Raw genomic sequence first — 41834 nt, forward strand, 5'->3', positions numbered from 1 at the left:
CCGTACCGCGCGTTCGACGGCGACCCGGGCGCGCATCACGAAGGCGGCGGCGCTGTCCGGTTCCTCGGCGAGCCATGCCTGCACCGCGTCCGACCCCGCGGCGACGGCGCCGAGCACCTGGGTGCGCTGGGTCCACAGGGTCCAGTCCGGGGTGCGCGCGAGCAGGTCGCGCATGGCGATCCAGCGGCCGGTGCGTAAGTCCTGTAACGCCGCGCGGAGTTCATTGTCGTGGCCGGCCGGATGGTAAACCGGCCGGAATTCACCGTTGGCCATGGACGCGCTCGGGGCGGGGTGCTGAATTCATCGATCCTCGGTGACGTGGGGGCGAAGAAGCTGTTGAATTGCGAACGGTTTTAACGCGTCCGGTGCTGCACGGCGGTGAGTGTAGAGCCCTTTGCGTCGCACCTCGAACGAATCATTGATTTCCTCAAGTCGACATCCCGGAAACGTCGTTGAAGTCGTCAGGCGGTATCCGAACGGTTCCGGACATACGGGCGGCGGATGCTTGACGCGGTCGCTGGTCTGCACCACTCTGGGGGCCGCGTCCGAAGATCACGATTCCGTTCAAGCCATGGGCTTGCGTACCGCTGGAGAACCGATGACAGGCCCGGTGCTCGCCGTCGACCAGGGCACATCGGGAACGAAGGCGCTGGTGATCTGCCCCGAACGGGGCGTGATCGGCACCGGTTCCGCCCCCGTGCGGCCCCGGTACGGTCCCGGCGGAGCCGTCGAGGCGGACCCGGCCGAATTACTCACCTCGGTGATCGAGGCCGGCCGCCGGGCAGTGGCCGAATCCGGCGGCATCGTCGACGCCGTCGGCCTCGCCAACCAGGGCGAGACCGTGCTCGCCTGGGACCCGGACACCGGGCGCCCCCTCACCGACGCGATCGTCTGGCAGGACCGCCGCGCCGCCACCGTCTGCACGGAACTCGCCCCGCGCGCCGAAGAGCTGAGACAGCTCACCGGACTTCCGCTCGACCCCTACTTCGCGGCCCCCAAAATGGCCTGGATCCGCCGCGAGCTGACCCGCGAAGGCGTCGTCACGACTACCGACGCCTGGCTCGTCCACCAGCTGACCGGCGCCTTCGTCACGGACGCCGCCACCGCCGGCCGCACCCAGCTCCTCGACCTGGACCGCGTCGACTGGTCACCGACCGCCCTGGACGCCTACGGCCTCGGCGACGAGCGGCTGCCCTCGGTGGTGGACGCCGCCGGAGACTTCGGCACCACCGGCGCATTCGGCGGCGACCTCCCGCTCACCGGCCTCCTCGTCGACCAGCAGGCGGCCCTGCTCGCCCAGAGCGCCCTCGACCCGACCGTCGCCAAGTGCACCTACGGCACCGGCGCCTTCCTCCTGGCCGGGACCGGACCGACCCCGCGCCGGGGCAGCGGCGGGCTCGTCACCTGCGTGGCCTGGCGGCTCGGCGGACACACCAGCTACTGCCTGGACGGCCAGGTCTACACGGCCGCCTCCGCGGTGCGCTGGCTCACCGACCTGGGCGTGATCTCCGGCGCCGCCGACCTCGACCCGGTCGGCTCCGGCGTCCCCGACTCCGGCGGCGTCACCTTCGTCCCCGCCCTGGCCGGCCTCGCCGCCCCCTGGTGGCGCGGCGACCTGCGCGGATCGGTCACCGGCCTGGGCCTGGACACCTCCGCCGGACATCTGGTGCGCGCCCTGTGCGAAGGGATCGCCGCCCAGGTCGTGGAACTGGCCGACGCGGTGGCCGCCGACCGGGGCACCCCGCTGGCCGTGCTGCGCGTGGACGGCGGCCTCACCCGGTCCGCCCTGCTGATGCAGACCCAGGCCGACCTGCTGCAACGCCCCGTGGAGGTGTCGGCCCTGCCCGACGTCACCGCGCTCGGCGTCGGCGCCGTGGCCCGCATGGGCGCCGACCCCGCGCTCCCGGCCGACCGGGCCGTCCCCGACTGGACACCGGCCGCCGTCTACGAACCCCGGATCGGCCCCGACCGGGCCGCCGAACGCCTCGACACCTTCCGGGCGGCCGTACGCACGCTGGTGGAACGCCCATGAGAGCGGCCGGGCCGGCACGGAGGAAGGCACGATGACGACGCGCCCGACACCCGAAGCCTCCACCCCACCCGTCGTCACCCGCGCCGGCCACCCCCTCCCCGACGCCCCGCCGTACGACGTCACCGTCATCGGCGCCGGAGTCGTCGGCACCGCCATCGCCCGCGCCCTGGCCCGCCACCCCCTGCGCACCGCACTCGTCGAAGCCACGGACGACATCGCCAACGGCACCTCCAAGGCCAACACCGCGATCCTGCACACCGGTTTCGACGCCGCCCCCGGCACCCTGGAGGCCCGGCTCGTCCGCGAGGGCAGCCGGCTGCTCTCCCGCTACGCCGCCGAGACCGGCATCCCCGTCGAACGCGTCGGCGCCCTCCTCGTCGCCTGGGACCGGGAACAACTCGACGCCCTGCCCGCCCTGCTGGCCAAGGCCGAACGCAACGGCTACCACGCGGCCCGGCTGCTCGACGCGGCGCAGACCGCCGCCCGCGAACCCCACCTCGGGCCCGGCGCGCTCGGCGCCCTGGAGATCCCCGACGAATCCGTCATCTGCCCCTGGACCACCCCGCTCGCCTACGCCACCCAGGCCGTCCGGGCCGGGGTCCACCTCCACCTGGACTGCCCGGTCCAGGGCCTCGCGTACACGGACGGACTGCACACCGTCACCACCGGCCGCGGCACCCTGCGCACCCGGCTGCTCATCAACGCCGCCGGGCTGCACGCCGACACCGTCGACCGGCTGCTGGGCATCGACACCTTCACCGTGCGCCCGCGCCGGGGCCAGCTCATCGTCTTCGACAAGCTCGCCCGCGACCTGGTCCGGCACATCCTGCTGCCCGTGCCCACCGCCGCGGGCAAGGGCGTCCTGGTGGCGCCGACCGTCTTCGGCAACGTCCTGCTCGGCCCCACCGCCGAGGACCTGGACGACAAGGAGGCCACCGAGTCCACCGCCGAAGGGCTCGCCCTCCTCCGCGAGAAGGGCAGCCGCGTGCTGCCCCGGCTGCTCGACGAGGAGGTCACCGCCGTCTACGCGGGACTGCGGGCCGCCACCGGCCAGGAGGACTACCGGATCACCTCCCACCCGGACCGGGGCCTGATCACCGTCGGCGGCATCCGCTCCACCGGCCTCACCGCCTCCATGGCCATCGCCGCATACGTCCTGACCCTCCTCCCCGGTGCCGGCATCGATCCCGGGGAACCGGCGGACCTCGCGCCCCTCACCCTGCCGAACCTCGGCGAAGCCGCCCCGCGCCCGTACCTCGACGCGGAACTCATCGCCCGCGACCCCGCCTACGGCACCGTCGTCTGCCACTGCGAACGCGTCACGGACGGCGAGATCCGCGACGCCTTCGCCGCCACGCTCCCGCCGCGCACGGCCGAGGGCCTCGCCCGCAGGACCAGGGCCGGCAACGGACGCTGCCAGGGCTTCCACTGCGCGGCCGCCCTGCGTGCACGTATCGAGGAGGCCCGCCCATGACCCGCCGCGAACGCCGGGTGGACGTCCTCGTCGTCGGTGCCGGACCGGCCGGGCTCGCCGCCGCGGCCGGCCTCGCCGCGGCCGGCGTACCGGACGTGGAGGTCCTGGACCGCGAACAGGCGGCGGGCGGCATTCCCCGCCACTGCGCCCACGGCGGATTCGGCACGCGCCGCACCGGCGACCTCAGCGGCCCCGTGTACGCGACGCGCTGCGCGGCCGAGGCGACGACGGCCGGAGCCACCCTCCGTACCGGTGTCACGGTCACCGGCTGGGCGGGGCCCCGCACCCTCGACGTCACCGGACCCGGCGGCCTCGAACGCATCACCGCCCGCGCCGTCGTCCTCGCCACCGGTGCCCGCGAACGCCCCCGCGCCGCCCGCCTCGTCCCCGGCACCCGGCCCTCCGGCGTCTACACCACCGGCGAACTCCAGCAGGCTGTCCACCTCCACCACCAGACCGTCGGCACCCGCGCCGTGGTCGTCGGCGACGAACCGGTCGCCCTCTCGGCGGCCGAAACCCTGCGCACCGCCGGGGTCCGGCTCGTCGCCCGCGTCACCGAGCACCCGCCCCACCTCCTCCGGGCCGGGCGCCCGGCCGGCGGGGTGCCCCTGCTCACCCGTACCACCGTCACCGGCCTGACCGGCCGCCCCCGCCTCACCGGTGTCCGGGTGCGGCACGAGAACGGCCGCACCACCACACTCGCCTGCGACACCGTGGTCTTCACGGCCGACTGGATTCCCGAACACGAACTCGCCCGACGCGGCGGCCTGCCCCTGGACCCCGGGACGAAGGGACCCGCCCACGACCCCGCGTACCGCACCGTCGAACCCGGCGTCTTCGCGGTGGGCAACCTGCTGCACGGCGGGGAGAGCGCGGCCACCGCCGCCCGCGAGGGCCGGGCCGTCACCGGCCCCGTGCTGAGCCATCTGGCCGCCGGCGCCTGGCCGGCCGGCGGAGTGCCGCTCGCCGTCGCGGAGCCGCTGGAGTGGATCGCCCCCAACCTCACCGGGCCCGGCGGCACACCGGCCGCCGGGCCCTTCCTGCTGCGGACCGGCCGGCGGCTGACCGCCCCGCTGATCGTCGTCAGCCAGGACGGGGAGCCGCTGCACCGCCGCCGCCTGGTCCGCACTGTGCGGCCGGGGCGCTCCTTCCCGCTGCCCGCTGACTGGCTGGAACACGCCGACCCGCGCGGCGGCCCCGTCCACATCCGGCTCGCCTGAAACCGCCCGCCGAGGGCGCCGGTCACCCCGGGCGCGGGCCGCTCAGGGAATCAGCAGCCAGTCCGAGCCGATCGCCGCGACCAGCCCGACCGCCAGCAGCCAACTCCCCAGCCGGGTGCGCCCGTTCCGGCTCAGCTCGATCACGACCCCGCACAGGATCAGCGCCAGCCCGTACACCCCGACCACCAGCACCGAGGACCGGCTCGCGATCCGCAGGCCCAGCACCACCGCCATCGCGGCCATCCCGACCGACGAGAGCACGATGCGCAGCCGTCTCGCCTGGCGCGGAGTCAGCCGGCGCTCCCCGGCCGCCACCCCCGCCCCGCCTTCCGCGACATCGTCCACGACGCCCTCCGCCGCGTCCTCGGCTATCGGGGTGTCCACGGCCCGGTCCTGGTCAGAAGTGCTCATGACGCCGGATCGTAATGGCTCCACCCGAACCGTCGCGCCGTTGTCAAACAACACCGTCGAAACCCGGCCGTGTTCCTACCGGCCACGCACCCCGCCCCCACCGGACCCGCCCCGGACCCCGCCCGGCCCGAGCCCCGGAGCCTCCGCCGCCGCGTCCACCGGACCCGCGCCCGGGCGCTCCACCCGCGCCGCCAGCTCCCGCGCCCAGTCCGTCAGCGCCCCGAGCCCCATCCCGTACGCCTCCCCGGCCCCGTACGCCTCCAGCGCCGCCGCGCCCCGCCGCAGCAACCGGGCACCGCCCCTCGCGTTGCCGCGGGCCGCATGGGTCAGGCCCACCGCCAGCTGGGCCAGCCCGCGCCACAACTCCCGCTCCCCGGCCGGGCCCGACTTCCAGGCGTCCTCGAACACCTCGTGCGCGTGGAACGGCATCCCCGCGTCGAGCAGCCGCTGCGCCTCCCGCACGGTCTCCCCGGGGGTGCGCTCCACACCCTCCGGCTGCCGCTCCACCCCCGGCGTCCCGTACGGCAGCGGGCGCCCCAGCCCGTCACGGGGGCGCGCGTTGTGCGCCCGGCCCTCGGAATCCCGGTCCCTGCGTGTCTCGTTCACACCCCGATTGTGCCCCGCACCTGCGGCGAACTGTCCGAACCACTGTCGGTCGCGACCCGCGCGCGACTAGGCTCGACCACCATGGTCATCACATTGGGGGAGGGTAGGCATGAAGCCGTCCCGGCCGCTTTATGAGCGCGAACCGGAACTCGCCACTGCCGCACAAGCCATCGACGCGCTCTGCGGCGCGCAGGCCACCGGCGGGCTGCTGATCTACAGCGGCGAGGCAGGTATCGGAAAGACCGCTCTCCTGGACGAGATCCGGGCCATGGCGGCGGACCGGTGCACCATCTGGTCGGCACGCGCCGGTGAGACGGTCACCTCGGTGCCGTTCCACGTCGTACGGCAACTGTTCCAGCCGACCCTGCACCAGCTCCCGCCCGACGACGTACGGGCCCTGTTCGGCCCCTGGTTCGACATCACCGCACCGGCCCTCGGGCTCGCCGAACCGTCCGGCCCGCAGACCGATCCGCAGGGTGTGCGCGACGGACTCGACTACGTCGTCAAACGGCTCGCGTCCCGGCTCAGCCACAACCCGCTGCTCCTCGTCATCGACGACGCCCACTGGGCGGACGGCGAATCGCTCGCCTGGCTCTCCGCGTTCACCGCCCGCCTCGGCGATCTGCGCGTGCTCGTCGTCCAGGCCCACCGGCCCGAGGAACTCGCCTCCCGCGAGGCCGCGCGCAACGCGGCCGGCGGCCACCCCGCCCAGATCCGCGTCGCCCTGCGCGCCCTGACCCCCGACGCCACCGCCGAACTGGTCCGCAGCTCCCTCGGGGAGCACGCCGACGACCCGTTCTGCCGCGAGGTGTGGGCCGTCACCGGCGGCAACCCGTACGAGGCCGTCGAGCTCGTCGCCAAGGTCCAGGACCGCGAACTGGTCCCGCTGGAGGAGTCCGCCGGGCTCCTGCGCGAACTCGGCGCATCGGCAAGGGGCAGCGGCCTCGTCGCCCGCCTCGAACGGCTCGGCACCAACGCCACCCGGTTCGCCTGGGCGGCCGCCGTCCTCGGCACCGAGATCTCCCAGGACCTCGCCGCCATGCTGGCCGGCATGAGCGCGGCCGAGGCCGCCGACTGCACCGCCCGGCTGCGCGAGGCCCGAATCGTCAGCGGCTTCGACCCGCTGGAGTTCGTGCACCCGGTGATCGCCTCCGCCGTCTACCGCTCCATCCCGCCCGCCACCCGCACCGCCATGCACGGCCGGGCCGCCTGGGCGATCACCCGGACCGGACGCGGCCCCGCGGCGGCCTCCCGGCACCTGCTCGAAGTCCACCCGGACGACGACCAGGAACTCGTCGAGCAGCTGAGGGCCGCCGCGAAGCAGCACCTCGCGGTCGGCGCGCCCGAGGCCGCCCGGCGCTGCCTGGAACGCGCCCTGGAGGAGCCGCCGCGCCACGACGTGCGCGCCACCCTGCTCTACGAGCTGGGCTGTGCGACGCTGCTCAGCTCCCCGGCCACCACCGTGCAGCATCTGCGCGCCGCCCTGGACATGCCGGGCCTCGCCGACGACCTGCGGGTCGACGCCACCTTCCGGCTCGCCGCGGCTCTGTCCCACAACAACCAGCTCAAGGAGGCGGCCCTGGCCCTGGCCGCCGAGGCCGAACGCACCGCGCCCGGCCCCGGTCTGATGCGGCTCCAGGCCGCCCACTTCCTCTGGGAGGGCATGCAGGCCACCGAGGAGGACGGTCCCGGCCGCTCGCGCCGGCTCGCCGCAAACGCCGACCACCTCACCGGCCGGGACAACGCCGAACGGGCGCTGCTCACCCTGCGCGCCTTCGACGCCATGCTGCGCGGCGAGAACGCCGAGATCATCGTGGACCTCTGCGAGCGCGCCCTCGTGGACGGCCACCCCGCACGCGGACTCGGATGGACCGACACCGAGTGGGGCTTCGAACTGCCCGCCCTGCTCGGCATCACCTACGCGTTCACCGACCGGCTCGACCGCGCCGAGGAACTGTTCGGCGAGGCGGTCCGGGCCTTCGAGATCTCCGGCTGGAGTGGCGCCCACCTCGCCTTCGCGCACACCCTCCTCGGACTGGTCCACCGCCGTCGCGGCCGTCTCGCCGAGGCGGAGGGCTTCCTGCGCGAAGGGCTGCGGCTGGCCGACCGCGTCGGCAACGGGCTCCCCGTCCACTGGGACGCCGCCTGTCTGCTCATCGACACCCTGCTGGCCCGCGGCCGGGTGTCCGAGGCGCGCAAGATCGCCGACCAGTACGACTTCGGCCTGCCCTATCCGAGCGCCATGGTGCTGCCCGACGCACCGTGTGTCCGCGGCCGCCTGCTGCTGGCCGAAGGCCGTATCAAGGAGGCCGTCACCGAGCTGGAGGCCGCCGGACGCTCCCTGGAACCGCGCGGCAGGTTCAACGGCATCTGGGGCCCGTGGGCCGGTGACCTGGCACGCGCCCTGGCCGACGAGGACCCCGGCCGGGCCGCCCAGCTCGCCAACACGGCCCGCGTCCACGCCGAGCGGTTCGGCACCGAGACCGCCATAGGCGAGGCCCTGCGCTGTGTGGCCATGTTCGCCCGCCCGGAGGAGGCCGTCCACCTCCTGGGCCAGGCGGTCCGCCACCTGGAGGCGTCGCCCTCCGGCTTCGAGTTCGCCCAGGCGCTGCTCGACCACGGCATCGCCACCCGCTCGCCCCGCGAACTGACCCGGGCCCACAAGCTGGCCACGGCCTGCGGCGCGGAAGGACTGGCGGCACGGGCCCAGCAGGCACGTGCGTCGATCCGGTCCACCGAGTGAGGTAATGTTTGTCCTGCAGCCAGCACCCGGCCCGACCGGGTGACACGGCAGCGGGACGTGGCGCAGCTTGGTAGCGCACTTGACTGGGGGTCAAGGGGTCGCAGGTTCAAATCCTGTCGTCCCGACTTTTGAAGTCGCGAATCAGGGCCGGTTTCGGAATCTTCCGAAACCGGCCCTTGATCGTTCCCGCGCTCGTTCCCCTTCCCGTTGCCGGCCCCGTCCGGGGCCGGCAACGGGAGCAGGCGTCCTACCGGGCCAGGGTCCGGGAGTGGATTTCCGTGACCACCTTGCGGGCGGAGGTGAACGCTCCGTGCTGCCAGGCGATGGTGTTGCTGAGCCAGTCACCGGCGAAGTACACGTTTCCGGCCGGGCGGTTCAGGGTCTGGTACGCGATACCCGTCTGCGACTCCCAGCCCGCCCAGCCGCCTTCGATGAACGGGGTGCGGTGCCAGGCCACACTGAAGGACGAGGCCAGTTCGGAGCGGTACTTCTCGCCGTGGATCTTCACCCCCTCGGCGACCGCCCTGCGCTCGCGGTCGGTGTGCGGCAGCCTGCCGTACACGGCGGCGGGTTCCAGGGCGTGGTAGTAGCCGATGAGGAGACCGCGGTCGCCGTGGTAGCCGTACGACGGGTACCAGATGGTGCCCAGGTCGTTGTCGGTCGGCGTGACGCCGCCGTAGATGCGCTCGTCCGTCTCCCACCACCGGGTCCGGTACTCCAGGCCGATCTTGCCGGCCTCCCATGGCTGCGGGGTGAGCAGCGCGTCCGTGACCCCGGAGCCGAGGTTGTGCCTGAGACGGGCCATCACCATCGGCGGGATGGCCGCGACCACGTAGTCGGCCCACTCCGTCACCGTACGGCCCTGTGCGTTCACCCAGGTGACCGAGGCGCCGTCCGTGTGGTTCCGGATGGCGGCCGCGCGGGCCCCGTACTCGATGCGGTCGCTGCCGATCGCCGCTGCCAGCGCCTTGGGGATGGCGTCCATGCCGCCCACCGGCTGGAACATCATCGCGGCCTGCTGGTAGTCGAACTCGAAGGAGAAACGCAGCCCCAGCCCGCTCGCGATGACGTCGGACAGGGAGGGCGGCGGGGCGAGCACCGTCCCGGCCTCCAGCGCGGCCCCGGGTTCGACCGTGTAGCCGCGGCGGCTGCTGCCGGTGTACGCCCAGTCGTCGGAGCGGCCCTTGAGGTCGCCGAAGTCCTTGAGGAGTTCCAGCAGCCGTTCCTTGTCGGTCGTGGTCAGGGTCTGGTCCAGCGCGCCCTGGTCGGTGGCCTTGGCGAGGAGCTCGGACACATAGCCGTACACGTCGGCCTTCGCGGTCCGCCACCGCACCGGCTGCCCGGCGAGCGCCGCGCTGTTCTCGTGGAAGATGTACGCGTTGGCGTTCTGATTCACGAACGCCTCCAGCGGAACGCCGAGTTCACGGCAGTACTCCAGCGTCACGTGCGACTGGGGTATGCGGCCGGGACCGGCGTTCATGTACTGGCCGGGCGCGAAGTTCGCCGTCTGGGTGCGGCCGTCGAGGTCGGTCTCCGTCGTGCCGCCCCGCACCGTCCAGTTGCGGCCGCCCGGACGGTTCTTCGCCTCCAGGACGTGGCAGGCGTACCCGGCCTTGCCCAGCTCGTACGCCGCGGCGAGACCGGCGATGCCGGCGCCGAGGACGATGACCTTCTTGCCGTTGCGACGGCCGATCGAGGTGAAGTCGCCTCGCCTCGGCGGACGGAACGCCCCCGCGTGCGCCTGGGGCACCGGTGCCAGGCCGAGCGCTCCCATGGCCGAATACATCACTCCGGCGCCTCCTGATATCCCCACCGCTCTCAGGAATGCGCGTCGAGAGGTCTGTGCCACCATTTTCTCCTTTGTTCCCCCGGAGCCCGGGATTCCTCGTCCGAGCCGCTTCTCGTCGACGTTGTGGCCGTGTGGGGGGAGGTGTGGCAGTGGCCGTGCGCCCGGCGAGGCTCCATGGGCTTTGTTTCGTGAACGTGCTTGTGTCGTACGTGAGTTCCCCCGGCCCGGATCTTCCGGGCCGGGGCGTCCGTCTCAGCGGGCGGTCGCCGCGAGCATGCGGTAGTGCGCGGACCAGGGCCGTACGCGCTCGACGGCCGCCGCGGCCGAGAGGACGTCGGCGTCCGCGAAGCGCCGGCCGGCGATCTGGAGGCCCACCGGCAGGCCGTCGGCCGTGAGCCCGGCCGGCACCGAGATGGCCGGGTGGCCCGTGAAGTTGAACACCTGGGTCAGACACCAGCCCAGGATGGGATCGACGTCCTCGCCGTCGACCTTGTCCGGGCCGACGGTCCAGCCGTCGTCCCCGTTGGGGCAGCCCGCGATCCCCAGCGTGGGGCTGATGACGAGGTCGTAGCGGTCGAAGAGGTCGGCGAAGGCGTCGTAGATCACCGTCCGTACGATCTGGTCACGGCGGCCGTCCATCAGCGTGCGGCCGTCGGTGCGCTCGATCATCGCGCGCAGGGCCCACGGGAAGTCCTCCCACGGCTCGCCGCGCAGATCGATGCCCTCGGCGGCGAACGCCTCGACGACGGTCGAGGCGATGGCGCCCGCGTTGCGCACCCACAGATCGGTGGCCTCCCGGTGCGGAACCGGGAGCGCGAAGTGCGGCCTGTCCACATGCACCCCGGCCTGCTCCAGCGCCGCCACCGCGTCATCGACCACCGCGCGCACCCCGGCCTCGACCGGGAAGCCGCCCAGGGTGGGCAGGTACGCGGCGCGCAGCGTGCCCGGGTCCCTGCGCGTCGCCGCCAGGAAGTCCGTGCCGTCGTGCGGGACGCTGGTCGGGTCGCGGGGGTCGTCGCCGACCATGCACGACAGCAGCAGCGCACAGTCCTCGACGGAACGGGCCAGCGGGCCGTTGCTCATGTACGGGATCTGGCAGAGGAACGCGTCGGGACGCACCGCGTCGGAGACCCGGCCGAAGCTCGGCTTGAACCCGACCACACCGCACAGCGCCGCCGGGATGCGCACCGACCCGCCACCGTCCGAGCCCTGCGACAGCGCACACAGCCCGTCGGCCAGCGCGGCGGCCGAACCGCCCGACGAGCCGCCGGAGTTCATGCCCAGCGCGAACGGCGTACTGGTCGGCCCGAAGAGCCTGTTGTCGGTGAGCCCCTTGTGCCCGAACTCGGGCGTGTTGGTCTTCCCCAGCACGATCGCCCCGACGTCCTCGAGGGCGGCGACGTGCCGGGCGGTCTGCTCCGGCACATAGTCCCGGAACGCGGCCACCCCGTACGTGTTGGGCATCCCGGCCTTGTAGTCGAACAGGTCCTTGATGGCGATCGGTACGCCGTGCAGAGGCCCGGCGAGGCGGCCGCGCATCAGCTGCCGCTCCGACTCGGCCGCCGCGGCCATCGCCCGGTCCGCCGCCACATGGACGTAGGCGTTGAGCGCGGGGTTGCGTTCCTCGATGCGGGAGAGGAAGGCGGCGGTCAGCTCGCGCGGCGAGACGTCACGGCGGCGGACCCGGCTCGCGAGCTCCGTCGCCGGGGTCAGACATAACTCGGTGATCTCGGACGGAGAGGTCTGCGGCTGGATTTCGGTAGTGCTCATGGCCCAACTGTGGTGGCTCGCAGCGGGCGATGCCATGTGCACAGTGTGCAAGCCTCGACGGAAAGCTGCGCGCCCTGAGAAGCTTCATCTGTGACTGATGAGGCGGAATTGCTGTGTGTTGCCAGAGATCAACTCCTTGTGTCCGCAGATGTGTTGACCAAGCGAGTTGTCGACGGGATCAGACGATTAGGTGTTGGCCGGGAACTGACCGACGAACCGGGGCTCGCGGACACGGTGGTGGCCGAGACTCGTGCGGTGATCCATCAGTTGATCAACGCGCTGACCGACGACGCGGAGCCGCTGTGCCCCCCGGAGACGCGCCACATAGCGCGGCTCGCGGCGCGCAACGGCACCCCGGAGCGCGACGTGCTGGACGCCTACCGTGTGGGCCACCGCGTCCTGGAGGAGGCCCTGATCGACGCCGTCCCGGACGCCGCGGACACCAGCGCGGCCCTGGGCGCGGTACGGCTCGGCACCAGGCGCCTGTTCGATGAGATCGAGCACCTCTCCCAGCTGGTGGTCGTCGAGTACCGCGAGGAGGCGGAGGCGATCATGCGGGCACGGGGCCCGCGACAGCTCCGCGCCGTCCGGGCGGTCCTGGACGGGGAGCGCCCCGCGAGCCTGGACTTCTACAACGTGCGCGGCGACCACGTCGCGCTGGCCGCATCGGGCCCGGAGTCCGAGCGGGTCGTCCGGACCCTGGTCCGCGCGGTCAAGGCACCGCACTGCGTGGTCCGGCCGGACGACGAGCTGAGCTGGATATGGATCGCCGTCCCCCGGGTGGACGTGGTCGTCGCGGCGGCGGAGGCGGCCGCCGAGAGCGACTGCTGGGTCGGGGTGGGCGAACCGGCCCGGGGCGCCAAGGGCTTCTGCGACTCCCACGCGGAGGCCCGCATGGCCCTCCGGGTCGCCGCGTACCAGAAGCGGTCCGTGGTGCGCTTCTCCGCCGCGGCGCCGGAGGCCATAGCGCTGGCCGACATCGAGGCGTCCCAGACGCTGATCCGCCGGCAGCTCGGGGACCTGGCGTGGCCGACCCGCCAGGCGGAGACCGCCCGCAAGACGCTCGGCATCTACCTCGGCTGCGGGTCGAACGCCCGGGAGACCGCGCGGCGCCTGCACGTCAGCAGCAGGGCCGTCGCCTACCGGCTCCGGCACGCCAGTGAGCTGCTGCCGCCGGGCACGGACGCGGGAGCGCTGGAGACCGCCCTGGCGCTGCGGCTGCTGGAGACCCTGGGAACCGCCGATCCGGAGGAGGGCCGGGACCAGCGGCCCTGAGCGGCGGACCGGCGCGGGCGGTTCCCGGGCCCGCGGTCTCACTGCCGTCCGACGGGGGACGGCAGTGGGACACCCCCCGGCGCGCCGGGGGGCCGGCCCGCGGTGAGCGGCAGCAGACGGAGCGCGAGGCCGAGTTCGAGGGAGGACAGCCGGGTGTCCGGCGGCAGCAGGGCGCGCGCCGCCTGGAGCCTGTTGGCGACCGTCCGCTCCGTGAGCCCCAGTTTGAAGGCCGCGGACCGGGCGTTCTGGCCGGACGCGAGGTAGATCTCCAGTGTCTTGCGGAGCGACTTGTGGCGGGCGCTGCCCCCGATCAGCTGCCCGAGGCGGCGGCGGACCAGGGCGCGGGTGGCGTCGACGTCCGCGAGGCCGATGGCCTCCGGCTCGATGTCGGCGAAGCGCGCGCTCCGGCGGCCCGTCCAGGCGCACACCCGGAACGCGGACTGGGCCTCCCGGTGGGACCGCCGGAACCCCGCGAGGCCCTTGCCCGGCTCACCGGCGCCCAGGCAGCCGCGCTGCGCCCGCTCCGCCACGGCCTCGTGGAGGTCCGCCGGGCCGATGGAGCCGCTGAACCACGCCCATACGACGTTGCGGTCGGTGAACACGGAGATCGCCTCGTCCTTGCACTGGTGGGCGAACGCCGCCAGCGTCGCCGCCGCCGGGCCCTGGGCCACCACGGCGACGTGTTCCGCGCTCAGGTCGTAGCCGGGCAGCTCGGGCGCGGGCCCCGCCTCGTCGAGCAGCGACCGTACCGCCTGGAGCCGCAGCGCGTTCTCGTCGCTGCCGATCATCTCCGTCTCGTCCGCGTACTCGGTGGTCACGAGACCGATGAGGGATTCCGTCTGGCGCAGTAACTGGAGACAGCAGAATTGCAGGACGCTCAATGCGCAGGAAGAACCTATCCCCGATTCCCGCGCCGCCTGGAAGAAGAAGTCCTGGATGACGCCGTGGGCTATCCGGTAACTCGAGACGACCTCCTCCAGCGGCGTCCCGTGCAGCGCCGCGAGCCGGGCGAGATGCCGTGCCCCGTGCGACTGTATGGGGACCTGCTGCCGCTTGCCGAGCCCGCGCAGGAACTGCGCGACGAGCATCTCGGTTTCCAGCCGTACCACGGTCGAAAGCGCCGGATCGGTCGCGAGCGGGCTGGTGGGTATTCCGTCGCGCCAGATCGCCGTGAGAATTTTGTCGGTGAGGGCGGACTGATGCTCCAGAAGCCATTCGGTGAAGAGGCGGATACTGTCGTCGGATTCCGTCATTTCGATCGAGTCCTTCGGCGCTCGGAGTAACCAGACCTGTGTCGCGGAGATGCCCGTCCGGGGGTCGGCGGGCGGGGTGAGCGGCGGCGCGGCCGTGGGGAGCGGGGTGCCTGGCGGGGTGCCGGGTGTTTCCGGACGAGGGAATTCCCGGGATGTCAGCCCGTCGGACGTGAGGAACCGCTCATGAGGCTCTTCGCCGGGCGGGATGCGTGAGACATGGTTCCCGCGCTTCGGCGGAGGCGTGATCCGTGCGCTGGCGAGGGGCGGTGGCGCGCGATGCTCGGCCCGTACCGGTCAACTCGTGCCCCCCACCCGTCATTTGACCGTCAGTAATCCATTTACGGGACTTGAGTATATGGCTCCCGGAGAACGTACGGGCGGGTAATCCGAAACGCCGATGTGAACTCCGTCCCGCGGGGTCGCGTGAATCCGCGCAAACACCGGGCCGCCCGCCCCGTGAGTCACCGGAGCGCGGAGCTGTCGATGACCGGGATCACATGTCCGGGAAATTGGCCGGAAAGCGAATGCGTGACTCCCGGTAACACCTGGCGGTGCGATGGGGAAGGTGAAGCGCCGGTTCCGCTGCGGAGTGCACCGTCTTCCCGGACCGGGAAGATCGCGAAGAGATATTTCCCGCTGCTGTCATTGTCCGGGCGCGCCGGGCGGTGGCAGGCTGACCGATATCGCAGAGCCCCCGCCCCCGCCGACCTCCCGCACTCCGGTCCCTTCCCGCGGGCCGGCGCCCAACGTCGCTCGCTTAGTTCATGATCGCGTAGAGTCTCGGTCTTGTGCCGAGAGATCACATAGTTGGTGAGACGTACCCGGAGCGGGTCCGGATGGGGGTGCTGTCGCGTACGTTCACGCCCGAGCTGGTCGACTTCGTGGTCGATGAGGCGGGGGCGCGCGAGGAGCGGACCCGGTCGTTGCCGGCCCGGCTGATGGTGTATTTCGTCCTGACGATGTGGCTGTTCAGCGGTGACGGATACGGCCTGGTGCTGCGGGAGTTGGTGGAGCACTGGCCGCGCCGGGCGCGGGAGGTGTGGCGTCCGGCGCGCACGGGGTCTCTGACAACGGCGCGGGCCCGGCTGGGTGCGGGGCCGCTGCGACTGCTCTTCGACCGGGTCGCCGGTTGCACCGGCACTGCGGCCACGCCGGGGGCTTTCTGGCGCGGGCTGCGGCTGACCTCCATGGACGGCACACTGCTGGACGTTCCTGACAGCGAGGCGAACGCTGCCGCCTACACCCGTGCCTCCAACGGAAATCGGCCTGGACCGTACCCGCAGGTGAGGCTCCTCGCGCTGGTGGAGTGCGGCACGAAGGCGTTGATCGGTGCGGTCTTCGACTCCTTCGCCGTCGGCGAGCGCACCTTGGCCGCCCGCCTCCTGGTGCACCTGCGGGAAGGCATCCTGTTGATGGCCGACCGGGGCTTTCCAGCCTATGAGCTGTGGCGGGCAGCCGCGGTCACCGGGGCCGAACTCCTGTGGCGGGTCTCGGATTCCTTCACCCTGCGGCCGCATGAGGTTCTGGCCGACGGCACCTTCCTCACCCGCCTGAACGGGCCGCGCGGCGCCCGGATCACCGTGCGCGCCGTGGAGTACACCGTGGTCACCACCACGATCGGCGCGGACGGCGACAGTGAGGAGACCTCGGAGCTGTTCTGCCTGATCACCACGCTCCTGGACCCCGAGGCGGCACCCGCCGCAGAGCTGGCAGAGCTGTACACCGCCCGCTGGACCAGCGAGACGATCTTCAAGCACATCAAGATCGAACAGCGGGGAGGACGCACCGCGACCCTCCGGTCCAACAGTCCCGCCATGGTCGAGCAGGAACTGTGGGCCATGCTCTGCGTCTACCAGGCCGTACACGACCTGGCCGTGGACGCCGCCCACCACGCGAACCTCCCCGTCTCGCACATCAGCTTCAAGAACACCCTCGCCGCCGCCCGACGTTCCGTCGGCGCGGACTTTCCCCCCTCGGCAACTGGCCGCCAGGATCCGTGACATCCAGGCCGACCTGACCCGCGAGGCCGTCCGTCCCCGCCCCGGACGTGCCGCACCCCGCGCCACCAAACGCAGCACCACCGGATACCGCACCCTCAAACCGGACGAGCCCGCCACCACCAAGGTCACCCACACGATCAGCCTCTCGCTCTTCCCCGAAGAACGACGACCACGCAAGCCGCGGGCGAAGCCGAGACCCCTGCAACTCGCCCCGCAGGAAACGACGTCACCGACACTCAAAGACATGGCGACGGCCATCTAATAGAGTGACGTTGCGCGTGGACCAGTGCGACAGTCCCGATTCCGGTGGCGGAGTCATCCGCGTCAGCGCGATCACCCGGCTGCGGGTCTGCGGCGGCACCTGCTCCTTTCCGCCACCGCGCTTCCTTTCCACCAGGCCCGCCACACCGTTCTCCACGTACCGGGTCCTGGTGCGGTCCACCGTTCGGGCGGACACCCCCGCCAGTTCGGCGATGTCCTTACGGCGGCGGCCCTCGCCCGCCCACAACACGATGCGGGCTCGCAGAGCCACATCCGCAGTCACATGCCGGTCCGCCGCCAACGTCCGCAATTCCGCGGCCTGTTCCGAAGAGAGGTTCACACAGTGTCCAACGAACCAAAGAGCTTCAGGTGACATGAACCAGATCACAAGACACTAGGTCAAGACGTGTTTATGGATTACCGACGCATGGCGGTGCTTTCGCCGTCCGTGGATTTCGTGGGCACGTCGGCATCTGGGCTGCCCGGCATCGTTCACGACGTCCACAAGGCGCGTGAACACGCAAATCGTCGGTGCCCTCTCCGAGGCCAACGTCGCTCTATTAGATGGCCGTCGCCATGTCTTTGAGTGTCGGTGACGTCGTTTCCTGCGGGGCGAGTTGCAGGGGTCTCGGCTTCGCCCGCGGCTTGCGTGGTCGTCGTTCTTCGGGGAAGAGCGAGAGGCTGATCGTGTGGGTGACCTTGGTGGTGGCGGGCTCGTCCGGTTTGAGGGTGCGGTATCCGGTGGTGCTGCGTTTGGTGGCGCGGGGTGCGGCACGTCCGGGGCGGGGACGGACGGCCTCGCGGGTCAGGTCGGCCTGGATGTCACGGATCCTGGCGGCCAGTTGCCGAGGGGGGAAAGTCCGCGCCGACGGAACGTCGGGCGGCGGCGAGGGTGTTCTTGAAGCTGATGTGCGAGACGGGGAGGTTCGCGTGGTGGGCGGCGTCCACGGCCAGGTCGTGTACGGCCTGGTAGACGCAGAGCATGGCCCACAGTTCCTGCTCGACCATGGCGGGACTGTTGGACCGGAGGGTCGCGGTGCGTCCTCCCCGCTGTTCGATCTTGATGTGCTTGAAGATCGTCTCGCTGGTCCAGCGGGCGGTGTACAGCTCTGCCAGCTCTGCGGCGGGTGCCGCCTCGGGGTCCAGGAGCGTGGTGATCAGGCAGAACAGCTCCGAGGTCTCCTCACTGTCGCCGTCCGCGCCGATCGTGGTGGTGACCACGGTGTACTCCACGGCGCGCACGGTGATCCGGGCGCCGCGCGGCCCGTTCAGGCGGGTGAGGAAGGTGCCGTCGGCCAGAACCTCATGCGGCCGCAGGGTGAAGGAATCCGAGACCCGCCACAGGAGTTCGGCCCCGGTGACCGCGGCTGCCCGCCACAGCTCATAGGCTGGAAAGCCCCGGTCGGCCATCAACAGGATGCCTTCCCGCAGGTGCACCAGGAGGCGGGCGGCCAAGGTGCGCTCGCCGACGGCGAAGGAGTCGAAGACCGCACCGATCAACGCCTTCGTGCCGCACTCCACCAGCGCGAGGAGCCTCACCTGCGGGTACGGTCCAGGCCGATTTCCGTTGGAGGCACGGGTGTAGGCGGCAGCGTTCGCCTCGCTGTCAGGAACGTCCAGCAGTGTGCCGTCCATGGAGGTCAGCCGCAGCCCGCGCCAGAAAGCCCCCGGCGTGGCCGCAGTGCCGGTGCAACCGGCGACCCGGTCGAAGAGCAGTCGCAGCGGCCCCGCACCCAGCCGGGCCCGCGCCGTTGTCAGAGACCCCGTGCGCGCCGGACGCCACACCTCCCGCGCCCGGCGCGGCCAGTGCTCCACCAACTCCCGCAGCACCAGGCCGTATCCGTCACCGCTGAACAGCCACATCGTCAGGACGAAATACACCATCAGCCGGGCCGGCAACGACCGGGTCCGCTCCTCGCGCGCCCCCGCCTCATCGACCACGAAGTCGACCAGCTCGGGCGTGAACGTACGCGACAGCACCCCCATCCGGACCCGCTCCGGGTACGTCTCACCAACTATGTGATCTCTCGGCACAAGACCGAGACTCTACGCGATCATGAACTAAGCGAGCGACGTTGGGCCGGCGCCGGCCCGGGCAGGCCAGGTTGCGGAGTAACTCAAGCCGTGGCCAACCGGTTTAGCCACACCGGCGACGGCTACTGAACTTGATTGAGTGATGTCGGTGCCGTTCGCCTGACAGCTGGCTTTCGGCCCGATAGCCGTTGGGCGTGAGGTATGCGCAGGGCGGCGGGCTGACCGACGCAGAGAAGACCAGACTGGCGCGGTTACGGCTCCAGTGAACGAGGCGGTTGAACGGGCCCGCGCCCACCCCGAGGAAGTAGTCGCCGTCCTTCAGCAGCACGATCACAGGAACAGCCACGACCTCGCCGGTCATCTCTTGAACCTCGGCCGCGTCGAGGGGGCCCGGGCCATCCTGCTGCGCGGAAACCCGCAGCCCCGCTCGTGCCGATGATGCACACCCTCGGCCCGACGGCCACCGTTCTGAAGCCCGGGCTGAGTTCCTGCGGTGGCGGGCCTCTCACTCGATGGTTGGGGGGGGGCCTTACGGTTGGCTGTCTATGCAGAACGTCTTCTGTCGATCACGATGAAGTGCGTTCGGGCGCCCTGGACTGCTGGACGATACCCACGTTTCATGAGGGTGTTTCAGACGTCCAGTCGTTTGCAACAACTCATGAAACATGATCGCCGCAGGTGGACCACCGGGCGGTGCGGTGTTTCACGAGCGACCACCTATGAAACGCCGGAGGACGTATCGGCAGCCCCCGCTGGGCCGTGGCGTTCGTCTCGGCCCGTCACGGCCGGTTGTTCCGGGACGGTTGCTGACTCCGCACGCAGTCCGGGGGCCAGCAGGAGGGTGACCACGACCGAGGCCGCGGCCATGACGGCCATTGCGGTGTCCGGCGCGACGTACTGGGCGATGGCCCCGGCGAGGGCGGCACCGACGCCCTGCATGGTGAGCATGCCCGCGGAGTGCAGACCAAGTGCCTGTCCGTGGATGTCCTTGGGGGTGAGGGCCATGAGGTGCTCCTGCAGGAGCAAGGTAGCGGAGTAGCCGATCGACGCCAGGGTGACGGCGAACAAGGCCAGGCCGAGTGCCGGGTGGGTCGCGAAGACCAGGTATGGCGCGGCGAGCAGTAGGCGCAGTGGCGCGTCCAGTCGCCGCCTCCAGGCCGGCGGGACGAACCGGCCGGTCACCGCGTCACCGATGAGCATCCCTCCGGCGGCGAAGGCGAACAGCAGACCTGCGTGCTGGGGCGAGTAGGGGACGAACAGCGACTCGCAGCCGACGATCAGGCCGTTGGGGACCCACAGGGCGAGATAGACATATCGTCGAGGTCGTGATGACCAGAGCAGCGCGTTGGTGCGCCAGGTGGCGGTGATGGATGGCCGCCCAATCGTGCGCGCCGGGCGGCGGCTGAGGCCGAACCGGGCGGTGACGGCCGTCACGAGGTAGAGAGCTGTGCCGGTCAGCAGTGTTCCGCGCGGGGACAGGGTCGTCACCAGGCCGGCGCCCACGGCGAACCCGCAGATCTGCATCGTGCCGGCTGACATGTTCAACACCGACCGGCCGAGCAGATAGCCCTCGGCGGGGAGGATCTCGCTGAGCAGCCCGTACCGGACCCCGCCGCCCACCGAACCGATCAGCCCCAGGAGCAGGATCACCACGAACACGGCCCACAGGGGCAGACCGGGGACGGCCAGTACGGCGGTGCCCAGCCCCAAGGTGACCGCCAGAGTCGTCATCGCCGCACGCGGCGGCAGACGATCGGCTGCCGACAGGAGCGTCGTCGCCCCGACCACCTGGGCCAGGGATGGGCCGAACATGCTCAGCGCGGACAGAAGCGGTGAGCCGGTGGCCGCGTAGACAAACGTGCCCAGGGCCAGGCCGCTGACCGTCATCGCGGTCACCTGTGTCGAGGCGGTCACGAACAGCGGAGTGAACTCAGGTGTGCGAAACAGTCCTCGATAGGTGGTGGGCATGAGCCGAAGTCTCACGGTCGTAACGGTGGGTCCGTTAATGTTTCGCGAGGAGGCGAAACATGGGCTGGTGGCAGATCAGCACGGACACCCTGGCGGAGAGTCGTTTCCTCGTCTCGGCACTCGCCGAGACCACCGCGTGCCTGATCGCCCTGTCGAACGGGACGGCCGCTCACCCCGGCGAGCGCCAGTGGATCGACGCCCACCTGCCCGCCTACCGGGCACGGCTGGCCGATGACCCGATCGTCGCGTTGCTGGTCCGGTCGGCGCTGCGGCCCCGTTATCTCGCCGACTTCGTCACACCGACGCCCACAGGCGCAACGTCGCTCTATTAGATGGCCGTCGCCATGTCTTTGAGTGTCGGTGACGTCGTTTCCTGCGGGGCGAGTTGCAGGGGTCTCGGCTTCGCCCGCGGCTTGCGTGGTCGTCGTTCTTCGGGGAAGAGCGAGAGGCTGATCGTGTGGGTGACCTTGGTGGTGGCGGGCTCGTCCGGTTTGAGGGTGCGGTATCCGGTGGTGCTGCGTTTGGTGGCGCGGGGTGCGGCACGTCCGGGGCGGGGACGGACGGCCTCGCGGGTCAGGTCGGCCTGGATGTCACGGATCCTGGCGGCCAGTTGCCGAGGGGGGAAAGTCCGCGCCGACGGAACGTCGGGCGGCGGCGAGGGTGTTCTTGAAGCTGATGTGCGAGACGGGGAGGTTCGCGTGGTGGGCGGCGTCCACGGCCAGGTCGTGTACGGCCTGGTAGACGCAGAGCATGGCCCACAGTTCCTGCTCGACCATGGCGGGACTGTTGGACCGGAGGGTCGCGGTGCGTCCTCCCCGCTGTTCGATCTTGATGTGCTTGAAGATCGTCTCGCTGGTCCAGCGGGCGGTGTACAGCTCTGCCAGCTCTGCGGCGGGTGCCGCCTCGGGGTCCAGGAGCGTGGTGATCAGGCAGAACAGCTCCGAGGTCTCCTCACTGTCGCCGTCCGCGCCGATCGTGGTGGTGACCACGGTGTACTCCACGGCGCGCACGGTGATCCGGGCGCCGCGCGGCCCGTTCAGGCGGGTGAGGAAGGTGCCGTCGGCCAGAACCTCATGCGGCCGCAGGGTGAAGGAATCCGAGACCCGCCACAGGAGTTCGGCCCCGGTGACCGCGGCTGCCCGCCACAGCTCATAGGCTGGAAAGCCCCGGTCGGCCATCAACAGGATGCCTTCCCGCAGGTGCACCAGGAGGCGGGCGGCCAAGGTGCGCTCGCCGACGGCGAAGGAGTCGAAGACCGCACCGATCAACGCCTTCGTGCCGCACTCCACCAGCGCGAGGAGCCTCACCTGCGGGTACGGTCCAGGCCGATTTCCGTTGGAGGCACGGGTGTAGGCGGCAGCGTTCGCCTCGCTGTCAGGAACGTCCAGCAGCGTGCCGTCCATGGAGGTCAGCCGCAGCCCGCGCCAGAAAGCCCCCGGCGTGGCCGCAGTGCCGGTGCAACCGGCGACCCGGTCGAAGAGCAGTCGCAGCGGCCCCGCACCCAGCCGGGCCCGCGCCGTTGTCAGAGACCCCGTGCGCGCCGGACGCCACACCTCCCGCGCCCGGCGCGGCCAGTGCTCCACCAACTCCCGCAGCACCAGGCCGTATCCGTCACCGCTGAACAGCCACATCGTCAGGACGAAATACACCATCAGCCGGGCCGGCAACGACCGGGTCCGCTCCTCGCGCGCCCCCGCCTCATCGACCACGAAGTCGACCAGCTCGGGCGTGAACGTACGCGACAGCACCCCCATCCGGACCCGCTCCGGGTACGTCTCACCAACTATGTGATCTCTCGGCACAAGACCGAGACTCTACGCGATCATGAACTAAGCGAGCGACGTTGCCCACAGGCGAGACGAACCTTTCCTTCCATGCGGAGCTGGCACAGATCCGTGCCTGGCCGGCCGATCGGGTGCATGCAGATCTCCAGGTCGCGCTGGGCGACCCGGTCCCGGAACGGCTGCACCGGCCGGGCCTGGCCGGCCACTTCGCCGACCTGCTGGAGTGGATTTGGACGACGGCGGTCCGACCGGACTGGGACCGACGCCGGCGGATCATCGAGGCCGACATCGTCGCGCGGACCGGGCAGCTCGGCCGGGGCGGCTGGGCCACCATGCTGGACGCGATGCGGCCGGGGATGCGCTGGCTCGGTGAGGGCCGGCTGCAGGTCAACCCCTACGACTACCCGCCGCGGGAACTCTCGGGGAAGCGGCTGTTGTTCGTGCCGGTCACCCCGGGCATGGGCTGGGTCAGCTGGGCGGCCGACCGGAATGCCGTGATCTACCCCTGCTCAGGCGTGCTGGCGGAGCAGGACCCGGCGCCGGTGTCCGACGCCCTCGGCGCGCTGCTGGGGCCCGCGCGGGCTCGTGTCCTCGTCCTCCTGAATACGCCCAAGAACACCACCCAGCTGGTCGCCCTGACCGGCCAGGGACTAGCCTCGGGCTTTCATGAGGTGGGCTGTCCGAAGCGTGATCGAAAACGTGAGAAGTGCTCCTGACCTGCAACGATGGGACTTGTCGAAGGTCCAGATCGTGCCGTGGAAAGAAGCACTTCTCAGGTGAAGAAGCGTATCGGGTCGTACCCGCGTATCCGCATCGAGGGCGGCGGCCGGGCGGTGGTCTCCCAGGCCGGGGGCGTGCTGCTGGTCGAGACGGTCCGCAAGGCCGGGCTGGACACCGCGATATCCGCGGCGCTGGCGCCGTGGCGGAAGGCTCGGGCGGTGCACGACCCGGGCAAGATCCTGCTGGACGTGGCCCTCGCGGTCGCGCTGGGCGGCGACTGCCTGGCCGATGCCGGGATGCTGCGGGCCGAGCCGGCCGTGTTCGGCCCGGTGGCCTCCGACCCGACCGTCTCCCGCCTCGTCGACACCCTGGCCGAGTCCGGCCCGAAGGCTCTGAACGCGATCCGGTCCGCGCGGGCCGAAGTACGCGAACGAATATGGAAGTTGGCGGGATCCTCGTCGCCGGACGCCTCCGGGCAGGTGATCGTCGACCTGGACGGGGTGCTGGTACTGGCCCACTCCGACAAGCAGGACGCGGCCGCGACCTGGAAGAAGACCTTCGGACATCACCCGCTGGTGGGCTTCGTCGACCACGGAAGCGGCGGCACCGGCGAGCCGGTGGCCGCGCTGCTGCGGCCCGGGAACGCGGGCAGCAACACCGCCGCCGACCACATCACCACGGCCCGACTCGCCCTGGCCCAACTGCCGAACAAGTACCGGCGCGGACGCCAGACGCTCATTCGTACCGACTCCGGCGGTGGCACCCACGAGTTCGTCGCCTGGCTCGCCCAGCGGGGCAGGTGGCTGTCGTACTCGGTCGGCATGACCATCACCGACGCCATCCACCAGGCCGTCCTCAAGATCCCGCCCGCCGCCTGGACAGTGGCCGTCGAACCGGAAGGTGAGATCCGTGACGGCGCCTGGGTCGCCGAACTCGACGGTGACGTCCTCAAGGGCTGGCCGCAGGGGATGCGGCTGATCGTCCGCAAGGAACGCCCGCACCCCGGCGCCCAGTTGCGCCTCACCGATGCCGACGGACTGCGGCTCACGGCGTTCGCGACCAACACCACCGGCGTTCCGATCGCCGCACTCGAACTCCGGCACCGCCAACGCGCGAGAGCCGAGGACCGCATCCGAAACGCCCGCGCCACCGGCCTGCGCAACCTGCCACTCCACGACGCCGCACAGAACCAGATCTGGCTGGAGATCGTCCAAATCGCCCTCGACCTGCTGGCCTGGATGCCCATGCTCGCCCTCACCGGGCAAACCCGCAGGTGGGAGCCCCGGCGGCTGAGGCTCCGACTGTTTTCCGCCGCCGCTCAGCTCGTCACCACCGCCCGCCGCCGACACCTGAGATTCGCAGGCCACTGGCCCTGGACCGACCTGATCACCGACGCCATCGCCCGACTCGAAGCTCTCCCGAACCCCGGCTGACCAGCACGTCCCCGCCCCTGCGAGCAGCACCACCCCGACCGGAGCCGTGGAACCCGGCGCCCACCCGACGCGACAGCCGGGCCATCAGCCTGCCCGCCACCCGCCCGAACAGCCGAAACGGCCCGCCGGAGGAACCGACGGACCGTCACGAAAGATCGAGGCTAGGTTCGGTGGGCCGCCACCTCAAGGTCTTGCTCGACGCCAAGCTCATCCGGCGACGGCGCGATGGACGTTCCGTGCTGTACGACCGCACCCCAGCCGGTGAAATTCTCGTAGGGGTGCAAGCCCGCTGATACAACGCCCCAACCTTCCGACCCGTAGGGCGGGTGCGCGGATCGAAGCACCGCACGCGCTTCCGCCTCGCGACATGGCCGCCAAGCGGAGCTACTCGACGCCGTACGGCTGCTGATCCGTCAGGACTGGTAGTCCTTCATCATGTCTCCGTGCGCGATCGGGCGGCGGCGTCCGCCGGGGTGCGGGGGCACGAGGGAAGGCGCGAGGCCGGCGTGAACGACGGCACCCGGCACCTCGCGCACCGTGGCCCGTGGCCCGGACACACCCGCTGCTGTCACCCTCCGTAGCTCGCTTACGAGCTCCGCGAACCGGGCCAGGTTCTTCCGGCCGACCGTGACACACGCACCACGACCAGCACCTGCACCTGCACGCCAGGCTGTCCACCGACCGGGGCGGCCGAGTGGAAGTAGCCCAGAATCAGAGCCTTCCCACGCCGCTGTCGACAGCATCAACTCCGTTGGCAGTCAAGCGGCTTGGCGCTTCATCGCTGAGAGCGGCGTCCGACCGGGCTATTCCGGACGTCCTGATGGCGCAATGGCTTTCCCGGGAACCGGCGGCCCTGCTTCCGTACTCGTAGGAGCGAGGCGACTTCGGGGATACGGGGTGGTTGTGCGTGGTGCGCGGCGGGCCGGTGCGCGGGTGGCGCGGGTACGGAGTCCTGGCGGCGGTACCGCTGGTGCTGGTGACCGCGTGCGGCGGGGGCGGCGGTGGGGACGGGGACGCGGCGAAGAAGCGGCCGGGCGCATCCCCGGCCGCCACCGGAGGTGAGAGCCCCGGCGCCACGGGCGAGCCCGTCATCGACGCCGACCCGGCACGGCTGCCCACCACCCGGAAGTCGGCCCTCCGCCTCATCGGGCAGGTGATCGCGGACCCCGAGAGTTTCGGACCCGGGGTCGTGGCGCGTACCCCGTACGAAAGCGGCCAGGGCACCTGGCCGGTGCTCGGCGCCGACTGCGTGTGGCAGCAGCGCGAGCCGGGCCACGGGGTCCTCGCCACCCTGACACGCTCCTTCGAGGTTCCCGCGGGCAAGGGCAAGGGACCGCTGCGGCTCGCCGCGATTGTCACGGTGCACCGAACGGACGACGGCGCACGGTGGGAGATGGCCGAATCGCTGGAGGAATCGATGCGCTGCCCCACGCAGCAGTTGCGCCAGGGTGAGTTCATCGGCGGGCTCGGCGCGGGCGCCCTGGCCCGGGGCGAGGCCAACCAGGTGAACTCCGAGGACACGCTGATGGAATCCGGCGAATTCCGCAGCTCCGAACTCGGCGGCCCCCACCCGTATTTCTGGGAGCAGGACCAGATCCTGCGGTTCACCTTCGCCGTGACCGCCAAGGGTGCCAAGGGGTGGACGGACACCGAGATCGGCGACCTCGGCGTCCAGGCGCAGAGCGCCATGCTGATGCGGCTGCGCGAGGCCGTCGGGAAGAAGGGCTGAGAGCACGTGGAGGAGTTGCGGGCCTCGGACCCGTCATGGATCGGCGGACACCGGCTGCTGGGGCGCCTCGGCGCCGGCGGCATGGGCGCCGTCTACCTCGGCAGGACCGCAGACGGGGCGCTGGCCGCCGTCAAGGTCATCCTGCCCGAACACGCCGGTGACGCCGACTTCCGGGTCCGCTTCCATCGCGAGGCAGAGGCCGCGCGCCGAGTGGACAGCCCCTGGGCGGTACGGATCACCGGCTCCGGCACGGAGGACGAACGGCCTTGGCTGGCCACCGAGTTCGTACCCGGCCCCGCGCTCTCCGAGGCGGTCACCCGGTGTGGCCCCCTGCCCGCGCGGAGCGTCCGGGTGCTAGGCCGGCTGCTGGCCCGCGCGCTGGCGTCGGTGCACGCGGCGGGGCTCGTCCACCGCGACGTCAAACCCGGCAACGTCCTGCTGGGCGCCGGTGGGCCGCGGCTGATCGACTTTTCGGCGTCGCACGGGCCACCGACGCCACCGCGCTCACCGCGACGGACCTGGTGGTGGGAACCCCCGGCTTCCTCGCGCCCGAGCAGGCCACCGGCGCCGCCGTCGGGCCGGCCGGTGACGTCTTCTCGCTCGGCTGCCTCCTCGCGTACGCCGCGACCGGGCGGCTGCCCTTCGGGAGCGGCGCCGTGGATGCCCTGCTCTACCGCACCGTCCACGAGCCACCGGATCTCGGCGGCGTCAGCGACCCCGAACTGCGCACTCTGCTCGGCGCCATGCTCGACAAGGACCCGGCCGCCCGCCCCACCGCCGCCGCACTCGACGGACGGATCGCCGAGGACGCCCCGAACGGTTCCATCGACTGGCTGCCCGGGGACGTCGTACGGCTGATCGCCGACCGGGCCGCCACGACCCTGGCCCTTCCCGGCATCGACGCCACACGCGCCGACGAACCCCGGGCCCCTGCCCCGGCCCGGCGCAGGCTGCTCCTCCTCGCGGGCGCCGGAGCGGTGGCCGTCGCGGGCGGAGGCGCCTTCGCCGTACGCGAGTGGCTGCGCGACGACGACGCCGCGGGCTCCGGCGCGGCCGGGGCGGAGACAGGGACCTGGACCATCGGCGTGCAGGCCGATCTGTCCGGGCCCCGGGCGGCGGACGGACGGGCCCAGGAACGCGGGGTGCGGCTCGCGGTCGACCGGTTCAACTCCCGTACGGACAAGCCGTTCGGCCTGCGCGTGAAGGTGCTCGACGACCGGGGCGAGACCGCCGCGGCCCTGCGCGCCGCCGAGCGGTTCGCCCGGGACCGCGACGTGCTCGCCGTAGTCGGCCCGACCGACGACCCCGCCACCACCGCCGTCGTCGGTTATCTAGGGTTGTCAAGCAAATCGGCAGTTCAATGTGCTGCGGAAGCATCAGGCAAGTCAGGCATGTTACTCAGAGACTGCCCCGGGCTGGGGCGTCACTGAGGCGACAGCAGCAACAGGCCGACGGCCCCCGACGAACGCGCACACGAGCATCACCCACCCCGGGGGCGCGAGTCCTGCCGCCGTAAACGGCCATACGATGAAGGGGCAGACAATGAGGAGCGCGGGGAACGCCGCGGTCCGTCAGGGTCCGTGACTGTTGGAGTCCGCCGACCGGCGCGCCCGGCGCGCCGCTATGACCCCGGGCTCGGCGCGCATGTGGGGCGGTACCACGAACTTCGGCACGTTGAACAGTACGACGCAGATCTCGCAGAGCACGCACACGAGAACGAGCCCCAGCGCGGCAACGCTGCCAAAGAGAGCCGGGCCTGAAAGGTCTCCGTCCCCGAGGCCTACGAAAAACAGGACGGCAATGCCCCACAGCGAGGCTGTCGTCAGACCAATGGACCGGACCTCCCCCCGTCTGGCTTCCTCACCGAACGGCAGAAAGGCGAACGTATCCATGAAGAATGGCACTAGATCGGCGTTCCGCCAGAGTTGGACGGCCTTCCATGTCATGAATGCGGACCCCAGAACGAACGCAAGCCCGAGGTAGAACATTGAATGATCCTCCTGCCGTGTTTCCGAATATTGTCCGCATGAGATCCCGAGGACAGCCCCCGAACTCTCTCCCCCCGGGACCTTAAGCGGCAAGTATCGGTCAGCGGCCCAGAGCTGCTTCGCCGACCGCCATGGGACGGGCAAAGTGCATGCAGATTGCTTCGTAGCCTTTGATCTTCACCGCGGCGCGGGGCAGCACCGCAGGAGGCTGGATCAGCTACCTGAGGCCCTGCCCACGCACGTCGCTCTTTACGCGTCAGTCGAACCAGCCCTTCGCGCCCTTCCATATCCTCGAGATCCCGTTGTTGACGGGACCGGTCATGAGGATGCCACTGACGGCTCCCGCCGCTCCGCCGATGGCTCCGCCGATGACAGTTCCCACACCGGGTGCGATGGCGGTGCCAATCGTGGCGCCGAGGGTCGCGCCTACCTTGGTAGCGCCTATGACGACGGCGGTGTCGACTGCCGTCTCAACGGCTGTCAGAGGAACGTCGCCGCCGGTGCTTTGGTAGTTCGAGTATCCGGTGGCTGCGATGCCTCCCCACAGCGTCACTCGACCGGCCCACATCATTGTGGAGCCGCGTCCTGCACTTGCTACTCGTTGTACACCGGGGTGCGTCTGCAGTGAGCGGAGGGTCTTGCCGGCCTGGCTCCTCATCTTCGGGTCAGGATGGGCTCGCATGTTCTTGGCTGCCTTCGTTGTTTCGATGCCTGCTCGGTTGAAGCCTTCGTACAGATATGAGCCCGATGTCATGAGCCCGTTGCTGGCGTTGCACAGGTAGTTCCAGTCCGACTCGATGCCGCAGTTGGCCGAGAACGACAGGAGTGGTGCCGGGTCGGGTCCCATGAGCAGTGGGGGCGGTGAGGGGGGTCCGTAGACCGGTCCGCCGCAGGCTGCCAGTGGGGGGACACCGCAGCTGGGCGGGCCGTAGACGACGCCACCACCGCCGGTGGAGCCACTACCGCTGGAGTTGCCGCCGCTGCTGGAGTTGCCGCCACCATTGGAGTTGCCGCTACCGCCACCGCTGCCGGTGGAGACCGGGATGCCGCCCCGGCAGGTGATGCCGTACTTCTGCGGCTCGTTGCACTCGGGGACCATCTCACCGGTCGGGTCGGTGAACGTGGCCGGGTTGTTGTTGGCGTACGCGTAGCCGTTGAGCGACTGGGCCTGGGTCGTGGTGAGTTTGGGGTCGGCGCTGATGAATTGGCCGATCTTCGGGTCGTACTCACGGGCGTCGAGATGGGTGAGGCCCGTGGTGGAGTCGGTGGTCTTGCCGAGGAAGCCCTTGTCGTCGGGCCAGGCACCGCCGGTGTTCGAGCCCCGTGTGTCGCCAAACGGCGTCATGCGGCGCTTGGTGAACGTCTGCGCGCTGTCCGCCGACACCGCCAGGCTCTGCGTGCCCTGCTGGTCGCCGGCGAGGTAGTTCAGCTCGTTGCTGCCGGACTCGTTGCTGCGGACCGCGATGGTCAGACTGCCCGAGGAGTAGCTGCGCTGCGCCCATGTCGTGCCGTCGGCCCGCAGGTGCAGTTCGGTGTTGCCCGTGTACAGGATGCGTTCGCCACCCTCGGTGCTGCGGATGAGCAGGGTGCCGTCGGCGTCGTAGAGGTAGTCGGTGCTCTTCTCGTCTTCGGTGAGGGAGGCGAGGCGGCCTTCCGGCGACCAGGTGAGACTCTGGGATGCCGTCGCTCCGGGTCGGCCGGTGGTGTTGCCGGACGCGTCGTAGCTGTAGGCGTCGTCCGGCGTGGTGCAGTCGGCGCTGTCGCTCGTGCCGGTGACGGTGTGCGGGCGGTCGTCTTCGTAGCAGTAGGTGGTGGTCGTGGCGCCCGTCTGTGCGTGCTGGGTCTCGGCAGTGCGCTGACCGGCCTCGTTGTAGGTGTAGTCGGTCCAGTACGGCGCAGGGCCCGACAGGCTGTCCGCGTCCGCGTCGTCGGAGCACTGCTGTGACGCCGGGGTCCAGGCGCTGGTGAGCCTGCGGTGGCCGTCGTAGGTGAAGCACTGGGTCTCGGCGGCGGAGGCGCCGCCGAGGGTGGTCGGGTCGGCGATCGCCGTGACGTTGCCGGCGTCGTCGAAGGTGTAGTTGAGCTCCATCAGGGCGTACGGGTGGGTCTGGTCCGTGACCCGGCTACGGGTCATCCGGCCGGTGCCCTCTTCGTAGGTGTTGGTGACGTAGACCTTCTTGGCCTCCTCGGTGTTCAGCGTGCCCAGCGTGTACTGCTGTGCACGGCCGAGAGCGGAGTAGTCGGCGTCGAGTAGATAGCCCGTGCTGCCCGTGATCGAGGTGACCTGGCCCAGGGAGGTGTACCCGTAGTCCAGCACCTCCGACGGCAGGCCGCCGAGCGCCGGTTCCTTGTTGTTGCGCAGTGTGCCGTCGAGACGGTAGGAGCTGGAGAAGGGGATCGTGGCCGGTGCGCCCGCCTCGACGAGCGGGTCGTCGTCGGGCAGGGTCAGCGTGGTCTCGGTCGGACGGTCGAGGGTGTCGTAGGCGGTGACGGTTTTCGTGTACGCCGTGCCGTTCTTGCCGCCGACGTAGCGGATGTTCGCCGTGGGCTTGCCCTTGAGCACGGTGTCGTAGGTGTACGCGGTCAGCTGGTGGGCGTCGTCCTTGACGCCGTCCCAGGTGCCCGTCGTCCGGCCCAGTTCGTCGTAGGCGGTCAACACGCTCTGACCGCGCGAGTCCGTGCTCTTGACGAGCTGGTCGGCGGCGTCGTATCCCATCGTCGAGGTTCCCTTGTCGGGGTCGTCGGCGCTGGTCTTCCGGCCGAAGAGGTCGAACCCGTAGGTCCAGGCCGATCCGTCGGGCCCGGTGACGACACGCTCCTTGTCGTCGAGCGTGTACGTGAAGGTGGTGTCGCTGTGGGTGGCTCCCGGGCCGCTGCCGAATTCGGCGTCGGCGGGGCTCGTTCCTGCGTACTCGCGCCGCTCGACCTCACGGCCCCGGGCGTCGGTGATCGTGCGCACGGCGCTGCCGCCCTGCTGCGCCGACGTGGCCGTGGAGTCGCCGGTGTGCGAGGTCGTGGTCGTCCATTTCGACTCGCCGTACACCAGCAGTTCGCTGGAGACCACACGCTCGGCGCCGTCGAAGACGGTCTCCGTCTGTTTGGGGGCCTCGCCGTACTCGGCCCTGGTGTAGGTCGAGTTCGGCCCTGCGGTGGTGTCGAAGATCTCCTCGTACGTCTCGTAGGCCAGGCCCCGTGAGTCGTAGCGGGTGTCGGTGAGCACCCGTCCGCCCTTGGGGCTGGGGGCCTGTTCCTGCAGTGTGCGCAGCAGGGAGTCGTAGAGCGTGTAGGTGGTGTTGTAGGTCTCGCCGTCCGCCTTGAGTGAAGAGGAGGACTGCCAGGACGGCTCGGTGGCGCTCAGGTGGTAGGCGAACTTCTGGGTGGCGCTGTATCCGGCTGCGCGGTTGCGGTTGGGGCGCCACACCGCGGTCAGACGGCCCAGCGCGTCGTAGGACAGCTCCGTCTTCTTGAGGTTGGCGTCGTACACGCGCAGGTCGAGACCGCGGAGCGGGTCGATGAACGTGGTGGTCCGGTACCCCTTGGGGTTCGTCACGACCTTCTTGGTCAGCGGCCCGGATTCGCTCGGCGTGTAGGCGGTCGTGGTGGTCCTCTCCAGCGCGTCCGTCACCGAGGTGACGCGGCCCAGCGTGTCGTAGGCCGTGGTGTCGGTCGTCTGCCAGGCAGGGATGGTGGTCGTGTAGCTCTTGGCCCGTCCTGTCCAGGTCTTGAGGCCTGTCGTCGGCTTCATGGCTGTCGACCAAGCGGCGCCGTCGTAGGCTGTGGCCACGTCCGAGAGCACGTCGCCGCGTTTCGTCGCGGAGGCCGGCAGGTCCAGGTCGGCGTCGGTCACGTCGCACATGGCGCTGACTGTCCGCTCGCGGGAGACCGTACTGGTCAGGCCGGTGTCCTCGTTGCGCGCGTACCAGGTGCGCGCGCAGGTCTCGTCGCCCGTCGTGGCGTCGTCGCCGCGGTCCTCCGCGGTGACGACCATGCCATGGCTGTCGTAGGTCTTCTCGACGGTGCGGTCGCGCCAGGTCTTGGGCGCGGTCAGGAACGTGTGGGTGGTCTCCGTCTTGGTGCGCACGAAGTACGCGACCTGGTCGCCCGCGCCGGGCACGGACTGCCGGGCCGTCTCCTTCGACCACGGTTGGCTGGAGGTGGCGCTGACGGGGGTCGAGCCGTCATAGGTGACCTTCTCGCGCAACTGGCCCGCGTATTGGTCACTGTCCTTGAGCGTGGACAGGCCGAGCGCTGGTTCGGTCAGCGGTGCGACGCTCACTGAACGGGTGCTGCCGTCCTTCAGCTTGTCGCCGTCCATGCCCTGCATGTACAGGGAGACGCTCTTCGAGCGGGTCGTGTCCAGGGCGCCTTTGTAGACCGTGACCTTGCGGTAGCCGCGCCAGTCGGACCAGGTCCGCTCGGCCTTGGGGACGAACGGGTCGTCGCTGTAGTTCCAGGCCGCGCCGCTGTAGCTGTAGGCGTTCTCGACAGCCTCGTTCTGGCCTGTCGGGTCGGACTCGGTGACGGCGAGGACCCGGTACTTGTGGAACCAGTCAACGGACGCGTTCTCGGCTCCGTTGATGTTCCAGTACAGCGGGTAGCAGCTGCGCGTGTTGGTGTCCTCGGCGGCGCCGAGGACCTCGCTGCGCACACACTCCGGCGACGACAGGGTCACCGTGGTGATCGCGCCGGTCTCCGAGGTGACGGTGGAGATGCGCGGACGGGTCAGCGGCAGGATGTCGTCGGTGCCGTCCACCCGGTTGGGGCGCATCTGGTACGTGAAGGAGACGGGGTTCATCTCGATGTCGGTGCCCGTCTTGCCGGTCCGCCGCAGGGACGTGAGTGTGAGCACCTGGTCGGAGGTATCACCGATGTCACCGCCGTCGAGGTAGCGCTGGGTGAACGTCCAGGAGTCGACCGCGTCGTAGGAACTGGTGGAGGCGTTCCAGGAGAACGTGTCGACGGACGTCATCCGCTTGCGGGAGAAGAACGAGGGGCCGACCGCCAGGCAGTCCTCGTCACCGCTGGAGCAGATCGCGTCGAAGGGCACGTCCGGCCAGTTGTCGGCGGTGTCCGCGGTCAGCTCCGAGCAGTCGGCGGCCGTGCACCGCTCCGCGTAGCCGAAGGTGACCTTGGCGTCCGCGTCGTCGGTGAACAGCTCTCCCTTGCGAAGGCCGTACGTGATCTCCTTGAGGTAGCCACCGCGCGTGTAGGAGGCGTTCGCGGTGTCCGCCTTGTTCTTCTTGTAGTGGTTGGTCTCCTTGGCGTACCAATAGGTGGACGCGTTGCCGGAGGTGTCCTCGACGTAGTCGAGGTTCCAGCGCCACGCCTGCTGCAGCGAGCGGTCCGCGAACGAGTCGCCCTTGTCGTAACCCGGTTCGCCGGAGTCGTCGCCGAAGACCGGAACGGTCCACGTGGAGTTGGTGCGCTGGGTGTCGGCGCCGGCCAGCTTGTTCAGGCCGAAGACGTACTTTGTGCCCTGACCGGTGACGACGGTCCAGTACTCGCCGTCATTGTCGCCGTTGTCCGCGCCGGTGGAGCGGGTCACGAGAGAGTCGTCGTCGTTCTCCAGACGCCACTTCCCGGTGTCGTCGTCCTTGACGAGCAGGGACGATGTGCCGTTGAGGACCAAGCGGGCGTTGTCGTACTTCCAGCACTGGTCGTGTATGCCGTCGTGGCCGTCGTCGTCACACCCGCCGTAGAAGCGCTCGATGTAGGACTCGCTCAGCGCGAAGCCCTCACCGACCGAGGAGCCCTGGTTGTTGGTGGCCGCGTTACGGCCGTCCACCGTGCCGGAGCTGTAGGCAAGGCTCAGCGAGGGCGTCGGTCCGGCCGCCGCGGACGGCAGGGTGAAGTCGTAGTTCCAGTTGAACGACCCCGAGCTGCCGCCGGACTCCCAGGACGCCGACGGCGACAGGTCGGTGGCCGAGTAGTCACCGCTGCCGTCGGGCGACTGTCCCTCGCCCGTGCCCGTGGCGGTCAGGGCGAGAACGGTCGCCGTGCTGGCGGAGGCCGATGCGCTGGTGCCCAGCTGTGTGGTGATTCCGCCGTCCGCGGTCAGGGAAAGCGGAGCGGTCACGGTCTGCGCGCCGACATCGTTGCGCGAGGACAGCGGGGTCTGCTTGCGGCAGTCGGCCTTCTCGGGCGTGTCCTGTGCGCAGGCCGGCAGTTGGACCAGCCGCAGCCGCTGTGCCCAGCCGCCGCCGATCGCTCCGGCGAAGCCGCCGTAGTCGACGCTCACTTCGGCGCGACCGGATCGGTCAGTGTCCACCGTGAACAGCACGCCGGTGATACCGGCCGCGTCCGCGGCATCGGCACCGAGCACCGTGAACCGGAGGTCGGTGCCCTTCGGCAGCGCGCCCTTGCCGTCGGCCGGCCGCACGGTGAGCGGCAGACCGCCGGGCTTCGCGCCGCCGGCCTTGTCGACGGTCAGAGACGCGGATCCCTTCGTGGGCCACGCCGTGCGCTGTTCCTTCCGCGCTCGGTCAGCCTGGGCGTTGTTGGCCTTCGTATCTCGGGCGACCTGGGCGCGTGCCTTCTTGGCACCCAGCCCTTCAACTTCCTTGACCTCGCTGGGCCGCTGGTCGGACGTGTCGGGTCGGCCGACGCCGTCCTTCGCCTGTGCCACCGGCGCGAGCCCTATCGGCACGGCCATGGACAGAGAGACGACGGTCACCAGGGAACGGGTTCGGTTGCGCCGGACCCCCTCGCCGACGGATCTCGCCCATCTCAGCGTTCTCTTTCTGATGGTTTGCCAGGACATGCCTGTCCTTCCCATGTGAAGGGCCACGAAGGCCAGCCCCCCGGTGCCGGGGGGCCGGCCTTCGTGTCAGTCCCCGATGAAGGTGTCGATCTGCTCCGAGCTGGCAACGGCGCCCGCGAAGAGGCGTGCTTCGGCGATGCGGGCCGGAAGGTGATGGCCCCAGGCGGAGTTCGCGTAGCCCTTGCCGACGGCGAGGGTTCCCGAGCCGATGGCCGCGGTGAACTTCTTCGCCTGGCCGTTCTGGTTGCGGCCCATGAAGAGGCTGATGGTCCCGGACACCGAGTCGTAGACGCCGGTCAGCCGTACCCGGCTGTCGACGGCCGCGACCTCTTCGGAGACCACGGAACTGAAGGTGCCGTCCGCGTCGAGGCTGCCGAAGTGCCACGTGCCGACCGGCACCGTGCGCTCTTCGAGCGTCTCCTCGTCCAGGACGGAGTCCTTGCCCGTCAGTTCGTACCAGAAGCCCCAGGACCGGCCGCCGTCGGACTGCTGGCTGAGCACGGCACCGGTGTAGCCGATGTTCTTGGCCGCCAGCTTCTCGCTGTCCAGCGTGACCGCCGTCGTTGCGGTGAACGAGCCGGAGCCGTCGAGCAGCGGGCCGTCGACCGTGGCTGCGTCATCGACACCGTCCAGGACGATGTCGCCGTCCTCCAGTGTGGCGCCGCCTTCCAGGGTCATGCTCGCGCCGTATCCGGAGACCGTGTCGGGAATCGTCGTGCCGCTGCCCTGCGCGGCCTCCCAGTCACCGACGAGTTCGAGGCCCGCGTACCCCTCCGAGGTCATCAGCCGGGAGTCGTCCGCGATCTCCGCGGGTGTCAGGACCCGCTGCCACACGCTGACCTCGTCGATCGAACCCTTGAAGTTGTCCAGGTAGCTGTCCCCGTACATGACCCGGCCGATCTCCAGGGACCCGTCGGCGGACCACGGCGAACCGGCGTCGACGGACGCCACCTCCACACCGTTCACGTAGAGGAGGACCTTCTTGGCACTCGCGTCGTGCACGCCTGCCACATGCGTCCACACGCCCTTGGGCGACGCGTTCGGTGCCTCGGCCTCCCGGGACCAGGTGCCTTCCGTGGAGAAGGCACGCAGGCTCCACGTGCCGCCGCCGTAGGAGATGACGAACGGGCTGTACTTCTTGGTCCAGGGACTCGCGGTGGACGGGGTCTGGCTCAGGACGGACACGGTGCTCGTCACCGACGGGTCCACCCACACCCAGGCCGACACCGTGTACGAGGACCGGGTCTCCAGAGCCGGTTCGTCGCTGACGGCATAGGCGTTGCCGGAGCCGTCGAGCAGGAGGCCCTTGTCGGTCACCGCGGTGGCCAGGGGTTCGCCGTCGAGATCGTGGGTGATCAAACCGCGGCGGCCGCGGTCGTCGCGCACCGCCCCGCTTCCGAGGGTGGCGGGATGCCGGGTCGTGCCGGCCGTGGCCGTGTCGACGGCCGCGCCACTCTCCTCATCGAAGTGGTAGCGGGCCACCGGGCCCTCGCCGGCAGCGACCAGGAAGTCCACCGCGCTCCAGGCCCCGTAACGGCCCACGTCGTCTTTGGCCCGTGCGAACAGGGTGTACGTGCCGGATTTCTCAGGTGTGATCGACACCGACGGGCTCCCCCCGGACACCGTGGGCCAGGTGCTCCAGGACGACAGCGTGTACTGATAGGAAACGTTGTTGGTGTCGCCGTCGGCAGGGGCGAAGGACCACGTGCCCTTCACGCCCGGACCTCCCTCGGACAGGCACGAGTCGGCCGTGCACTCCTTATAGGGATTGCCGAAGGTGATCTTCGGCGCCTTGGGCGCGGTGGGGTCGACCTTGAAGTAGCACCAACCGGTCGTCGACGCGTTCGAGGGTCCGGACAGATAGCTGCTGCCGCCGTTGTAGTACGAGCGGGTCCAGGCGCGATACCGGTACAGCGTGCCCTCGCTCAACGTCGACCAGGACATCTTCAGGTTGACGCCGTCACCGACATAGCCGGTCGAGGGACGTAGATCACCATTGCCGGCGCTGGTGTCGCTCCAGGTGCCGTCGGCGTTCTTGTCGTCGATGTCGAAGTAGACCCGCAGCTGAGCGCCGCTCTCGCCGCCCGACTTGGTCTGGGTGGTGGCGGACAGCATCGGGGTCGGGTCCGACACGATCGCCGGATCGGACTCGGTGCGGGCGCAGACCGTGCCCGAGCCGGTCACCAGGCCGATGGACGTCGGCAGGTCGGGAACCCCCACGAAGTCCACGGCGAGGACGGCGTCGTTCTTGAAGCGCTTCCAGGCCGAGGTGTCGGACTCGTCGTGGGCCCGAATCTCCAGCGTCAGCCGGGAGAACTTGCCGGCGGCGAAGTCCTTGACGGTCGGTGTGAGGTTCTCGTTCGTCTCTTCCGGATTGTCGTTGAACTCGATCGGGGCATCCGGGGAGTCGGGGTCGCACAGAGAGCCGCGACCGGCCGACACATAGCGGTCGCCCATCCAGTCCAGCTCCTTGGGCCGCGAGGACCAGGTAGTGGACGACGAGATGTTGTTGGTCCGCACCAGGTCGACCCAGCGAGGGTCGCACTGGAAGGCCCAGGGCTCCGTCACCCGGAACGTGGCGTCCAGGACCTGCTTGCCCTTCAACTGGGACGGAGAGAACTCGAAGTAGAGCCGCTGCGTGTAGCCCGGACCGCAGTAGTAGCCATTCCACGTGCCGCAGTGGCCCGCGCCCTTGCCAAGGCCGTCGTCCCCGTTGCCCCAGCCGTACGACTCGTAGCCGTCCGAGCGCAGCAGGGTCCGCTCGGACTCGCCCCACGTCACGGTGGGGTCGATGAAGAGCGGGTACTCCGAAGCGTCGGTGTCCTCGATCAGGCCGGTGTCCGGCACCAGCGTGAGCGCGCTCTTGGACACCTGCACGTCCATCAGGGCGACCTGGTCGCCCTGGCCCGGCTCCAGCCCGGAACCCGAGGGGGCCGACTCGGCAGGATCCGAGGGCTGGCCCGCCTCCGCGGCAGAAGCGGTCCGTACGCCCCCGGCGGCCTGCGCCCCGGCCGAGTTCCACATCTGCGCGGTCGGCGCGCGGAAGACGGTCTGACCGGCGGAGTCAACGGCGAAGAGCGCTCCGGTGGCGCTCTTGCGCACGGTCAGGCCTGTGCTGTGCAGGCCGAAGGTGAGCTTCTTCAGCTCCTCGCTCTGGGCCGCCTGGGGCGTCTTGACGACCAGGACGTGCTGGAAGCCCTCCACGGTCGCGGTCACCCTGAGGTCTACGTCCGGCAGGACGTCGGAGTACAGCGCGTTCGCCCCGTCGAGCACCGGCGTGGGAAGCTTCCCCGGCCAGTCCAGGGCCAGGGTTCTGCCCTGGTCGGTGATCGAGACGAGCGGGTCGCCGCTACCGCCGTCGGAGAACTTCATCTGCGCCGCGGCGGCCTTGGGGCCAACCGACCCGTCCGCGCGCTTCTCCAGCGTCGCGTCGGGCTCCTGCCAGCCGCCCCCCGGCTTGGCCACACGGACGGGGACCGCGGACTCCTCCAAAGTGAAGGAGTAGCCGTCCGGGTTGGCGAACACCGTCGTACGTTCGGTGCGCTCGCCGGTCACCTCCACCCGCTGACCCGACTCCTTCGCGTCGGCCAACGCCTGCTGCCCTTCGGACAGGGGCGGCTTCTGCTCCTCCGCGACCGCCTGTCCTCCGAACGCCGGCAACGTGACCAGCACGACGACAGCTGTGATCACGGACGTCAACGACCGGATCGGTCTCGGCCATGTGCGCGCGCATCTCAGTCTTCGCCTCAACATCCCCACCCCAGGCTCGCGTTATCGCACTGATGTACGTGCTACTTGCACAAGCCGAGTGACGCACACACCTTCTCGTCAACTTGTGATGCGAATGTGACCAAGAAGTGGGGGCATTTCTGTCTATGGCAGTCAGATCGCAGCATCATTGAGCCTTCCCGGTAAGCGGTCGTCGTTCGCTGTGATCGCCAGGCTGCGCTGCGACTCTGCTGTCTCCAGCCCGAGCAGCCGCCACCCTTCTCATGCCAGCTCCACCACAACCTGGCCGCACTCGACGCCGGTTACCGCTTCGAGTCCTTCAGGGCGAAGTTCAGCGGACTGCGCATCGCAGCCTGCGACCACTTCACCGACGGCGAGTTCGCCCACCGGGTCATCCCCTGGCTGAAGCCGCCGAGACGGCCTCCGAACACCCGTGAACTGCGGTGCCTCCACACGCATCTGACTGCGTGGCGACAGCAATCTGGCCTGAATCCAGGCCCACTGTGGCATATTTCGCATCTCGGGCACGGCCTCTTCGGCGCCGGTCAGCAGTACCGCTACCTCAGTAAAGTCAGTGATCAAGGCCGATGATCCCCCACGGTTTCCAGGCCCGCGCTGCCGGGAAACCCTGCGTGAGCCTGTCACCCGCACGGGTGCTGTTGTATGCGTATCGCGACTCGCCGACATCGTCGGGTGCACGGAGGTCGGGGCGTCAACTCCACACTTTTGTATACCGGTTGGCGGCCGATTCCACCGCGTCCATCTGATTACACTGCGCGTCCGTCGAGCTGACTGCGATGGGACACCGTATGAGCTACACAGACCAGGACGTCCGCGAGGGGCGTCGGCTGATGGACGACGGCCGCGACAACCGGCTGGTGATCGGGGACAAGCTGCTGTCCGTCACGGCCTCGGGCGGCGACGGTGTCTTCGACCGGTACTGCGACGAGATCAGCCTGAACCCGCGCACGGCCCGCCAGTACCGCCACACCGCCCGCATGTGCACCCGGCCGGTGCGGCAGCTCGTGGCCGACAGCGGCGTCCATGTCAGCTACAGCGCGCTTCGCGAGGGGGCCCGCCTGGCGCCGTCCGGCAAGCCGTACGACGAGAGCTACAGCACGCTCCGCTCGCTGCTGAAAGAAGCACGCGAGGCGGGTGCTGGCCGCGTCAGCGTGCCCCAGTACCGCCGGGCCCTGGGGATGGAGCCGGCCCTGCAGGACCTGCTGGACCCCGCCAGCGACACGACCCTGGCCGACTACCTCGACTCCCTGCCGCCCGAGGAGCGCGACCAGGCGCTCCGGGATCTGGTGGAGAAGAAGGAGAAGGTGCACGACGCCCTCAAAAGGGTCATGGACGAAAAGCGCCGCCGGGACCGCGAGACCCGCGGCCCCGAGTGCGGTGGAGGCAGGCCCGACAAGGCAACGGCCGTGGCCCGGGACCTGGTCCGGCTCAGCGACCAGGGGTCCGCCTTCATGAGCCGCTACCCGCCGTCCGCCTCGCTGGCCTTCACCGACGAACAGAAGGTCGCCTGCAAGGAAGTTCTGGGGACCCTGGACGTCCTCGCCACGTGGATCAGGGTCAGGATCCTCGACGACCAGACGGCTACCGCCGACAGGCGGACCGCGACCCGCGATCTGGTGGGCGTGTGATGGAACCGACCGCAGACGACGGCGAGGACCGCCTCAACGCCGATATCGAAGAGTTCGCCACCCACGACCGCAAAGGCGGCTGGGCCCGGGCACTCTTGATCGCCCGCCGCGTCGAACCTGATGAGAACAACGGCGTCGGATTCGGTCAGCAGTCCACGAAGCGGTTCGGCCGAACCAGTTTCCGCCGCATCAGCGCGCGCGAGTTCGCCCGGCGGTCACACACCAGCCACAAGCGCGTCATGGCCTTCCACGAGGCATGGAAGCGGGCGGCTACGGACGGTATCGTTCCGCCGGTTGACGCCCTCGCGCCGGGTATCCACGTCGACCTGCCGGACGAGGAGGAGGTGCCGTTCTTCGGCGAGCACGGCTACTACCGCAGCTACGAAGCCCGCATGAACAACGGCGAGCGACGGCAGGCGATCGAGCAGGAGGCCGAACGCGCCGGAATCAAGCCGGGCTCCCCGGTCTACGTCGCCCAGCAGCCGAAGGCACTGAAGACGGCGATCCTGGCCGACGCCACCACCCGTACTGCAGCCCAGGAAGCATTGGCGGAGTTCGAACGGCGCGAGGCACAAGCGGACCTCGAAGAACGAGCCGCAGCCCGCCAGGCGACCGAGAAGGGCGAGCGCGAGTCCGACGCCGAGGAAGCGCACCGGGACCGCCAGGAGCAGGAGGCGGAAGCTGCGGATGCCGAGCGGGCAGTCCGCACCGCCTCCCATGACCGGTCCGAACCGGACGTGGCCCTGCAGGTCTTCACCGAGATGACCGAGGTCCGCCTCGCCACGCTGCGGGCGCTGTCGCTGCTGCAGCGCCACCAGGTGCACTTCACCGGAGACCGCAGCCGGGCCATCACCGACCTGTGCACCGCGTCGGAGGCGGCCATCGCCTTCATCCGCGACCTGGCCGCCGGCCCGTATGCGGCGCTGAACGACGACGCTCTGCAGGCGTTCCTGGACGAGAGTGAGAAGAAGCTCCGGTGAGCCCCAAACGCGACAGTGACACCCCCTCGCAGCTTGAGCAGGACGCCATCGACGTCCTGCTGTGGCTCGGCCCCAACGCGGGCCGCGAACTGTCCTACGCGGACATCTCCCGCGGCACCGGCATCCCCGACCGCCGCCTGCGGCGTGCGGTGCCAAAGGCCCGGGTCGCCGCCCACGTGCTCGGGCACCGGCTGGAGCAGTTCATGGCCTCCCGTGACCCGCTCAA

Annotated in this window: 27 protein-coding genes, 1 tRNA gene and 3 pseudogenes (1 of these 31 only partly in view); 16 read left to right on the top strand and 15 right to left on the bottom strand. The window is 70.3% G+C overall.

Translation table 11 applies throughout. The features are described from left to right. Positions 1–273, bottom strand: the start of a protein-coding gene (locus DNK56_RS32635) for a hypothetical protein (RefSeq protein ID WP_111339358.1). Its footprint begins 714 nt before the window's first position; 273 of the gene's 987 nt are visible here — the first part of the coding sequence; it begins with the start codon at positions 271–273; its stop codon lies off the left edge, out of view. Between the two features lie 325 nt (positions 274–598). On the opposite strand from DNK56_RS32635, the gene DNK56_RS32640 reads away from it, so the two are divergent. Genes DNK56_RS32640 through DNK56_RS32650 form a run of 3 tightly spaced genes read left to right on the top strand, consistent with a single transcriptional unit; the run spans position 599 to position 4726 of the window. Next, a complete protein-coding gene (locus tag DNK56_RS32640) occupies positions 599–2032 on the top strand; it encodes an FGGY family carbohydrate kinase (RefSeq protein WP_111339359.1) in 1434 nt (477 codons plus the stop codon). Positions 2033–2063: 31 nt separating this feature from the next. Continuing rightward, on the top strand, positions 2064–3506 hold the full coding sequence (locus DNK56_RS32645) for an NAD(P)/FAD-dependent oxidoreductase (protein WP_111339360.1): 1443 nt from the start codon (positions 2064–2066) through the stop codon (positions 3504–3506). Then, positions 3503–4726 (top strand): NAD(P)/FAD-dependent oxidoreductase, encoded by a 1224-nt coding sequence (locus tag DNK56_RS32650; RefSeq protein ID WP_111339361.1) that lies wholly within the window; start codon positions 3503–3505, stop codon positions 4724–4726. Before DNK56_RS32645 ends, DNK56_RS32650 begins: the two co-directional genes overlap by 4 nt. Before the next feature lie 42 nt (positions 4727–4768). Here the strand turns inward: DNK56_RS32650 and DNK56_RS32655 are convergent, their stop codons facing one another. Together DNK56_RS32655 and DNK56_RS32660 are read right to left on the bottom strand one after the other, a co-directional pair. Next, on the bottom strand, positions 4769–5137 hold the full coding sequence (locus DNK56_RS32655) for a hypothetical protein (protein ID WP_199563552.1): 369 nt from the start codon (positions 5135–5137) through the stop codon (positions 4769–4771). A gap of 75 nt (positions 5138–5212) precedes the next feature. Beyond that, entirely contained in the window at positions 5213–5743 is a 531-nt protein-coding gene (locus DNK56_RS32660; RefSeq protein ID WP_111339363.1) for a DUF309 domain-containing protein, read from the bottom strand. Positions 5744–5852: 109 nt separating this feature from the next. Between DNK56_RS32660 and DNK56_RS32665 the strand changes: the two genes are divergently transcribed. After that, complete coding sequence (locus tag DNK56_RS32665) at positions 5853–8486, top strand: ATP-binding protein (RefSeq protein ID WP_111339364.1); 2634 nt, start codon at positions 5853–5855, stop codon at positions 8484–8486. A gap of 51 nt (positions 8487–8537) precedes the next feature. Next, positions 8538–8611, top strand: a tRNA-Pro gene (locus DNK56_RS32670). A gap of 122 nt (positions 8612–8733) precedes the next feature. Here DNK56_RS32670 and DNK56_RS32675 read toward each other — a convergent pair. Continuing rightward, complete coding sequence (locus DNK56_RS32675; RefSeq protein WP_241990204.1) at positions 8734–10272, bottom strand: flavin monoamine oxidase family protein; 1539 nt, start codon at positions 10270–10272, stop codon at positions 8734–8736. A 255-nt stretch (positions 10273–10527) separates the two neighbouring features. After that, a complete protein-coding gene (locus tag DNK56_RS32680) occupies positions 10528–12045 on the bottom strand; it encodes an amidase (RefSeq protein WP_111339366.1) in 1518 nt (505 codons plus the stop codon). A gap of 237 nt (positions 12046–12282) precedes the next feature. Between DNK56_RS32680 and DNK56_RS32685 the strand changes: the two genes are divergently transcribed. Further along, positions 12283–13320 (top strand): PucR family transcriptional regulator, encoded by a 1038-nt coding sequence (locus DNK56_RS32685; protein WP_146610406.1) that lies wholly within the window; start codon positions 12283–12285, stop codon positions 13318–13320. 38 nt (positions 13321–13358) lie between these two features. Here DNK56_RS32685 and DNK56_RS32690 read toward each other — a convergent pair whose 3' ends face one another. Next, the gene (locus DNK56_RS32690) at positions 13359–14573 is read right to left on the bottom strand and encodes a PucR family transcriptional regulator (protein WP_111339368.1); all 1215 of its coding nucleotides are present in this window, start codon (positions 14571–14573) and stop codon (positions 13359–13361) included. Between the two features lie 836 nt (positions 14574–15409). Between DNK56_RS32690 and DNK56_RS32695 the strand changes: the two genes are divergently transcribed. Continuing rightward, entirely contained in the window at positions 15410–16573 is a 1164-nt protein-coding gene (locus tag DNK56_RS32695; protein WP_111329449.1) for an IS4 family transposase, read from the top strand. A gap of 226 nt (positions 16574–16799) precedes the next feature. Here DNK56_RS32695 and DNK56_RS32700 read toward each other — a convergent pair whose 3' ends face one another. The 4 genes from DNK56_RS32700 to DNK56_RS32710 all read right to left on the bottom strand — a co-directional run bounded on the left by DNK56_RS32700 (position 16800) and on the right by DNK56_RS32710 (position 20836). Further along, positions 16800–17105 carry a helix-turn-helix domain-containing protein gene (locus DNK56_RS32700; protein ID WP_158558450.1) on the bottom strand — a complete coding sequence of 102 codons (306 nt, stop codon included), beginning with the start codon at positions 17103–17105 and terminating at the stop codon, positions 16800–16802. A gap of 551 nt (positions 17106–17656) precedes the next feature. After that, the gene (locus tag DNK56_RS32705) at positions 17657–18820 is read right to left on the bottom strand and encodes an IS4 family transposase (RefSeq protein WP_111329449.1); all 1164 of its coding nucleotides are present in this window, start codon (positions 18818–18820) and stop codon (positions 17657–17659) included. A gap of 151 nt (positions 18821–18971) precedes the next feature. Then, entirely contained in the window at positions 18972–19229 is a 258-nt protein-coding gene (locus tag DNK56_RS34845) for a hypothetical protein (RefSeq protein ID WP_146610405.1), read from the bottom strand. A gap of 356 nt (positions 19230–19585) precedes the next feature. Next, positions 19586–20836 carry an MFS transporter gene (locus DNK56_RS32710; protein WP_111339369.1) on the bottom strand — a complete coding sequence of 417 codons (1251 nt, stop codon included), beginning with the start codon at positions 20834–20836 and terminating at the stop codon, positions 19586–19588. A gap of 59 nt (positions 20837–20895) precedes the next feature. Between DNK56_RS32710 and DNK56_RS32715 the strand changes: the two genes are divergently transcribed. After that, positions 20896–21168: a hypothetical protein gene (locus tag DNK56_RS32715; protein ID WP_111339370.1), complete on the top strand. Its 273-nt coding sequence runs from the start codon at positions 20896–20898 to the stop codon at positions 21166–21168. Positions 21169–21426: 258 nt separating this feature from the next. Here DNK56_RS32715 and DNK56_RS32720 read toward each other — a convergent pair whose 3' ends face one another. Next, entirely contained in the window at positions 21427–22590 is a 1164-nt protein-coding gene (locus DNK56_RS32720) for an IS4 family transposase (RefSeq protein ID WP_111329449.1), read from the bottom strand. Positions 22591–22751: 161 nt separating this feature from the next. Here DNK56_RS32720 and DNK56_RS32725 point away from each other — a divergent pair, with 161 nt between their 5' ends. The 5 genes and pseudogenes from DNK56_RS32725 to DNK56_RS32745 all read left to right on the top strand — a co-directional run. Further along, positions 22752–23336, top strand: a complete 585-nt coding sequence (locus tag DNK56_RS32725) for a hypothetical protein (RefSeq protein ID WP_111339371.1) — start codon at positions 22752–22754, stop codon at positions 23334–23336. A gap of 60 nt (positions 23337–23396) precedes the next feature. Next, on the top strand, positions 23397–24773 hold the full coding sequence (locus tag DNK56_RS32730) for an IS1380 family transposase (protein ID WP_111329981.1): 1377 nt from the start codon (positions 23397–23399) through the stop codon (positions 24771–24773). 161 nt (positions 24774–24934) lie between these two features. Next, positions 24935–25066 (top strand): annotated as a pseudogene (locus tag DNK56_RS36350) (transcriptional regulator); the annotation flags it as partial. Positions 25067–25683: 617 nt separating this feature from the next. Further along, positions 25684–26502, top strand: a complete 819-nt coding sequence (locus DNK56_RS32740; RefSeq protein WP_446750476.1) for a hypothetical protein — start codon at positions 25684–25686, stop codon at positions 26500–26502. Positions 26503–26508: 6 nt separating this feature from the next. Beyond that, positions 26509–27830: pseudogene (locus DNK56_RS32745) on the top strand (bifunctional serine/threonine-protein kinase/ABC transporter substrate-binding protein); the annotation flags it as partial. A gap of 243 nt (positions 27831–28073) precedes the next feature. Here the strand turns inward: DNK56_RS32745 and DNK56_RS32750 are convergent. The 4 genes from DNK56_RS32750 to DNK56_RS34850 all read right to left on the bottom strand — a co-directional run bounded on the left by DNK56_RS32750 (position 28074) and on the right by DNK56_RS34850 (position 39561). Further along, positions 28074–28490 (bottom strand): hypothetical protein, encoded by a 417-nt coding sequence (locus DNK56_RS32750; protein WP_111339373.1) that lies wholly within the window; start codon positions 28488–28490, stop codon positions 28074–28076. Positions 28491–28746: 256 nt separating this feature from the next. Continuing rightward, positions 28747–35142, bottom strand: a complete 6396-nt coding sequence (locus DNK56_RS32755) for an RHS repeat domain-containing protein (protein WP_111339717.1) — start codon at positions 35140–35142, stop codon at positions 28747–28749. Between the two features lie 174 nt (positions 35143–35316). Next, complete coding sequence (locus tag DNK56_RS32760) at positions 35317–39003, bottom strand: LamG-like jellyroll fold domain-containing protein (RefSeq protein WP_111339374.1); 3687 nt, start codon at positions 39001–39003, stop codon at positions 35317–35319. A 237-nt stretch (positions 39004–39240) separates the two neighbouring features. Further along, complete coding sequence (locus tag DNK56_RS34850; protein ID WP_146615267.1) at positions 39241–39561, bottom strand: hypothetical protein; 321 nt, start codon at positions 39559–39561, stop codon at positions 39241–39243. A gap of 227 nt (positions 39562–39788) precedes the next feature. Here DNK56_RS34850 and DNK56_RS32765 point away from each other — a divergent pair, with 227 nt between their 5' ends. The 3 genes and pseudogenes from DNK56_RS32765 to DNK56_RS32775 all read left to right on the top strand — a co-directional run. Beyond that, positions 39789–40628, top strand: a complete 840-nt coding sequence (locus DNK56_RS32765) for a hypothetical protein (protein WP_111339375.1) — start codon at positions 39789–39791, stop codon at positions 40626–40628. Continuing rightward, positions 40628–41608 (top strand): hypothetical protein, encoded by a 981-nt coding sequence (locus tag DNK56_RS32770; protein WP_111339376.1) that lies wholly within the window; start codon positions 40628–40630, stop codon positions 41606–41608. Before DNK56_RS32765 ends, DNK56_RS32770 begins: the two co-directional genes overlap by 1 nt. After that, a pseudogene (locus DNK56_RS32775) lies at positions 41605–41834 on the top strand (cullin); the annotation flags it as partial. The gene DNK56_RS32770 and the pseudogene DNK56_RS32775, both read left to right, overlap by 4 nt.

The sequence above is a fragment of the Streptomyces sp. AC1-42W genome (assembly GCF_003248355.1).
Classification (GTDB): Bacteria; Actinomycetota; Actinomycetes; order Streptomycetales; family Streptomycetaceae; genus Streptomyces.

Coding starts and splice junctions, on each gene's coding strand:
- DNK56_RS32640 (WP_111339359.1), top strand. CDS start 599: ATGACAGGCCCGGTGCTCGCCGTCGACCAGGGCACATCGGGAACGAAG.
- DNK56_RS32645 (WP_111339360.1), top strand. CDS start 2,064: ATGACGACGCGCCCGACACCCGAAGCCTCCACCCCACCCGTCGTCACC.
- DNK56_RS32650 (WP_111339361.1), top strand. CDS start 3,503: ATGACCCGCCGCGAACGCCGGGTGGACGTCCTCGTCGTCGGTGCCGGA.
- DNK56_RS32655 (WP_199563552.1), bottom strand. CDS start 5,137: ATGAGCACTTCTGACCAGGACCGGGCCGTGGACACCCCGATAGCCGAG.
- DNK56_RS32665 (WP_111339364.1), top strand. CDS start 5,853: ATGAAGCCGTCCCGGCCGCTTTATGAGCGCGAACCGGAACTCGCCACT.
- DNK56_RS32675 (WP_241990204.1), bottom strand. CDS start 10,272: ATGTATTCGGCCATGGGAGCGCTCGGCCTGGCACCGGTGCCCCAGGCG.
- DNK56_RS32680 (WP_111339366.1), bottom strand. CDS start 12,045: ATGAGCACTACCGAAATCCAGCCGCAGACCTCTCCGTCCGAGATCACC.
- DNK56_RS32690 (WP_111339368.1), bottom strand. CDS start 14,573: ATGACGGAATCCGACGACAGTATCCGCCTCTTCACCGAATGGCTTCTG.
- DNK56_RS32695 (WP_111329449.1), top strand. CDS start 15,410: ATGGGGGTGCTGTCGCGTACGTTCACGCCCGAGCTGGTCGACTTCGTG.
- DNK56_RS32705 (WP_111329449.1), bottom strand. CDS start 18,820: ATGGGGGTGCTGTCGCGTACGTTCACGCCCGAGCTGGTCGACTTCGTG.
- DNK56_RS34845 (WP_146610405.1), bottom strand. CDS start 19,229: ATGACCGGCGAGGTCGTGGCTGTTCCTGTGATCGTGCTGCTGAAGGAC.
- DNK56_RS32710 (WP_111339369.1), bottom strand. CDS start 20,836: ATGCCCACCACCTATCGAGGACTGTTTCGCACACCTGAGTTCACTCCG.
- DNK56_RS32715 (WP_111339370.1), top strand. CDS start 20,896: ATGGGCTGGTGGCAGATCAGCACGGACACCCTGGCGGAGAGTCGTTTC.
- DNK56_RS32720 (WP_111329449.1), bottom strand. CDS start 22,590: ATGGGGGTGCTGTCGCGTACGTTCACGCCCGAGCTGGTCGACTTCGTG.
- DNK56_RS32750 (WP_111339373.1), bottom strand. CDS start 28,490: ATGTTCTACCTCGGGCTTGCGTTCGTTCTGGGGTCCGCATTCATGACA.
- DNK56_RS32755 (WP_111339717.1), bottom strand. CDS start 35,142: ATGGCCGTGCCGATAGGGCTCGCGCCGGTGGCACAGGCGAAGGACGGC.
- DNK56_RS32760 (WP_111339374.1), bottom strand. CDS start 39,003: ATGTTGAGGCGAAGACTGAGATGCGCGCGCACATGGCCGAGACCGATC.
- DNK56_RS32765 (WP_111339375.1), top strand. CDS start 39,789: ATGAGCTACACAGACCAGGACGTCCGCGAGGGGCGTCGGCTGATGGAC.
- DNK56_RS32770 (WP_111339376.1), top strand. CDS start 40,628: ATGGAACCGACCGCAGACGACGGCGAGGACCGCCTCAACGCCGATATC.